The 55,310-nt window shown below is 42.0% G+C and carries 69 protein-coding genes, 2 pseudogenes and 1 CRISPR repeat array (2 of these 72 only partly in view); of the genes and pseudogenes, 29 read left to right on the top strand and 42 right to left on the bottom strand.

Translation table 11 applies throughout. The annotated features are described in order from the left end of the window. From FFM84_RS02025 to FFM84_RS02015, 3 genes are all read right to left on the bottom strand, one after another. Positions 1-198: the start of an ABC transporter permease gene (locus tag FFM84_RS02025; protein ID WP_130843659.1), read on the bottom strand. Its footprint begins 675 nt before the window's first position; 198 of the gene's 873 nt are visible here — the first part of the coding sequence; it begins with the start codon at positions 196-198; the stop codon falls past the left edge of the window. A 1-nt stretch (position 199) separates the two neighbouring features. Beyond that, positions 200-1,060, bottom strand: a complete 861-nt coding sequence (locus tag FFM84_RS02020; RefSeq protein ID WP_130843660.1) for an ABC transporter ATP-binding protein — start codon at positions 1,058-1,060, stop codon at positions 200-202. Positions 1,061-1,230: 170 nt separating this feature from the next. After that, a complete protein-coding gene (locus tag FFM84_RS02015) occupies positions 1,231-2,121 on the bottom strand; it encodes an SDR family oxidoreductase (RefSeq protein WP_130843661.1) in 891 nt (296 codons plus the stop codon). 115 nt (positions 2,122-2,236) lie between these two features. On the opposite strand from FFM84_RS02015, the gene FFM84_RS02010 reads away from it, so the two are divergent. Next, a complete protein-coding gene (locus FFM84_RS02010; RefSeq protein WP_165450043.1) occupies positions 2,237-2,854 on the top strand; it encodes a TetR/AcrR family transcriptional regulator in 618 nt (205 codons plus the stop codon). A gap of 62 nt (positions 2,855-2,916) precedes the next feature. On the opposite strand, the gene FFM84_RS02005 is transcribed toward FFM84_RS02010, so the two are convergent. After that, positions 2,917-3,384, bottom strand: coding sequence for an RrF2 family transcriptional regulator (locus FFM84_RS02005; RefSeq protein ID WP_130843663.1), 468 nt, complete (start codon positions 3,382-3,384; stop codon positions 2,917-2,919). A 21-nt stretch (positions 3,385-3,405) separates the two neighbouring features. Continuing rightward, positions 3,406-3,990 carry an NAD-dependent epimerase/dehydratase family protein gene (locus tag FFM84_RS02000; RefSeq protein WP_130843664.1) on the bottom strand — a complete coding sequence of 195 codons (585 nt, stop codon included), beginning with the start codon at positions 3,988-3,990 and terminating at the stop codon, positions 3,406-3,408. 145 nt (positions 3,991-4,135) lie between these two features. Between FFM84_RS02000 and FFM84_RS01995 the strand changes: the two genes are divergently transcribed. The 6 genes from FFM84_RS01995 (at position 4,136) to FFM84_RS01970 (ending at position 7,814) form a co-directional block, all read left to right on the top strand. Next, positions 4,136-4,426, top strand: a complete 291-nt coding sequence (locus tag FFM84_RS01995) for an ArsR/SmtB family transcription factor (protein ID WP_130843665.1) — start codon at positions 4,136-4,138, stop codon at positions 4,424-4,426. Positions 4,427-4,488: 62 nt separating this feature from the next. Further along, positions 4,489-5,643 (top strand): MFS transporter, encoded by a 1,155-nt coding sequence (locus FFM84_RS01990; protein WP_130843666.1) that lies wholly within the window; start codon positions 4,489-4,491, stop codon positions 5,641-5,643. A 79-nt stretch (positions 5,644-5,722) separates the two neighbouring features. Continuing rightward, positions 5,723-6,178 carry a universal stress protein gene (locus FFM84_RS01985; RefSeq protein WP_130843667.1) on the top strand — a complete coding sequence of 152 codons (456 nt, stop codon included), beginning with the start codon at positions 5,723-5,725 and terminating at the stop codon, positions 6,176-6,178. Between the two features lie 18 nt (positions 6,179-6,196). Next, positions 6,197-6,682: a TspO/MBR family protein gene (locus tag FFM84_RS01980; RefSeq protein ID WP_130843668.1), complete on the top strand. Its 486-nt coding sequence runs from the start codon at positions 6,197-6,199 to the stop codon at positions 6,680-6,682. 141 nt (positions 6,683-6,823) lie between these two features. Beyond that, positions 6,824-7,162 carry a PadR family transcriptional regulator gene (locus tag FFM84_RS01975; RefSeq protein WP_130843669.1) on the top strand — a complete coding sequence of 113 codons (339 nt, stop codon included), beginning with the start codon at positions 6,824-6,826 and terminating at the stop codon, positions 7,160-7,162. Then, on the top strand, positions 7,149-7,814 hold the full coding sequence (locus FFM84_RS01970) for a DUF1129 domain-containing protein (protein ID WP_130843670.1): 666 nt from the start codon (positions 7,149-7,151) through the stop codon (positions 7,812-7,814). The genes FFM84_RS01975 and FFM84_RS01970 overlap by 14 nt, the downstream gene beginning before the upstream one ends. A 59-nt stretch (positions 7,815-7,873) precedes the next feature. On the opposite strand, the gene FFM84_RS01965 is transcribed toward FFM84_RS01970, so the two are convergent. After that, entirely contained in the window at positions 7,874-9,046 is a 1,173-nt protein-coding gene (locus FFM84_RS01965; protein WP_130843671.1) for an MFS transporter, read from the bottom strand. Between the two features lie 167 nt (positions 9,047-9,213). Here FFM84_RS01965 and FFM84_RS01960 point away from each other — a divergent pair, with 167 nt between their 5' ends. After that, positions 9,214-9,570 carry a winged helix-turn-helix transcriptional regulator gene (locus tag FFM84_RS01960; RefSeq protein WP_165450247.1) on the top strand — a complete coding sequence of 119 codons (357 nt, stop codon included), beginning with the start codon at positions 9,214-9,216 and terminating at the stop codon, positions 9,568-9,570. A gap of 107 nt (positions 9,571-9,677) precedes the next feature. Further along, positions 9,678-11,027, top strand: a complete 1,350-nt coding sequence (locus tag FFM84_RS01955) for a dihydrolipoyl dehydrogenase family protein (RefSeq protein WP_130843673.1) — start codon at positions 9,678-9,680, stop codon at positions 11,025-11,027. A 100-nt stretch (positions 11,028-11,127) separates the two neighbouring features. Here FFM84_RS01955 and FFM84_RS01950 read toward each other — a convergent pair whose 3' ends face one another. From FFM84_RS01950 to FFM84_RS01920, 7 genes are all read right to left on the bottom strand, one after another. Continuing rightward, positions 11,128-11,331: a hypothetical protein gene (locus FFM84_RS01950; protein WP_130843674.1), complete on the bottom strand. Its 204-nt coding sequence runs from the start codon at positions 11,329-11,331 to the stop codon at positions 11,128-11,130. Next, on the bottom strand, positions 11,328-12,317 hold the full coding sequence (locus tag FFM84_RS01945; protein ID WP_130843675.1) for an MFS transporter: 990 nt from the start codon (positions 12,315-12,317) through the stop codon (positions 11,328-11,330). Before FFM84_RS01945 ends, FFM84_RS01950 begins: the two co-directional genes overlap by 4 nt. Positions 12,318-12,327: 10 nt before the next feature. Beyond that, positions 12,328-13,317 carry a UDP-glucose 4-epimerase GalE gene (gene galE, locus FFM84_RS01940; protein WP_130843676.1) on the bottom strand — a complete coding sequence of 330 codons (990 nt, stop codon included), beginning with the start codon at positions 13,315-13,317 and terminating at the stop codon, positions 12,328-12,330. A 680-nt stretch (positions 13,318-13,997) separates the two neighbouring features. Beyond that, positions 13,998-14,381: a YxeA family protein gene (locus tag FFM84_RS01935; protein ID WP_130843677.1), complete on the bottom strand. Its 384-nt coding sequence runs from the start codon at positions 14,379-14,381 to the stop codon at positions 13,998-14,000. A 125-nt stretch (positions 14,382-14,506) separates the two neighbouring features. Next, the gene (locus FFM84_RS01930; RefSeq protein ID WP_225425232.1) at positions 14,507-15,871 is read right to left on the bottom strand and encodes a DHA2 family efflux MFS transporter permease subunit; all 1,365 of its coding nucleotides are present in this window, start codon (positions 15,869-15,871) and stop codon (positions 14,507-14,509) included. Between the two features lie 176 nt (positions 15,872-16,047). Next, positions 16,048-16,341, bottom strand: coding sequence for an ArsR/SmtB family transcription factor (locus FFM84_RS01925; protein WP_130843678.1), 294 nt, complete (start codon positions 16,339-16,341; stop codon positions 16,048-16,050). Positions 16,342-16,453: 112 nt separating this feature from the next. Continuing rightward, positions 16,454-16,858: a YjdF family protein gene (locus tag FFM84_RS01920; protein WP_130843679.1), complete on the bottom strand. Its 405-nt coding sequence runs from the start codon at positions 16,856-16,858 to the stop codon at positions 16,454-16,456. Between the two features lie 265 nt (positions 16,859-17,123). Between FFM84_RS01920 and FFM84_RS16040 the strand changes: the two genes are divergently transcribed. From FFM84_RS16040 to FFM84_RS01910, 3 genes and pseudogenes are all read left to right on the top strand, one after another. Further along, positions 17,124-17,273: a hypothetical protein gene (locus FFM84_RS16040; protein WP_165450248.1), complete on the top strand. Its 150-nt coding sequence runs from the start codon at positions 17,124-17,126 to the stop codon at positions 17,271-17,273. Positions 17,274-17,291: 18 nt separating this feature from the next. Beyond that, positions 17,292-17,840, top strand: a pseudogene (locus tag FFM84_RS01915) (MBL fold metallo-hydrolase); the annotation flags it as partial. Beyond that, on the top strand, positions 17,830-18,387 hold the full coding sequence (locus FFM84_RS01910; protein WP_130843681.1) for a TetR/AcrR family transcriptional regulator: 558 nt from the start codon (positions 17,830-17,832) through the stop codon (positions 18,385-18,387). The pseudogene FFM84_RS01915 and the gene FFM84_RS01910, both read left to right, overlap by 11 nt. 67 nt (positions 18,388-18,454) lie before the next feature. Here FFM84_RS01910 and FFM84_RS01905 read toward each other — a convergent pair whose 3' ends face one another. From FFM84_RS01905 to FFM84_RS01885, 5 genes are all read right to left on the bottom strand, one after another. After that, positions 18,455-18,988: a hypothetical protein gene (locus tag FFM84_RS01905; RefSeq protein ID WP_130843682.1), complete on the bottom strand. Its 534-nt coding sequence runs from the start codon at positions 18,986-18,988 to the stop codon at positions 18,455-18,457. Positions 18,989-19,096: 108 nt separating this feature from the next. Beyond that, positions 19,097-19,522, bottom strand: coding sequence for a GNAT family N-acetyltransferase (locus FFM84_RS01900; RefSeq protein ID WP_165450249.1), 426 nt, complete (start codon positions 19,520-19,522; stop codon positions 19,097-19,099). Positions 19,523-19,591: 69 nt separating this feature from the next. Continuing rightward, positions 19,592-20,056 (bottom strand): GNAT family N-acetyltransferase, encoded by a 465-nt coding sequence (locus FFM84_RS01895; RefSeq protein ID WP_130843684.1) that lies wholly within the window; start codon positions 20,054-20,056, stop codon positions 19,592-19,594. A gap of 31 nt (positions 20,057-20,087) precedes the next feature. Next, positions 20,088-20,852, bottom strand: a complete 765-nt coding sequence (locus tag FFM84_RS01890; RefSeq protein ID WP_130843903.1) for an aminoglycoside adenylyltransferase domain-containing protein — start codon at positions 20,850-20,852, stop codon at positions 20,088-20,090. Positions 20,853-20,948: 96 nt separating this feature from the next. Then, complete coding sequence (locus FFM84_RS01885; RefSeq protein ID WP_130843685.1) at positions 20,949-22,154, bottom strand: MFS transporter; 1,206 nt, start codon at positions 22,152-22,154, stop codon at positions 20,949-20,951. 114 nt (positions 22,155-22,268) lie between these two features. Between FFM84_RS01885 and FFM84_RS01880 the strand changes: the two genes are divergently transcribed. After that, the gene (locus tag FFM84_RS01880; RefSeq protein ID WP_130843686.1) at positions 22,269-23,138 is read left to right on the top strand and encodes a helix-turn-helix domain-containing protein; all 870 of its coding nucleotides are present in this window, start codon (positions 22,269-22,271) and stop codon (positions 23,136-23,138) included. Between the two features lie 57 nt (positions 23,139-23,195). Here the strand turns inward: FFM84_RS01880 and FFM84_RS16035 are convergent, their stop codons facing one another. The 3 genes and pseudogenes from FFM84_RS16035 to FFM84_RS01870 form a co-directional block, all read right to left on the bottom strand. Further along, positions 23,196-23,363 (bottom strand): hypothetical protein, encoded by a 168-nt coding sequence (locus FFM84_RS16035; protein WP_165450250.1) that lies wholly within the window; start codon positions 23,361-23,363, stop codon positions 23,196-23,198. 56 nt (positions 23,364-23,419) lie between these two features. Next, positions 23,420-23,969 (bottom strand): annotated as a pseudogene (locus FFM84_RS01875) (DMT family transporter); the annotation flags it as partial. Between the two features lie 149 nt (positions 23,970-24,118). Further along, positions 24,119-24,532: a GNAT family N-acetyltransferase gene (locus FFM84_RS01870; RefSeq protein ID WP_130843689.1), complete on the bottom strand. Its 414-nt coding sequence runs from the start codon at positions 24,530-24,532 to the stop codon at positions 24,119-24,121. Positions 24,533-24,690: 158 nt separating this feature from the next. On the opposite strand from FFM84_RS01870, the gene FFM84_RS01865 reads away from it, so the two are divergent. Further along, complete coding sequence (locus tag FFM84_RS01865; RefSeq protein ID WP_130843690.1) at positions 24,691-25,275, top strand: TMEM175 family protein; 585 nt, start codon at positions 24,691-24,693, stop codon at positions 25,273-25,275. Between the two features lie 38 nt (positions 25,276-25,313). On the opposite strand, the gene FFM84_RS01860 is transcribed toward FFM84_RS01865, so the two are convergent. Together FFM84_RS01860 and FFM84_RS01855 are read right to left on the bottom strand one after the other, a co-directional pair. After that, positions 25,314-25,874 (bottom strand): NAD(P)H-dependent oxidoreductase, encoded by a 561-nt coding sequence (locus FFM84_RS01860; protein ID WP_130843691.1) that lies wholly within the window; start codon positions 25,872-25,874, stop codon positions 25,314-25,316. A 33-nt stretch (positions 25,875-25,907) separates the two neighbouring features. Continuing rightward, entirely contained in the window at positions 25,908-27,602 is a 1,695-nt protein-coding gene (locus FFM84_RS01855; protein ID WP_130843692.1) for an MFS transporter, read from the bottom strand. A gap of 93 nt (positions 27,603-27,695) precedes the next feature. Here FFM84_RS01855 and FFM84_RS01850 point away from each other — a divergent pair, with 93 nt between their 5' ends. Further along, positions 27,696-28,259 carry a TetR/AcrR family transcriptional regulator gene (locus FFM84_RS01850; protein ID WP_130843693.1) on the top strand — a complete coding sequence of 188 codons (564 nt, stop codon included), beginning with the start codon at positions 27,696-27,698 and terminating at the stop codon, positions 28,257-28,259. Between the two features lie 46 nt (positions 28,260-28,305). Next, the gene (locus tag FFM84_RS01845; RefSeq protein ID WP_130843694.1) at positions 28,306-29,199 is read left to right on the top strand and encodes a ribonuclease H family protein; all 894 of its coding nucleotides are present in this window, start codon (positions 28,306-28,308) and stop codon (positions 29,197-29,199) included. A 76-nt stretch (positions 29,200-29,275) separates the two neighbouring features. Here FFM84_RS01845 and FFM84_RS01840 read toward each other — a convergent pair whose 3' ends face one another. Then, positions 29,276-30,277 (bottom strand): NADP-dependent oxidoreductase, encoded by a 1,002-nt coding sequence (locus FFM84_RS01840; RefSeq protein WP_130843695.1) that lies wholly within the window; start codon positions 30,275-30,277, stop codon positions 29,276-29,278. 160 nt (positions 30,278-30,437) lie between these two features. Here FFM84_RS01840 and FFM84_RS01835 point away from each other — a divergent pair, with 160 nt between their 5' ends. Next, on the top strand, positions 30,438-30,980 hold the full coding sequence (locus FFM84_RS01835) for a TetR/AcrR family transcriptional regulator (RefSeq protein WP_130843696.1): 543 nt from the start codon (positions 30,438-30,440) through the stop codon (positions 30,978-30,980). Between the two features lie 215 nt (positions 30,981-31,195). Then, positions 31,196-31,589: a CRISPR direct-repeat array (repeat unit 28 nt; unit sequence GGATCATCCCTACATGCGTGGGGAATAC). 249 nt (positions 31,590-31,838) lie between these two features. On the opposite strand, the gene FFM84_RS01830 is transcribed toward FFM84_RS01835, so the two are convergent. Then, the gene (locus FFM84_RS01830) at positions 31,839-32,720 is read right to left on the bottom strand and encodes a LysR family transcriptional regulator (RefSeq protein ID WP_130843697.1); all 882 of its coding nucleotides are present in this window, start codon (positions 32,718-32,720) and stop codon (positions 31,839-31,841) included. A gap of 149 nt (positions 32,721-32,869) precedes the next feature. Between FFM84_RS01830 and FFM84_RS01825 the strand changes: the two genes are divergently transcribed. Then, positions 32,870-33,070: a hypothetical protein gene (locus tag FFM84_RS01825; RefSeq protein ID WP_130843698.1), complete on the top strand. Its 201-nt coding sequence runs from the start codon at positions 32,870-32,872 to the stop codon at positions 33,068-33,070. Further along, complete coding sequence (locus FFM84_RS01820) at positions 33,070-33,933, top strand: aldo/keto reductase (protein WP_130843699.1); 864 nt, start codon at positions 33,070-33,072, stop codon at positions 33,931-33,933. The genes FFM84_RS01825 and FFM84_RS01820 overlap by 1 nt, the downstream gene beginning before the upstream one ends. 590 nt (positions 33,934-34,523) lie before the next feature. On the opposite strand, the gene FFM84_RS01815 is transcribed toward FFM84_RS01820, so the two are convergent. The 5 genes from FFM84_RS01815 to FFM84_RS01795 all read right to left on the bottom strand — a co-directional run bounded on the left by FFM84_RS01815 (position 34,524) and on the right by FFM84_RS01795 (position 37,338). Continuing rightward, positions 34,524-34,982, bottom strand: a complete 459-nt coding sequence (locus FFM84_RS01815; RefSeq protein ID WP_130843700.1) for a hypothetical protein — start codon at positions 34,980-34,982, stop codon at positions 34,524-34,526. Beyond that, entirely contained in the window at positions 34,957-35,478 is a 522-nt protein-coding gene (locus FFM84_RS01810) for a hypothetical protein (RefSeq protein ID WP_130843701.1), read from the bottom strand. Before FFM84_RS01810 ends, FFM84_RS01815 begins: the two co-directional genes overlap by 26 nt. A 63-nt stretch (positions 35,479-35,541) precedes the next feature. Continuing rightward, on the bottom strand, positions 35,542-36,030 hold the full coding sequence (locus tag FFM84_RS01805) for a hypothetical protein (RefSeq protein WP_130843702.1): 489 nt from the start codon (positions 36,028-36,030) through the stop codon (positions 35,542-35,544). 415 nt (positions 36,031-36,445) lie between these two features. Beyond that, positions 36,446-36,892 carry a DUF3021 domain-containing protein gene (locus FFM84_RS01800; protein ID WP_130843703.1) on the bottom strand — a complete coding sequence of 149 codons (447 nt, stop codon included), beginning with the start codon at positions 36,890-36,892 and terminating at the stop codon, positions 36,446-36,448. Beyond that, the gene (locus FFM84_RS01795; RefSeq protein ID WP_165444382.1) at positions 36,889-37,338 is read right to left on the bottom strand and encodes a LytTR family DNA-binding domain-containing protein; all 450 of its coding nucleotides are present in this window, start codon (positions 37,336-37,338) and stop codon (positions 36,889-36,891) included. Before FFM84_RS01795 ends, FFM84_RS01800 begins: the two co-directional genes overlap by 4 nt. A gap of 205 nt (positions 37,339-37,543) precedes the next feature. Here FFM84_RS01795 and FFM84_RS01790 point away from each other — a divergent pair, with 205 nt between their 5' ends. Both FFM84_RS01790 and FFM84_RS01785 read left to right on the top strand, forming a co-directional pair. Then, a complete protein-coding gene (locus tag FFM84_RS01790; RefSeq protein ID WP_130843705.1) occupies positions 37,544-37,939 on the top strand; it encodes a hypothetical protein in 396 nt (131 codons plus the stop codon). Positions 37,940-37,954: 15 nt separating this feature from the next. Beyond that, the gene (locus tag FFM84_RS01785) at positions 37,955-38,458 is read left to right on the top strand and encodes a hypothetical protein (RefSeq protein ID WP_130843706.1); all 504 of its coding nucleotides are present in this window, start codon (positions 37,955-37,957) and stop codon (positions 38,456-38,458) included. 53 nt (positions 38,459-38,511) lie between these two features. Here the strand turns inward: FFM84_RS01785 and FFM84_RS01780 are convergent, their stop codons facing one another. Next, a complete protein-coding gene (locus tag FFM84_RS01780) occupies positions 38,512-39,159 on the bottom strand; it encodes a CPBP family intramembrane glutamic endopeptidase (RefSeq protein ID WP_130857026.1) in 648 nt (215 codons plus the stop codon). A 205-nt stretch (positions 39,160-39,364) separates the two neighbouring features. After that, positions 39,365-39,703: a winged helix-turn-helix transcriptional regulator gene (locus FFM84_RS01775; protein ID WP_130843708.1), complete on the bottom strand. Its 339-nt coding sequence runs from the start codon at positions 39,701-39,703 to the stop codon at positions 39,365-39,367. Between the two features lie 137 nt (positions 39,704-39,840). Between FFM84_RS01775 and FFM84_RS01770 the strand changes: the two genes are divergently transcribed. Then, entirely contained in the window at positions 39,841-40,566 is a 726-nt protein-coding gene (locus tag FFM84_RS01770) for an SDR family oxidoreductase (protein WP_130843709.1), read from the top strand. Positions 40,567-40,681: 115 nt separating this feature from the next. On the opposite strand, the gene FFM84_RS01765 is transcribed toward FFM84_RS01770, so the two are convergent. The 4 genes from FFM84_RS01765 to FFM84_RS01750 all read right to left on the bottom strand — a co-directional run bounded on the left by FFM84_RS01765 (position 40,682) and on the right by FFM84_RS01750 (position 43,265). Further along, positions 40,682-41,176: a hypothetical protein gene (locus FFM84_RS01765; RefSeq protein WP_130843710.1), complete on the bottom strand. Its 495-nt coding sequence runs from the start codon at positions 41,174-41,176 to the stop codon at positions 40,682-40,684. Between the two features lie 220 nt (positions 41,177-41,396). Beyond that, positions 41,397-42,074, bottom strand: a complete 678-nt coding sequence (locus FFM84_RS01760; protein ID WP_130843711.1) for an ATP-binding cassette domain-containing protein — start codon at positions 42,072-42,074, stop codon at positions 41,397-41,399. After that, a complete protein-coding gene (locus FFM84_RS01755) occupies positions 42,074-42,826 on the bottom strand; it encodes a hypothetical protein (RefSeq protein ID WP_130843712.1) in 753 nt (250 codons plus the stop codon). The genes FFM84_RS01760 and FFM84_RS01755 overlap by 1 nt, the downstream gene beginning before the upstream one ends. 100 nt (positions 42,827-42,926) lie before the next feature. Then, positions 42,927-43,265 (bottom strand): DUF1648 domain-containing protein, encoded by a 339-nt coding sequence (locus FFM84_RS01750; protein WP_130843713.1) that lies wholly within the window; start codon positions 43,263-43,265, stop codon positions 42,927-42,929. Positions 43,266-44,026: 761 nt separating this feature from the next. Between FFM84_RS01750 and FFM84_RS01745 the strand changes: the two genes are divergently transcribed. The 3 genes from FFM84_RS01745 (at position 44,027) to FFM84_RS01735 (ending at position 46,961) form a co-directional block, all read left to right on the top strand. Continuing rightward, positions 44,027-45,211, top strand: coding sequence for a hypothetical protein (locus FFM84_RS01745; RefSeq protein WP_130843714.1), 1,185 nt, complete (start codon positions 44,027-44,029; stop codon positions 45,209-45,211). A gap of 113 nt (positions 45,212-45,324) precedes the next feature. Continuing rightward, complete coding sequence (locus tag FFM84_RS01740) at positions 45,325-46,431, top strand: hypothetical protein (protein WP_130843715.1); 1,107 nt, start codon at positions 45,325-45,327, stop codon at positions 46,429-46,431. Positions 46,432-46,442: 11 nt separating this feature from the next. Further along, on the top strand, positions 46,443-46,961 hold the full coding sequence (locus FFM84_RS01735) for a hypothetical protein (protein WP_130843716.1): 519 nt from the start codon (positions 46,443-46,445) through the stop codon (positions 46,959-46,961). Positions 46,962-47,792: 831 nt separating this feature from the next. Here FFM84_RS01735 and FFM84_RS01725 read toward each other — a convergent pair. The 3 genes from FFM84_RS01725 to FFM84_RS01715 form a co-directional block, all read right to left on the bottom strand. Continuing rightward, a complete protein-coding gene (locus tag FFM84_RS01725) occupies positions 47,793-48,701 on the bottom strand; it encodes a DMT family transporter (RefSeq protein ID WP_137643802.1) in 909 nt (302 codons plus the stop codon). Between the two features lie 68 nt (positions 48,702-48,769). After that, complete coding sequence (locus tag FFM84_RS01720) at positions 48,770-49,240, bottom strand: GNAT family N-acetyltransferase (protein ID WP_130843904.1); 471 nt, start codon at positions 49,238-49,240, stop codon at positions 48,770-48,772. Then, positions 49,233-50,327 (bottom strand): S66 family peptidase, encoded by a 1,095-nt coding sequence (locus FFM84_RS01715; protein ID WP_130843718.1) that lies wholly within the window; start codon positions 50,325-50,327, stop codon positions 49,233-49,235. Before FFM84_RS01715 ends, FFM84_RS01720 begins: the two co-directional genes overlap by 8 nt. Before the next feature lie 149 nt (positions 50,328-50,476). Between FFM84_RS01715 and FFM84_RS01710 the strand changes: the two genes are divergently transcribed. The 3 genes from FFM84_RS01710 (at position 50,477) to FFM84_RS01700 (ending at position 53,527) form a co-directional block, all read left to right on the top strand. Continuing rightward, positions 50,477-51,154: a TetR/AcrR family transcriptional regulator gene (locus tag FFM84_RS01710; protein ID WP_130843719.1), complete on the top strand. Its 678-nt coding sequence runs from the start codon at positions 50,477-50,479 to the stop codon at positions 51,152-51,154. An 85-nt stretch (positions 51,155-51,239) separates the two neighbouring features. Further along, positions 51,240-53,021, top strand: a complete 1,782-nt coding sequence (locus FFM84_RS01705) for a YhgE/Pip domain-containing protein (protein ID WP_165450252.1) — start codon at positions 51,240-51,242, stop codon at positions 53,019-53,021. A 77-nt stretch (positions 53,022-53,098) separates the two neighbouring features. After that, positions 53,099-53,527, top strand: a complete 429-nt coding sequence (locus FFM84_RS01700; RefSeq protein ID WP_130843721.1) for a flavodoxin family protein — start codon at positions 53,099-53,101, stop codon at positions 53,525-53,527. Positions 53,528-53,577: 50 nt separating this feature from the next. On the opposite strand, the gene FFM84_RS01695 is transcribed toward FFM84_RS01700, so the two are convergent. Continuing rightward, positions 53,578-53,808, bottom strand: coding sequence for a hypothetical protein (locus FFM84_RS01695; RefSeq protein WP_130843722.1), 231 nt, complete (start codon positions 53,806-53,808; stop codon positions 53,578-53,580). A 122-nt stretch (positions 53,809-53,930) separates the two neighbouring features. Between FFM84_RS01695 and FFM84_RS01690 the strand changes: the two genes are divergently transcribed. After that, the gene (locus FFM84_RS01690) at positions 53,931-54,683 is read left to right on the top strand and encodes an alpha/beta fold hydrolase (RefSeq protein ID WP_130843723.1); all 753 of its coding nucleotides are present in this window, start codon (positions 53,931-53,933) and stop codon (positions 54,681-54,683) included. 44 nt (positions 54,684-54,727) lie between these two features. On the opposite strand, the gene FFM84_RS01685 is transcribed toward FFM84_RS01690, so the two are convergent. Then, positions 54,728-55,177 carry a hypothetical protein gene (locus FFM84_RS01685; protein WP_130843724.1) on the bottom strand — a complete coding sequence of 150 codons (450 nt, stop codon included), beginning with the start codon at positions 55,175-55,177 and terminating at the stop codon, positions 54,728-54,730. A gap of 47 nt (positions 55,178-55,224) precedes the next feature. Beyond that, positions 55,225-55,310: the 3' portion of a DUF3923 family protein gene (locus tag FFM84_RS01680; protein WP_130843725.1), read on the bottom strand. It continues 121 nt past the right edge of the window; only the last 86 of its 207 coding nucleotides appear in the window; the start codon falls outside the window, past its right edge — the gene reads right to left on this strand; its stop codon occupies positions 55,225-55,227.

Raw genomic sequence — 55,310 nt, 5'->3', positions numbered from 1 at the left:
GATTGCCAGCGTCCCACCAATTAACCACAAGTCTAATAAGGTTTTCGCATGTGGCACGGCTTGCCAACTTGTTTGCATATTTTGTTTCAAAAAGACCAGATATAGCACAAACGAGATCATCGCACCTAACAGTGAAAAGACAACCCCACTGCGATTACGGAAATATAACTTTAAGTTTCGTTCAATCATTGCATTCATTTTAACGGAGCTCCCTTCCAGTTAAAGCCAAAAACGCATCATCCATCGTGCCTGGTCGAAATTCAAAACTCGTCATCAACGCTTTGACGGCTGTCAAAATTGTTAACGCCGCTTGCGACGTTGGAACATGAAAAGTAACCTGATCATCGGTGATGTTCACCGGTTCCATGGTCACTTGTCGGCATAATTCGGCAACATTTGACGTCGTAATTTGGAGCACACTTGCGGCATGTTGTGCCTTAATGGCTGTCGCGGTACCTTGGGCGATCACATGACCATGATCAATGACATAAACATTATCAGCTGCATCGGCTTCACTCAAATAGTGGGTTGTCAACACAATGGTTAGCCCTTGTTCACGTTGTAATTGTCGTAGTAAGTCCCAGATTGCGGTTCGCGTTTGAATATCAAGGGCTGTTGTCGGCTCGTCCAAAAACAAAATATCAGGATCATTTAATAAAGCCCGGGCAATATCTACTCGTCGCCGTTGACCACCAGATAAAGTACCATAGCGTTGATTCATAAACGTGGTTAAGCCTAATTGTTGACTAACCTCCGTCACTTTTTGTAAATCGACCTGTCGATATTGTCGTGCCCGCAATTGCAAATTTTCTTTAACTGTTAATTCGGTGTCTAAAACGCTCGCTTGAAAGACAACGCCAATTTTGACCTGATCAGCATACGTGATTTTGCCAGTCGTAGGCGTGGTTAGGCCTAACAAAAGTTGCATCGTCGTTGACTTACCGGCACCATTGGGTCCAAGTAACGCCGTAAAGCTTCCTTGTTCAATATTTAAATTCAACTCATTCACGGCAATTTTCTTGTCAAACCTTTTCGTTAAATGTTCAGTCGTTAAAATCATGTCCCTCATCTCCTTGACCCATAGATTACTGGATTATGGGCCTGCTGTAACGCTTATTCAGCTAAGCGGTTGAAATTAGGTGCTAAGTGGTTAACAACTGATTTTAAAATGCAAAAAAAACGATTATCAAGCAATATCTCGCTTGGTAATCGTTACTAGCTACAAACACTTTAGCTTAGTTTCTGGTAAGCCGGTACCAACTCATTGGCCGCAAAATCAGTCAGTTTAGTTGGCCCTAATACCGGCTGATGTTGCCGATAATCGGCATAAAAATCATGATCGCGCTCAAAGGCAACCATCTTAATATATTCGGTCGCAAAGCTAGCCGGTGCACCAGCAGCCAACATACCTTTAAGTGCCGTGTCATCATCGATTTGAACGACTTTCACTTCAAGTCCCAATGCGTTGCCCAAAATTATCGCCACTTGCTGATAACTCAACTCATCACTAGCGACATATTGGCTGGTAACGCCGGCTTCTGGTGCTGTCAATGCCTTGAACACAACTGGCACAATATCAGCTGGCGCAACCCATGATTGTGGTTTATCAATCGCTGCATTTGTATAAATCGTTTGGCTTTGTTTGATCGTCGTCAAATGGCTGAATAGATTGTAATACATGCCAGTCGGCCGTACGAAGGTTAAATTAACACCTGGCAGACCGGCAGTTAGTACGCCTTCAATAATATTATAGATGTGTAATGCCCCCACTTCTGGACCGCCTTCTGCACCAATACTACTCAAATTGACCACTTGCTTAACTTTGTTAGCCTTAACCGCATTAACATAAGTCTGCGCCTGTTGTTTGCCAGCTGCAAAAATATCCATCCCACTTGCGGCCGCCGTAATCATCAAGTAAACCGCATCGGCACCGGCAAAAGTCTGCGTTAAAAAGGCTTCATCAGCGATACTCCCAATAGCTGGCGTTGCTCCTAAAGCCGTAATTTCAGGGGCGCGATCGGAATTATGGCTAATCACCGTTACCTCGTGCCCTGCTTTAAGTAATTGTTGTGTTAATGGTCGACTGATATGGCCCAAGGAACCTGTTAAGATAATTTTCATTAGTTTAATCTTCTTTCATAAAATATAAGTCTATCTTTTTAGCGTGTTGTTATTATAAAAGATAGACTTATATTTTGTCAACTGATAAACTTAATAAAAAAAGGAGTACGAAATCTTGGTAAAACTAAAAGATGAACAAAAACATGATCGCTTGATCCAATCCGCCATCGAATTGTTGGCCATCGCGGGGTTAACCGGCTTTTCAACAACAAAAGTTGCGCAACGTGCCGGGATTCCCCAATCCAATGTCTATATTTACTTTAAAAATAAACAGGCCCTACTTGAAGCCGTCTTTCAAGATACCGTTCATCGCCAAAGTGTTGCAGTCGTGCACGGTTTAGACGAACAGGCGCCCTTAACCCAACAGTTACCTATGAGCATTGAGCGACTCTACCGATTTGCCTTAGCCGAGCCCGCCAGCGTTGCGGCTTTACAGGTTTTATTAAGCGACAGCCAGCTAAAATCATTGCTACACGTTAAGGCCGACGACCAAGCCAATCAACAAATCCAACGACTCATTAAAACTGGTGTCAATCAAGGTATTTTACGGCCAACCGATTTAAATTTTTTGCGTTACTTTCTCTCTCGCCCTGTCTTTCACTATGCTGAGGGTGTCCGTGCCAACTTGTACCCTGACACGCCCGCGGCTTTAGCCGATCTCACCGCCATGATCATGGGTGCGATTCTGCAACCAACGGTCTATCGCGACTGGCTACAGTCGTTGCCTGAATAGGCTTAAACAAATAAGGATCGCAAAATCAATTTTGATTTTGCGATCCTTATTTAATAACTACCTTACGACATACTTTGCCAGTCAACCACACCCGTTTGGAAACTATCAGCTTCTAGTAACTGATCTAAGGTGACCCGTTTTAATTTTTCATTAAAGGCCATATTTGCCCGTTCAAACGCTTGCAAAGCCACTTGCTCGCTTTGACGAATATGCTCATCATCGCCCGGAAATAGCCGTTGGGCCAAGTCCATTGGTGGCATCTGCAATGTACCAACCTGTTCCACGGCATCACTCACATCAAACAAGGAAATCCCAGTGATCGGCTGCTTCAAGCTAAAGCCACCATCTTTACTAGCACTAGAATCAACCAATCCAGCTAATACCAACTTGCGCAGAATTTTCTTTAAATAAGAATCAGAAACGGCTAACCGTTGGCTAATCAATTGACTCTTCAGAGGGGTATGTCCCTGCTGCAGGGCAAGCATTAAGAGCACATAAATACCTTGTTGCGTGCTTTTGTTAATTTTCATAGTTTCATCTCATCTCAAAACTTAGTCATGACCCAATTGCATCAACTGTGTGTATAGCTGATTAACCACAACTTCAACAGCCACTGGTTTTAGTTTAGCAGAAAATCGACCCAAAAACGTTAACAAGGGCACCATCTTCATCATGGTATCTTGGCGTCCGGCTCCATAAACGAGTGTTGGTTCTACATAAGCTAATGGGACGTCACTTTGTTGCAAGTATTGAATTAAATCGGCCTTTGTTTTTAAGAATGCCTTTGGTCCCAATTGACCACCCACGAACCCCATCGCCTGACAATGAGCGGTTTCGGCCAATTTTCGCATTAACTGCGCAGGTTGGTCATTGACTTGCGTTGATAATGCTGGTGACTTTTCAGGCCGGCCAATTAAATCAACGATATAATCAAATTCAGCTGGCAAAACCTGTTTAACCGCCTCAAAATCCGTAAGGTCAACGGCCCGATTGTGAATCCGTGGATCAACTAACTGATTCTTACCTGAGCGCGATAAGATCCAAAAATCGGCCAATGCATCTTTTTGAAGCCACAATTTAGTTAATTCGCGTCCCAAATAACCGTTACCACCTAAAATTACAATTTGTGTTGTCATGATTTCGCTCCATTCCGTGTATATTTAATATCTATGGATATTAAATATACACGGACAAAATAAATAAGCAAGTTTATCGGCTTATATTCTTGATCCGACATTAATTAATATTGACGCCATCAATCTCACATTGTATGATAGTTTCATGATTATCAAACAACAAACACCTAATGAAGTTCGCGCAATCATCTTTAAAGCTTTATCTGATGAGGCGCGGCTCAATATCATCAGTACCTTGTATCAACATCAACAAGAAATGAGTTGCGGCGAGATAGGAGATCAACTAGATATCAATAAGTCAACAGCGTCCTACCATTTTAAGACTTTGCGCGAGGCCGGATTAACGACCACTCGAAAAGTTGGGCAAAATAAATTTGTTTCTTTAAATCTTGATGTTTTTAACACGGTGCTCCCTGGTTTCTTAGATACCTTGTAATGAGGTATCTTTTTTTAGGTTTTGTTGTTCGATAGTTTTAAAACTATTAAAGAGGGATTAAGATGCGACGTTATTCATTATTATTTTTCCTAACCATGTTTTTAATCGGTACCGATACTTTTCTGGTTTCACCATTACTGCCAACCTTGGCTCAACTTTACCACGTTTCGACCGCTGCTTCTGGATGGTTAGTTAGTGCTTACGCCATTGGCTATGCCGGTTTCGCACTAATTTCCGGCCCCATCGCTGATCACTTTGACCGTAAAAAAGTGATGCTCTGGGGGCTTTGTGCTTTTGCGCTTGCCACTTTAGGCTGTGGGTTTGCGCCAAATTTTCAACTCATGCTGGCGGGTCGTTTCTTAGCCGGTGTGAGTGCAGCCTTTATTACCCCGCAAGTTTGGGCTTCTATTCCCGTCATTGTTGACAAAGGACAGATCGTTAAAGTCATGGGATATGCCACTGCTGGCTTATCGGTTTCACAACTGGTTGGCATTCCGATTGGAAGTTATCTAGCGGCCTTTTCTTGGCACACGCCTTTTTGGGTAATCGCCGCCGCGGCAATTATTTTACTAGTCTTACTTTACCGTTATCTGCCAACCCTCACGTTCAGTACAGAAACTAAGACCGGCTTCTGGGCGACCTACGCATCGATCGGTCATCAATCCAACACTTGGCCTTACTTAGCGGCCTATTTTATCTTTCAAACCGGTTCATTTACCGTGATAACATTTATTGCCACGTGGTTCACACACAGTTTTGGCTTAACACTCACCGGTGTTGGGACCGCGATGATTGCTATTGGTGCCGGTAACTTGATTGGCGCGTTATTCGGTAATCGTTTGGTCACCGCAATTGGCTTAACAAAAGCGTTTCTCATCGAATTAATCGTCTTGATCGCCATTTATATTATTTTGCCAATGGTCCATCAATTCTGGCTAGCCGAATGTTTCCTAACCTTGAGTTTTGTTCTCAATGGCTGCCTATTTCCAATCTTTATGACCACGTTACAGTCAACCGCCACACAAGCCCGGAGCACGATTTCATCATTATCCAATGCAGCGATGTATTTTGGTGAAACGCTCGCAGGAATTATCGGTGGCTGGCTATTTAAAACGACGCCTAATTATCTCGGCATCGCTTGGTTTGCGGCCCTCATGATTGCTATCGCCCTTAGCCTATATGCACGAGCTGGCTTATTCCGCACAAAACAGCATTAAGCATATTGATAGACTTCTTTATTATTTTTATATTATCATTTCCATAACAAATAATATAAAATCAATTGGAGGTCTTCTTATGTATAAACGAATTTTAGTGCCCCTTGACGGTTCCGACAACGCTTATTTAGCCCTAGATCATGCCATTAAGTTAGCACGGACCTTTGACGCAAAGTTATTCTTACTCAGTGTCATTGATATCACCCGTTTAAACGTCTACAGTCCTTCAGCCTATGGTGGTGCACTCTACACCGATTTACTCACGATCACTAAAGAAAACCGTACCAAAATTCTTGATCGTGCTAAATTTAAAGCCGAATCAGCCAACGTTGAAACGTTACCCATTCAAATCAACAGCATCCCTAAAACTAGTATTGCCACCGAAATTCCTGACAAATATGACATCGATTTAATTGTTATTGGTAAATCTGGGACCAACGCGATTTCAAGACTCTTCTTAGGCTCAACGACTGCTTATGTTGTCCGCAAAGCCACTGCCAATGTCATGGTCATTAATATGCCCGTTGACAGCTAGTTTTAGGAGGTACCGCTAATGGATAAAACCTATTTACGTGTCCACTGGTGGGAAATCGTGCTGTGGCTCATCGGCGTGGCCATCATCGGCCGCTTATCAAGCCTACTGGCCGGTGATCTACGCGCCATTTATAACGGCTTTCAGTTACCACCACTAGCGCCACCCGATTATTTATTTGGCCTGGTTTGGCCGGTATTATACGCTTTAATGGCGATTGCTGGGGCATTAATTGCACACCAACCAAGAACGTCAGCCAAGAAACGACTCGATTACTTACTATTCAGTTTTCAACTCTTTTTAAACTTTTGTTGGAGCATCGTCTTCTTTGGTCAAAATGAAAAATGGTTAGGCTTGGCGATTATTCTGCTATTGGACTTGTTTGTTGCCTGTTTAATCGCTCGGCTATATCAGCCAGCACGGTGGGCCGCTTACTTGTTAATGCCTTATCTGATCTGGATTCTATTCGCCACTTATTTAACTGTCGGCGTGGCATTACTGAACTAATACAAAGGCGTTTGGAGCTCTGATTCCAAACGCCTTTGTATTATAAAAAAATGATATTTGATTGACTATGTTGGTTTACAACTTAGTAGTAACTTGTTATACTACTTAGTGAAGAAATCGATTTCAGAAAGGTGGTCGCGCATGGCCCAAACACAATTAATCAAAGGCGTCTTAGAAGGCTGTGTGTTAGCCACGATCGCCGAACACGAAGTTTACGGCTATGAACTCATTCAAGCTTTACGGCAGCATGGCTTCACTAATCTCGTTGGTGGAACCGTTTACCCTTTATTATTGAAGCTCGAAAAAAATGGTGACTTAACTAGCACCCTCAAGCCGTCTGCCGATGGTCCCAATCGTAAATACTACCAACTAACGGCTCAAGGCCAACAAACACTAGCCACGTTCGCAACCAATTGGCAACAATTACAAGTCAATGTGGCCAAAATCTTAAGGCAGGTGACCAATGATGACCCAAGCTGATCAAACCCGTAACCGCATGAACCAAATTGTTGACCAACTTAACCCAACTAATCAAACGTATTTTCACCAATTGACCACGTATCTCATGACCAATAGTCTATTTACCAATGAAACCGCCCTCAACCGACAATTACTCGCAATGGCACAAGACTTAGCCGATGCCGAACACGATGGTCTAGACGCCGAACAATATTTTGGTAATGCCCCACAGGCTATGGGTGATGCGTTACTAGCTCAATTACCGCCAGCCAAATTGCGGGAACATCTGCCATTTTTGGCCGTTTTAATTGGAATTAGCTGGTGTTTTTTGATTATTAGTAGTCCGAATATTGCAACCGGTTTACAACTCAACTTACTAATGTTCATCATCGTTCCGATCGTTGAAATCATCATGACCCAACTTATTTTTAAATGGTTTCACATGACCACATATTGGCAACGAACCAATCGTCTGACCAATTGGATCACATGGTTCGTCAATGGACTGTTCTGGATTGTTTGTGTCGGCATCATGGTTCTCTTGATTTTCTTTGTACCAACTACCTATCAAGTCGTCATTGGACAACCGTGGAATTTATTGATCTTAGGGTTATTAGCAGTGATTGCGGTTAGTTATTTTGGATATCAATTGTATAGTTTGCGTCAAAAGTAACCGCCAAAAACCACGTGTTTAGAACTGGATTTGTTCCAGTCTTAAACACGTGGTTTTACTTATTTTTTAGCTACATAGCGTGCCAATCCGACTGCTATTAACAGCGCCGCACAAGCGATACCGCATAATCCTTGAAACCCAATTTGTAAGTATAGCGCGCCGCCAAACATCGAACTAAAGGTTAGTCCAAAGTACAGGCAAGCACTGTTGAATGCTGTCATCGTCGAACGTTGTTCAGGCAAACGATTAACGACATATGCGTTAAGTGCCGTGACACCGAAACCTTGAACTAACGCTAATCCAATTAAACACCCCGCAATGATAACTAAATTGTTGGCACCACCGATCATTCCCAGGATCAACACCACGGACAACAATCCATTTAATTGAACAGATCGTAACAGACCAATTCGCGTCACCAATTTCCCACTAAAGAAGCTAGCCACAAAGTTACTTAAGCCATACAAACTAAATAAAATTCCAGACTGACCCGTGTTTAAGTGAAATGCGGCTGTCACATAAGTGCCCAAAAACGTATAAACGGTGTAAAAGCCTAACATCCAAACAAGTGTGATCAATAAGGTTAACCACGCTGACGGCGTTTTAAGTAAGGTTCGATACCCGCTTAAATACGATGTCGTGACCGATTTCATCGGTGTTACTGGTGGCAACACCGCCCACAAAACACCTAAAGCTAACATGGTCACAATCGCAGAACCCCAAAAAGCCCAGTGCCAATCCGCTAATTGTGCAAGTCCTGTTCCCAACGGTACCCCAATCGCAATCGACAACGATAAGGCAGACATCGTAATGCCCATCACGAGATTTAACTGCTGACCTTTAAACGTTTGACCAATCAATGCCCAAATATTAGGCAAGGTTAACGCGGCGCCAATCCCAGCAATTGCCCGACAACTATCGAATAAGATAATCGTTGGTGCAACGGCACACAACACACTGCCAATTAAAAATAGGCCAACGCCTAATAACAATAACCGTTGACGTGGATACCGATCACCCAGCGGCCCTAAAATCGGTGCCCCAACAGCATAACAAACCGCATAAACGGACACGGTTAATGCGGCCTGATTGATCGGAATTTGAAAACTCTGTTCAATTGCCGGTAATAATGGCGCAATAATAAATGAATCCGCGCCAACAATAAAGACAATCAAAAATAACCCCGTGACTAACAACCAATTTTTGGCGGTAATCTTGGTTTCTCGTTCCATTTCGCAACACTCCTTCTCTACATGAGCCTTATTGTCACGAAATTTCAGTTAAAACACAATACGGGAATTTAATGTAACCTAGACTCAGTTGATATCCTGGCAAGTCCGAATTTTCCTTAAATTATGAAGCCGTGTTATAGTGAATAAAAAACTTGGAGGAACGTATGATGTTAACTGCCCTCAATACTCAAACTCGACACGGTGAAGTTTGTCCGTTAGACACCACCTTAAAAGTGATTACTGGTAAATGGAAATCGATTATTTTATGTCGTTTAATGAAACAGGAACTTCGCTACAGTGAACTGTTACGCACTTTACCAGGTTGTACGCGGCGAATGTTGTCCTTGCAACTCAGCCAATTGGAAGCTGACCATATCATCCAAAAGGAAGTTGACCCAACTTACACCCCCATTAAAACAAGTTATCATTTGACTGAACTCGGCCAAAGTTTAGTGCCCATCATTCAAGCAATGGACCAATGGGGTGCACAGTATATTAAGACATTGGAAACGACTACCGATTAGTACCGCCTAACTCAATGTCGTCAATTGCATATCAGTTGCAACCGCTTAACAACTCTCGTAAAATTCAGACTAATTAAGTAACCATTAGTTTGAAGGGAGTGCTCAGTATGGCAACAACCAATTATGATTTTGATATCTTGTATTTAGGTAGTGGGCATGGCACATTTGACGGGGCCCCAGCCCTCGCAAAACAAGGTTTAAAAGTCGGGGTTATTGAGGCCGGACTGGTTGGTGGTACCTGTCCTAATTATGGATGTAACGCAAAAATCACCTTAGATTTCCCTGTCCATCTTCAACATCAAGTTCATGAACTCAACCCCGTCTTACGAGGCGCGTTAACACTGGATTGGAATGCCAATTTACGTCATAAACAAAAAATCATCGAACCGCTACCTGACATGCTTACCCATCGCATGACTGATTCAGGGATGACGTTAATCAAAGGCTTTGGTCATTTTGTGGATGCCCATACGATTGCGGTTAATGAAACACAATATACCGCTGATAAAATCGTGATTGCGACCGGTTTGAAGCCCCGTCCACTCACAATTCCCGGCAACGAATGGGCGATGGATAGCACGGCCTTTATGGCGCTTGATAATTTGCCCGCTAACTTGGTCATTATTGGCGGTGGCTACATTGCCATGGAATTTGCCACTATGGCGATCGCGTCCGGTAGTCAAGTGACCGTTATTTTACGAGGTGATCACGCCTTACGCCAATTCCACCAACCATTGGTCAATCAATTAATGCTGCATTTGACGGATCAAGGCGTCACTTTCTTACGACAGACAACCGTTCAAGCCATTAAGAAAACGGCGACACAACGATATGAAGTATTAACTGAAGACGATACCTTGGTAACTAATGGGGTCTTAAACGCGACTGGCCGTGAACCTAACATCGACTTATTAGCGTTAGACGCGATTGGCCTCGATTCAACCGCTAACGGTATCTTGGTGAATGATCACTTACAGACCAATATTCCTAATATTTATGCAGTTGGCGATGTCATCGACAAGCCACAACCCAAGTTAACCCCAACGGCTACTTTTGAAGCCCGCTATTTGGCACAATTACTAGGTGAACATACAACCGATCCGATTGATTACCCACCAATTCCAACCGCTGTCTTTAGTTCACCACGCTTGGCACAAGTCGGCGTGAGTGTCACTACGGCGCAAGCTCATCCAGCGGAGTATCGGATTGTCGAACAACATTTAGCCGATAATTGGTATCACCAAGTTAGTCAAAGTAAAATTGGTACCACCATCTTAGTCTTTGATCAAGCTGATCGCTTAGTCGGCGCCACTGAACTCAGTGATCGCGCGACCGCTAGCATTAACACGTTACTGCCAGCGATAACCTTGAAACTAACTGCGCACGAAGTTAACCGGATCATTCCGATTTTTCCAACTGACGAATCAGCAGCTTGGAAATTGTTACCACATGACTAAAAACTGAATCATATCAATAATACGGCCCCATAGTAATTAATAATTGCTATCAGGGCCGTAACTTTGTTTTCATATCATTGTACATATATTATTTTTCTAACTACAATTCATCTTCAGCATTACTTGCCTGCCTTCCCCAGCTAATCACCCATAGACTTACCATTAATCCCCCAATAAAAACACCAACGATTGCCAATGCCAATACCCCCTGGCCAAATACATTCGCTAACCAGGCAGCGCCAAACGTACCAGCAACAGTACTGGCATCCGTCACGGCTAAGGTCTTGCCCATTGTTTGGCTCATCTGATTAGCCTCGACGGTTTGTTGAATTCTTGAAAAAAATGTACATTAAATAGGCCTCTAACGAATCCTAACCCAAACATACCAATCATCATTGTGGGCACAATTGGATAGAGTAACACTAAGCAAACCGGTAACCAACAACTCAACGTGCTCAGTCTAACTTGAGGCCAGAATTTTAATCCACTTGGTGCTAATAAAATACCAACCGCTTCACAACCGAGGAACAGGCTCAAAAGCCAATTACTTTTTAGGACAACCAACGCCAACCATGGTACAAGTACTATAACTAGCGCATCAACCAAATATCCAATAGCTGCTAATAACAAGTCAAACTTGACGCTACTTTTAAACCGGTTTTTAAAACGATTCCTGGAGGTACTGGCCTTACTATTACCTGATCTTTGACCATGCAACTGTAAATCAAAGATCACTGATAAAAGAAATAAGATACCAATAATAGAGATGATCATTTTAGGGTTGATGACTAGTAACAGACTCATTACCAAAATTGATGATATCATAATTGATAGTTGTCGCACCTGCGTTTGAAGACTATTAACCCGCTTAATCTCACTGCCGACAAATAGTTCTGGAATAATCGTTTTATTACTGAGTTTATAAAAAACACCAATTGATTTATTAAGCACGGAAACAACAATCAATAGAATGACCACGTTCACCGATACTGACATTAATAAATAAGTGCCAATGAATAGCAATCCGGTCAAAAGATCCGTCACGATCATCACTACTTTGGCACGCCAAACACCAACAACTTTGCCTGCAATCAGATTTAACGCAATAGCAGGCAACATCGTGATCGTCAAAACTTGACTGAGTAACTCCGGTGAGCCGGTTTCTTTAATCATAATCCAGGAGACCAAGTACGAAAAACCATAAAAGCCAAAGAACGTGATGGTCATGCTAGCGATATACGGCATCTGATTATTGAAACGGCGTGATGTGCTTGAATTTTGTTTAGTCAACTGCCTTATTCTAAGCTTCAAAACCATCGGGGTGCTTCTGCGTCCAATTCCAAGCAGATTGAATAATTTCATGGACATCATCATAATTCGGTAACCAACCCAATACTTGGCGGGCCTTATTGCTGGATGCAACCAATGTATCAGGATCACCCGGACGTCGTGGCCCAATGACCGCCTTGATCGGTTGACCAGTGACTTCACGCGCAGCCGTCAATATCTCTTGGTTTGAAAACCCAGTTGAAGAGCCTAAGTTAAAAGCATCACTTTGGTTGCCATCGGCTAAATATTGCACGGCTTTAATATGTGCATCAGCCAAATCAACAACATGCACATAGTCGCGGACGTTGGTGCCATCCGGTGTTTGATAATCATCACCAAATATTTGAAGTTTGGCACGTTTACCTTGTGCAACTTGCATGATGATGGGAATTAAATGCGTTTCTGGGCCATGATCTTCCCCAATACTGCCATCAAGTTTAGCGCCAGCTACGTTGAAATAACGCAACGCAATAAACTTAATACCATAGGCAACATCGGCCCAATGCATAATTTCTTCCATCATCAACTTACTGGCACCGTAAGGATTAATCGGCTTTTGTAAATCCGTTTCAGCAACTGGAATCTTCTTTGGCGTACCATATGTCGATGCCGTTGAAGAAAAGACAATTTGCTTCACATCATGGGCCTGCATCACCTCAAGTAGCGTAATCATGCCAACCGTATTGTTATTAAAATATTTTAGTGGTTTCGTCATTGACTCTGGCACGACCGAAAAAGCAGCGAAGTGAATCACACCCGTAATCTGTTCTTTTTCAAACACACGATTCATAAAGGCTTTATCACGTACGTCGCCTTGATAGAAAGCAGCCTTTAAACTAATTGCGGCCTCGTGACCAGTTGATAAATTATCAACGACCACGACATCCGCCCCATTTTCAACCAATCGATCAACCGTATGCGATCCAATGTAACCTGCGCCACCCAAAACAAGAATAGACATCTTAAATCCCCCAATTGTCTGATTTTAAATGCGATGTTCATTTAACAACATAATCCTAATAATAAAAACGTCATTTTCGCTTGGTTTATAAGTTAACCTAGTTTTTATGAGGATTATACATAATGACCCTTTTTCAAAAGGTATCCTGCGTCAAGGACGACCTTATCATGCAAATTATCAACCGTATAACAAATGATAAATACTTATATAACTGGATTTCATGCATGAATGGTACCATTGCAAAATTTGTCTATCAAGGGAATATTTGAAAATAATATTATTCATCATAATATAAAACATATGTCAATTAGTTGATGTCTAAACAAAAAATAAAGATACGACATAGATTTCCTATATCATACCTTTACAAAACTAATTGCTATTCAAAAACTAATCATGACTGCCGCGCGTGCCGATACTCTTTAATCTCACGGTAGATCATTAAACTTAATTGTCCAACGGTTACTAACAACGACAACTTCCCCCACAAACCAAAACCACTTTTTTTACTCATACTTTTGACCTCCTTTGACGGCCGTTGTTTAACTCGAACTAGTCACATTTGCCTAAGATTAGCTTACCGATTATTTACCAACGATCCAATTAATATGCTCAAAATAATCGCATCAAAAAAGCCACTTTACAAAGACAATTAGTCTTTATAAAATGGCATTTAATTTCTATGGTAATTGCACATTTTTTGGCACCTGTTGTGCTTTAATCGGTTTAAAATTCGTTACACCGTAATGCCGATTAACCGTTAATTTAACTATTTGACCATAGCGTAATGACCATGGCCGATCAACGTTTGTTTTAAATTGAACCTTTTTTGTTTGGCCTTGTGCATTCACCGCACGACCACGATAACGATAACCATTAACGGTTAAGCTTACTGGTACCGTAATCGGAAAAGTCCCACTACTTTGATGGACACGCATATAATAGGTTTGACCACCATACCGATAAACTTCCCAGCCAGCATTTAACGCTAACACTAAGACCAATAACCCAACTAAAACGCCACCGATCCAACGATCAGTTGGCTTTGACACTGTTTTTGACACTTAAAATCCCCCATTGCACACAAATTTAATTCAACCACACCATATTTCCCCAAAGTGTTGTTAAACCAACATTTATAAGCGTACGAGTTCAGGCTAAGTCTGTCAATGCCTATTTTTTTACTGGATTATACACGCTTAAGTTGCCAAGCCGACCAACAACCTAGTAATGATAGGATTGCTGCGCCGAGAAAAGCCACCAAAACACCGGCTGTAAAGCGATTAGCGGTCTGATAGCTTCCCACCGAACTGAAACCGATAACTGCTAATGTTGTCCCAACCGCGCCACCAAAAAGACGAAAAACATTATAAACACCAGCTGCTTTACCTAACAATGTAGGCGTGGCCGCACCGAGAACTGCTTTTTGTAAAGCTGGTCCTCCCATCGACAAGCCAACACCTGCCAAGGCTAGTGGAAAGATCAACCAAACATAAGTTGTCTGAACCACTAGCAAACCAACCAGCAATAAATAACCAATGCCTTGTAACAACAATCCCCATAAGGCAACAATCCGTGTCCCCCAACGATCAACAGCCTGACCGGCAAACGGCGCTACTAACACTAAGGTCCCCGTCCAAGGTAATAATTCTAAGCCAGCGGTTAACGCTGTGGCATGTCGACTAACTTGTAAATATTGAGGTAGAAAGAAAACAATGCCATACATCGCAGCATATAGTAAAAATGTCGCTACATTACCATGGATAAACGCGACTGTTTTAAATAATTGCATCGGCAATAACGGCGTATTAGTTTGATTTTGACGGTGAATAAACCAGCCCCCGCCAACTAAACTTAATCCACCGATGACCACGACTAGCCCGAGAAAAAGTGGCTGACTAATGGCCGTCATGGTCGTGGCGGATAAGGCCCAGATTAACCCGGTTGACACGAAAATTAAGAGCCATGCATCTAACCAGTTAATCGGTTCAGCTTGACCACAACTTTCTGGCAAATGGCGCTGCGATAAACCAACTACCGCCAATCCAATGGGTAAGTTAATCCAGAAAATCCATTGCCACGTCAATTGTGTCACAATCCAGCCGCCTAAAGAGGGGCCAATAATCAAAGCTAAGCCACCGATACCACTCCAAATGCCTAACGCCTGCCCACGCCGATTTGCTGGTAAAGCTTGCGTTAAAATTGCCATTGACATCGGTGTCATCACCGAAGCACCAATCCCTGCCACCACGCGAGCGCCAATCAAAATCGCAATGTTAGGTGATAACGCACAACCAATTGACCCTAAACAAAAAATCAGAATACCTAATTCATAGACTCGCCGACGACCAAAACGTTCACCTAGCGCGACACCAACTAATAACACGGCCGCAATCGCGATATTATAGGCGTTTAATGCCCACTGTAAACTACTAACAGAAATCTTAAAATCGGTTCGAATCGCGGTTGAAGCGGTCGTCACGATCATCGAATCCATCATTGCCATAAAAAAACCTAAAGCCGTTAATCCCAGTACCCAGCGTTGTTTTGCCATCAGTTTGGCCCCTCACTATTTATGTCCTTGTTAATAAAAATCACCAAGCTTGATGTTAAGTTATCTTTTCCGGAAAGATAGTTCAAAACCTTTTGAACTATTTAACCATATCATCTTTAATTTTATTTAACAAGCAAAAAAAAGCATCGGCCATTGCCAATGCTTTTTCACTAGCGCTATAATCGCTGGGTAAAATTCGTCACATACGTTTCAAACGTCGACCAATTAATCGTGACATATTTCTCTCGGGCAATCTTTTCAGCGGTAATTAAACCGGCTGCTTCGAGGAGTTTGAAATGATAAGAGCCGGACGTCTTACTGATATTTACTGCCCGCCCGACTTCACCACAAGCAACTGGATGATCAGTCTGTTTGATATATTGTAAAATTTGTAGCCGAATCGGATCGGCCAGTGCTTTAAAAATTTGGATTTGTTGAGCATCTTGCCCAAGATTTATTTCAGTTTTCATGACTTTTATTTTACTAGTTTTAAGGTGATTTTCAAGTCACCAGCCTGAGACACCAAATGGCGTTCAACGGGAATTAATTCCAATCAAACGCCATTTGGCTGGTACTTTTCAATCAATGACCACGATGCTTTGCTAATCGTTTGGCTTGTTTTTTCTGCCGAACCTCAGCCGCATGTTGCAATCGACTTTGACGCCGCCGTTGCTTCTTCAACACCAAGTTTTGTTGATGCTGTAATTTAAGCAACTTGGTGGCGGACTGCCGACCACCTTGTTTAGTGCTGCGACGAGCTTGCCGTTGTCGCTGGTTCACTGGCGATGGTTGTGTTTCCGGCATTAAAGCCGACCAGTGTAAAATGGTCCAACGCTGATTAATCAACCACCAAATTTGCGGCATCGTTGGCGGTTGCGTGCCTAACGTCACCCGTGCGACTTGATAGCCAGCTGATGTTCGCCGTTCAAATAGGCCACGGTAAAACCCTTGATCAAAAAATACAGTTAGTTGACAATGAATCGTCATGCTAACCCCTCCTTAAGAAAATAAATGACGAAATTTGGACAACCAAGGAGGCAGGATACTCTCGGCAAATGCCGCGTCTGGACTACCAACCAGACCGTGTTTTTAATTTCGTTAGTCTTATCATACTGTTTTTTAACCGAAATCGCACTAATGATTGTGCCCTAACCTCATGGCTAGTGTTCGTTCAACAAATGAATAAGCACATTAATTTCTCTTTTCCTAATCAGATTAGGTATAATGCTAGTCAACTTAGGGGGATGATTTTATGCACGTCTATCAAAAACAAAACCACCAATTAATTCAACTGACCGTCTTACCACATTTATTCCCAGTAAACTGCTACGTTTGGGAAGGTTCCACAGCCTTGACCATTATCGATATGGGGACACCCCAATTTGTCCCAGCATTAAAATGACTCGTTGACCAGACCGGCAAACCGATTAAACAACTCTTACTGACACATGCACATGCTGACCACGTTAACGGTGTTCCAGCTTTTCGGCGGGCATTTCCACATGCTCAGGTTGGCATTTCAGAACGAGATGCTGCTCTGCTAGCTGGAAATTTCACGTTACAGCCGAATGAAGATCCGCAGGCCATTCAAGGTGGCTTTGCTAAAGTAACCATCAAAACCGACTTCACCTTTACTGGTGGCGATAGAATTGATGACTGGCAATTACTTAATACACCCGGTCACACGCCGGGATCACTAAGCTTTTTCCAACCTGATCAACGAATCGTGATCGTTGGTGACGCTTGGCAAATCAAAGGTGGTTTAGCGGTTGCTGGCGATGTTCGTTGGCGGTTTCCATTTCCAGGAAAAGCGACTTGGTCACCTGCCACCGCCGTTCAAAGCGCCCATCAACTTATTGACTTACATCCACAACTACTCGCAGTCGGGCATGGATCAATGATGACCACGCCAACGATGGCGATGCAGCAAACACTTCAACGAATGGAGGCCCATTTAAATGACCAATAAGGTGACTCAAGATCAAGTCGTTGAGACCGCCCTAACCCTGTTAGATCAAAACGGCCTAACCAACGTTACACTCAAACAGGTCGCTGCCCAACTAAATATTAAGCCGCCCTCGCTGTATACCCACATCAAAAATTTGACCGAGTTACGAGCATTAATGGCACAAGTTGCCTTGACCAATCTCAACACACAACTGACACAAGCGGTAATTGGCTTAAGTGGTCGCTCAGCTATTCAAGCGGCTGCGATGGCCTATCGAGATTTTTTCCAACGACATCCCGGTCAAGCCGAACTGACACAACAAGTGACCAGTTGGGCCAATGCGCCGGTCGCCATAGCCACTTCCGATCAAATCGTTGGCCTACTCACAACCATCGTTCAACAGGCCGGCTTAGCAGTACCTAACGATATTAATTACGTTCGAGCCTTGCGCAGTTTTTTATACGGATTTTCAACACTAGAACGTCAAAACGGCTTTCAGCTAGACGAAAGTATGGATGCCAGTTTCAAATTTGGCCTAAATTTACTATTAGCAGAATTACCGGAATAAAAATTCAATGTGCCAAATAAGGGCTTCAGCGCTAGTTTCAGCAATGAGGCCCTTATTTTGATACATATCACCAGAATGATAACCCAATAACCAAGCACCCCAGCACGCCAAAAATCAACGTTAACATCCGATAATAGCCCTTTAATGTTTCGTAATCAGCCTTATTTGGCAATAGAAATGGCTGTTCAGATAAAGGTCTCGTTTTCCAGATTGGTTGTGTGGCCCAGAATTCAATCAGTTGCCGTGGTAAAAAAGCGATACCTGGTATGATCAATAACACTGCCACACCCAACGCGCGTAACATCCCGTTCGACCCAATCGCTTGCCCTAACAATGCACTAAAAATAACATAAAAAACGATCGCCACACCTAAAATTGCCGCAAGACGCTCACTAATTAGTAAAATTTGATGTCGACGACTACTTTGACTGTACGGCTTTAAAATCTGCTGTCGCACTTGGCGTCTCGCTTTGCGCGTGGCTTGTTTTTTGACGAATAACCCTAAATAATACGTTTCACCCGCTTGAGCCATGCCACGCAGGCGCTGGACAATCACCAATTCATAAATCACGACTAAAAATAAAATAGCTAAAACTGTCATTAATTAACTCTACTTTCGCTTTGAAATTAAACAATAAGTTATAGTATAGAACAACCCGGCACTAAAAACGACTTAAACTCACGTTTTTAATGCCGGGCGCTATGTTAATTAGGCAATTAAGCGTTTCACAAAATACACAGTGGTGACCCCACGAAATGGTAAATCAGTGACCTTACCATAAATCTCAAAGCCAGCTTTTTGATAAAAGCCAACCGCCTGATAATCACGCGTGGATAAGGTGATGTTCAGTACATGATGCTGTCGCGCCCATTGTTCAGCTGCTTCGATCAACTGCGTCCCTAACCGATGACCACGATAAGCTGGATCAACGGCTAAGCGCGAAATATACAAATGGTCATATCGCCGATTCATCAACAGACCACCAACCAATTGATCTTGATCGTAAGCACCAATTGCTACCGTTTCAGCGATTTCATGTGGATAATCAATCGCATTTTCACGTAATTGCTGAGTGAATAACGTTGATAAGTAGTCATCCAATTCAGTTGGGTCGAGCTGTGCTAATTTTGTCATCTGCGTTCCTCCCATAATATCAAGTTGTCACCGTCATTATACTTGATAAAACGGTTACATGCCATTTGTTTAGGGCAAGGGGCGTTGCAATAACACCATGTCTTGTAACTGAATGCCATTCACCACAATTGGCTTGGCATAGCTATCAAAGAAATGTTTGCGGACGCCCACAAAACGGAAGCCATTTTTTAAATAAAATCGAATATTGGCTAGGTCCGCATCACCCGTGCCAACTAATAGCGTTTGGTACTTGGCCGCTAATTGTTCAACAACGCAATCCAGCAACTGACTACCAATCCCCTGACCTTGATAAGCTGGTAAGACCGCAATATTTTTTAGTTCCCCCGAGGTGATTGTCTCACCCGGAATCACCAATGCCAAGCCCACGATTTTTTGGTCGTCTTTCGCGACATAGAGTTCCCCAGTCTGTAAATAAGCTTGTACTTTTTGTTCATCATCATCACCAATTAAAAATAAATCTAATAAGTCGCGTCGATCAGTCGTTTGATCACGCCTTAACGTTAAGGTTGTCATTTCAAAAATCCTTTCACAATGACACTAGCGGTTAACCCACGTTGAGTTGTGCCAATGCCCACTGCGCAAATGGTTGCGTTTGTGTCATCAGATATCGACTACCTGGTTGATCTTGATAATCGTCTAAGGCTTGCTTAACCAATGGTCGATACTGCTGTGGGACATGAGCTAGTCCCCAAATACCACCATCCGCCTTAGATAAAATCAAGTGCTCCTGTTGGTAGGCCAACACCCGACACAGATTCAGCGTCGTATACATCGGTTGCGTGCACATCATCGTAGGCGCATCCACCACATCAAATAATAAGCCTTGCCAATAAATGGCCGCGGGTACCGGCGCAAAAACGTCGTTAATGGCCGGCCCGCACAAAACCTGCCCGGATGCATGCATAATCGTGAGATGCGTAGCTAAATCTGGATCAGTCCCATGCATCGTTTGTACATAGGCCGCTGGATCGGCCTTATAGCGATCAAGATGCATTTTAGAAAAGTGAAAATCAAATGGACATGGGTGATGGAAATGTTGCGTGTCAGCTAACAATAAGACATGCCATTCCAATCCTTTAGCCGGTGCCACTGGCCATAAGTCATTCATGGTCACCGTCATTAACGCTTGCTTGGTCGGTAAATCCAATGGCCGCCGCACAACCACGATATAATCCAAATCACTAACGCGTTCGTTATAAGATCCCAACACATAAGACCCATGCAAGTATATTCCCACTAAATTATCCGTTAAGATTTCAGTGTAAGTTTGTACGAGTCGTTGCAGCAATTTTTTCGTCCGTGCGGTCATGCCCATCATCCCAATCTAGTTTTAGTCAGCCATCTCCATAACTCCTATCAATAGCTTAACTCACTAATCATTTTCTTACTAGTCTAACAGTTTAATTTAATCATTAGACTCGAATCGTGGTAACCACCCACTCCAAATGAGGCCGATCACCATGATAACCGCCATCCATAAGAACCCGAAATTAGCCCCCCACGCGTCATTAGCGATCCCCATCAACGTTGCCGCACCACCTGCAACCAGTTGCGATAGGCCATTCCAAATCGATGTCGCGCGCCCCATGTATTGGGGGTCGACTTGTGTCATTAAAACCGTATTAATAATGACTCGCAACGCCGAATTACTCAGACCCAGTAAAAACGTACAACCGATTGTTAAGGGCACTAATCGCATGCCGACTAAAGTGAATAACCCCAGTGTTGCTAGACCAAAGAACCCCATCATTAGTGTCTTTTCATGACGACGTGCTAACAACCATCCAGTCATTAGCCCGGCTGCTAAACCACCTAAGCCATATCCCATATCAACTAACCCATAAATGACACTATTTGCTTTTAAGATGGTTGCCACATAGTCTGGCGCGGAAACGTTAAATAACTGCGTCACGATTAACGGTAAGATTGAAATTAATCCCAAACTCAAAACCACCGGTCGCACCACTAAATAGCGTAGCCCAGCCATGAAACTTAGCGAATCCGTAGCTGTCGTTGTACTAACTGATTGGTGCGATGACTTTGGAATAGCTTTGATCAAACCAGCAGCGACGATGAACAGCGCCACATTCAATCCCAAAATCACTGCAAAACCGGTAACATTTAAAATAAGCCCAGCTACCGCTCCCGCCGCAAACATCCCAACTTGTAACGAGACTTCGACAAATGAATTGGCCGCACCTAATAGCTCATCCGGCAAAATCGCTTGAATATAACTTCGAGATGCTGCCATATACGTGATCCAGCCAGCACCAGTGATGATTGCCAACACGACCATCGTCCCAAAATTAAACCCGGTCGTAGCGATTAAGCCAGCAATCACAACCATCGGTAAAGCTCGCCCTAGAAACGTCCACAAAATCACACTTTGGCGCGCGAACCGATCTGTCAAAATTCCAGCCAATGGTGCCATGAAAAAACCGGCTAACACATTAATCGTCAAATATTGCCCAACCATCTGATTTGAATGTGTCATCTGCAACACGTACCAATTTGCCCCCACCGTGGTTAACCCAACGCCGAAACCACCAATCATATCCGCCACTAAAAAATTTCGAAAGCCCGTCTGTCGCCACAATTTCAATCCATTCATTGCTATCCCAACCTCACGACTAAATTTTGATTATCTCAATAAATTGAATTTTACAATCAAAATTTAATGCTGTACGATAATGTCAAGCAAATCGTCATTTAGGAGGCTAGCGCTTTGACTCATGGAGAACTCATTCGCAAATTGCGCAAGGAACGCGGTCTTACTCAGCAACAACTTGTTGCCGGGATCTCTAGCCGTACCACCTTATCGTCACTAGAAAATAATCGTACTGACATTACGACCAGTATCTTGTTCGCTTACTTAGAACGACTGAACGTGTCCATTCAAGAATACTTATTTTATTTCAATGACAGTACCACCACTGAAAAGGAACTCGCCACGCAATATTTTTATGACAATGTTGTCAAGCAACGCGACTTGGCCATTAAAGAACGCATTCTCGATTACCAAGCCAAGTATAAAGATTCCAAAGACTTTTACTACTGCTGCTTATCAATTGAGTTAAAGCTCTTTCTCAACAAAAAGCATGACCGCCAGCTCTTTGATGTTGCCGAAGACACTGGCATCATCAAACATTATTTGGAGCGCGTGACGCAATGGGGCCACTTTGAGATGTCAATTTTTGCCAACTGTCTCTATATTTTTAGTAGTGACTACATTCGGGCCACCTTCACCATTCTCTTAAAACGTACTAAAATCTTGAGTAAAATCGATACGTATCAAAATGATCTGTCGATTTTTCTCAATAATTGCATCGTTTTAGCCCTAGAACGCCATCATTATCAAAATGCACGTTTCTATATTCATGAACTAAACGAAATTGCCGGTAAAACACCCCGCAAGGCTTACGATCGGTTGATGTGCCAATATTATCTCGAGTTAATCAAACAACTAACGCAACAATCCGCTCAAGTCGATCAAATTATTCAACAGTTTCAAGCGTTAGGATTTGATGATCACGCTAACATGTTAAGGCAATTACAACGACGGTTAACTGCCGGTATTCAACCATCAATTGCTTAAAAAAAATAGACTCAACTAGATGATTAGTCTAATTGAGTCTATTTTAGTCATCAGTATTTATAATTTTTCGAGTCGATTCATCAAACCTTTATGTTCATCGAAAATATGATTAGCTGCTTCTAAAATATTAGGACGAACCGTTGATATTTCCCGAAACCGAACAGTTTCACTATCTTGAGAGATCGTTTTTTCAAATTTAGTATCAGTATTTTTTAAATGATCCATGAAAAGGCCTCCTAAGTGTGTACATATTAACATATTTATAGAAACAAAACTGTTATTCAATCATCCACCGACAACGCCTTAGCCACTCGCCGATTAGCCACATTATTTCCCACTAAGGCTACAATCGTCAGCACGCACCCACTAATTTCAAACCATGACACGTGATAACCACCTAAAATCGTAATCACAAATGACGTAATTGGTACTAAGTTCATGAACAGAATCCCATTAGTTGGGGTTACCAAACGGTTGCCCAGATTCCAAGCAAACACTGCCACGACACCGGCTAAGGTAATCATATAACCTAACGCCACTAATTTGTGACCAACTCGGCACTGATAAATAACCCAAACTAGTGGCAATTGCTAGAATCACGATCACCGAACCAACACCATAAATCGTGGTCAACGTCGAATAACGTAAGATCGACCAATCAGCAAAGTCTGCGCCACCAGTTGTATAGATTACCCAACATAACGCACCTAATAAAATTAGTACGGTCGCGAATAGCACTTGATTTCCCGCAAACAACCGACCAACATTACCCTTAGTCACGACCATAAACACGCCAATCGCGGCAACGATCATTGCAGCCGTCGTCATGATCATTTTACTTGCCTTTTATGATCTTGATAACAAGCATCCACAAATTGTCGCAGAACTCAAAAAAATGTACTAAACAACATCCCCTATCGATACCAGCACTTTAGAACGCAAAGAGGCTCGGGACAAAAGTCTCGGGCCTTTTTTGAGTTCTAAAGTACCTTTATCAACACCCACTGAACCCCCAATGGTCCCACCGGTCGCCACCTCGTATCCTGAAACCCCGCGCGTTGATATAGATGTTGTGCTGGTAGATTAGCATGATTCACGGCTAAAATTAATCGCTTAATCTGCGGATACTGTTGCCGAACGTAAGCCGGTAATTGTTGCATCGCCATCAACGCATAACCATGCCCGCGAACTGGTCCGGCATGTTGATGTAAACAAAAAGCACCGACTAACTGATCTGCTTGAAAAATCAAGATTAGGTCTCGATCATGATCATGGGCCAACTTAGCGACAACCTTCTGCGGACTACCGGTATAAGTCAAATCCGCCAAATGATAATCGCCAAGCAGCTGTTGTTGCTGACTGGCTCCTGTATACTTTTGCAACGATATGGTCATTTGCTATCACCTCATATTTAATTATACCCGCTTGTTGTCAGTCACAATTAATGAAACTTAATTGAAAGGTCACTAACTAAACGTTGTCATAAAAGCGTTGTAATCGTTCATCTGCCTGATCCTCATGCTAGGATAATAACTGGTTAGGTGGTGATGACATGTTCAAAAACTCTCGAGAGCGGTTTATGGCCTTTAGCGATGGGGTCTTTGCGGTAATTCTGACCGTTTTAGTTTTAGAAATTCGCCTGCCTAAAGGCGATCAATTATTATCGACAAGTTGGCTGACCTTTGCTTATGCCATTTTGATTTACATTGCGGGATTTTCACTGGTTTCGACATATTGGTTTTTTCATCAAAAGTTGTTCAGTCATGTGCAACACATTAATGGCAAATTGATTGTCTTAAATTTCTACTTTCTTTTCTTCATTTCACTAATGCCAGTCCTCACACAACTCATTGCGATGGACCCGCTATCTAAGTTTCGCAGTTTCATTTATGGATTAGTTTACTTCATCTTTAATATTTATCTTTGGTGGTTATTTCAAGTCGTTGATCGAATGCTTCGTCAAACACAAACTTGGTCGGATGCGGCGCTTACCGAAACCAATCGCCAAATCAAAGTTGTTCGTAACACCGTCATCGTTGGGGTCATTGCTTGTTTTAGTGCCTTGATTTGGGCACCACTAACGCCACTTATTTTGGCGCTAAGCCCACTGATTCGTGACTTAGTTAAAGCCCACTAAAAAAGTTTGGGACTGTGATCCCAAACTTTTATTGACACCTATAGATTTCCTAAAAATCGTGTTCGTTTAGCTTTAGATTGATGCTTAATATTGCCAAAATTGTGCCAGCTAACAGTCTTGATACCAACTTGTTTTAATGTCGACTTGATAAAAACTTTTTGAATGGCATTGCCCGTAACCCATTTTAAATACCAAGTTGGTGACTTCGAGGTGGTGAGAATCCGTACTGACTGGATATTCGTCAATAACCCTTGAACCCCATGTTTAGCATCGACATACGCAAAATTAACGGTCATTACCTTGTCCATGAATCCTTTAATGATCCCCGGAACATCATTCCACCAGATTGGAAAGATAAATTCCAAGGTATCGGCACTTTTAATCGCCTGCTGATAAATTTTCACTTGCGGATCATCGGCTTTGCCCTGACTAAATAGCTTCAATCCAGTTGCCGAAAATGTGGCATCAAACTGATCAGCGTATAAATCTAAAACTTGATATGGCCTGCCAGTTTCATTTAAACGCGTCAACTCACGTTGTAAAATTGCGTGATTGAAACTCTTTTCATACGGATGCGCATAAATAATCACAGTTTTCATAGCGAAGCCCCCACTTCTTTAATCCCCTAATTGTTACGCTAAATAATCTGATCGACGTTCAAAATATAGCGTACAACCTAGCATCAACCAAGCCAGTGGCATTGCCAACCGATACGGCCACATAAACGCCCAATCTAGCTCTGAACGCGTTTTGACTTTAACATGATGCACCACCTTTTTAATTTGGCGATTATCGTGTGCAACCGTTTGGGTCACTTTTTGTTGAACCTGCTGATAAACCTGATGTTGGACCGCTACCGGTGCGTGCTGTAACTGTTGCTTTTTGACCACTGCTTGATAGTTTGTTTTAACCAAACGTTTGGTCTTGGCCGCACTAATACCTTGTGTTGAAGCGGTCGTCGATGGCTCCGCCTGCTTCAATCGAGTTTTAACGGTCGCTAGTGTATCGGTTTTAGCCTGAGCGGACATGCTCAAGCTTGCGACTTGGTCCTGGGTCGACTGCCAAATATGTTGTTTAGCTGTCACTAAGTTCGTTGACAACGCTGAAACGAAGATCGCCACCGCTAGTGACGTCCCAATTTGACGAAAGACCCCAATCACACTTTGTGAGGCGGTTAATAGCTTGCCAGTTAATTTGCCGGCTGCTAACACGGTAATTGGACCAATCACAATGCCATAGCCCATTCCAACTAGGACAAAAACAATGACCAATTGCCAATACGCTCGTGGATTCAAAATGCTCAACCAACCATAACCACACGCAATCGCTAACGAGCCACTAAAAATTACTAATCGCGGTCCTAATTTGGCTAGTAGAAACCCACTAAGCGGTGAAAAAATAAAGATCATCAAGGACGTTGGCGTAATCATTAGCGCTGCCATCAGCTCACTTTTACCCATGACCCGGGTAAAATAACTCGGCATGAGGACCATGATCGCCACCATGAAAACCCCCGCAATCACGGTCACAATCGCGGAACCAGTAAATTGACGGTCCTTAAACAAAGCTAGTGGTACCATTGGTTGATCAACATGCGCTTCGGCAAATAGAAAGGCGTCTAAGGCCACGATACTGGTCACTGCCAAACCGATAATTGCGCCACTAGTCCAGCCCCAATCATCGCCTTTAACCAATGCTAAGGTTAAGCTAAAGAGCATTGTCATCGATAATAGACTGCCCCAAAGATCCAATCGTTCACCAACTGGTCGCTGATGTTGCCAACTCAATAACCGTAAGCATAAGATAAACGCTAAAATGACAAATGGTACATTGATTAAGAAAATCCCGCGCCAACCGAAGAACTGTGTCACCGCACCACCGATTGTCGGTCCGAGCGCAGCAGCTAACCCTTGCGTGGCACCTAAAATAGCGATTGCACTCGTTCGTTTTTCCGGTGCCACACTTTGAATGCCAATCGTCATACTGGCTGGAAAGACGATCGCCGCGCCTAAGCTTTGTAGGCCACGACCAGCAATCAACCAGCCGACATTAGCGGCCAAACCAGAACTGAGTGATCCAATTAAAAATAAGCTTAATCCGACTAGGTATAGTCGGCTACGACCATAAATATCTGCCAAGCGGCCTAGTGGAATCGTTAAACTGGCAAATAAAATCGTGTAGACATTTAATGCCCATGATAGTTGCGTTAAACTAGTTGATAGCCCGGTTTGCATTACGGGTAAAGCGATATTCATGACGGTCGTATCTAATAAGCATAAGAAGATCCCAATCGCCATGGTCAAGACAATTCTCATTGAGTGGTTCATATTGTTGCCCCCTCTTAAGTGTTGACCATAGTTTACGAGTAGACAAAAACAAAATAAATGTTTAGGTTACAAAAAGAGGAGATGTTGTTAACCATGAGTCCCCAAGAACGCAAACAGCAAAAGCTAGTCGCCATCTATCAAGTTTTGCTGCAACTGATGTCTCAAAAACCGATGGCCGACATTGGGATTACTGAGCTTTGTCAGCAAGCCGACGTGTCACGAACCTACTTCTATCGGAATTATGGAAATTTTGAAAAAATCATTCTGATGTATCAAGAACAACTCATGTTGAAATATTTGCGGCGACTACCACTAACGGCTAAAAGTGACATGGCAGATCTCATGACACGGTACTTTGAAGTGATCAAGCATGACGCTGATACTAATCGCCTACTCATTCAAAATGGGCAGGTCATGATTGTCTTTCAAACGTTTCAATCAGTCTTTCAAATTTTGATGCAACATGATCGTATTAGTCATCCCGCTCGTAACACCATTATCAATGAGCCTTACTATGTGGAATACCTTTCCGGCGCCGTCGTTAATGTTGCGATTACCTGGCTTAATAAAGGGATGATTGAATCGCCACAGTATCTTGGTAAGCTGATTGAACGATTATCTAAAACGCAGCCCGCAATGATGCCCACACCCGAATAGTACGGTATAATATACTAGATTATTTTGATGAGAAAGTGAGTTTATTATGCCTAAAACAAAATTCTATGCCGTTCGTGCTGGCTATCATCCCGGCATTTATACTACCTGGGCAGAATGTCAAAAACAAACGAGTGGTTATGGCGGTGCCCAATTCAAGAGTTTTCCAACTCGGGCCGAAGCCGAAGCATTTATGCAAGGCAGTACGACTAAACCTGCCCGTAAGACCCCTTCAAAATCCGGTGCCACGACAAAATCGGCCCCCGCACGTCACGCTGATATTACCGTCTATACCGATGGCGGTAACCGCAATACTGGTAACGTTCAAGGTGGGCAAGTCAAGCCAACCGATAAGTCCGCTTGGGCTTATCAGATTATCTTGCCTGATGAAACCTTAACCGACACGGGTGGTGAATGGGGCGCGACTAACAATCGCATGGAAGTCATGGCATTAATTCAAGCGTTGGATCGCCTCACCCTTTTGGATAAAACCGAAGCTGACATTGTTGTGATTACCGATTCAAAATACGTTTTAAATCCGATTCAGCAAAACTGGCTGAACGGCTGGCAACGACGTGGCTGGCGACGAGCTAATGGTGAATTAGTGAACGCTGAACTTTGGAAAATCGTTTATCAGCAACTTAAAAACTTTAGCCATTTAGATTTTCAATGGGTCAAAGGTCATGCTAATACTGATGGTAACGTCCTCGTTGACCATTTATTGAACCAGACGATGGATGCAATGAAACCGGGTCAACCAGTGGCCGAACATAAAACGGTAGCTAAATCGACTAAGTCAGTATCCACCACCAAAGTCTCACCAACCGAATCAAAACCAACTTCTGAACACACAGAACAAGGACATTTATCGCAACCAGGACAAAAAGATCAATCAATCGCTGCCATGGAAAGCATTGTAGCTGATTGGAAAAACGAGCGTTAAATTCACGTCAAAAGCAGATGATTGTATAATGCAATCATCTGCTTTTTGTATACTTGTATTCTTTTTTCGTCATCAATTAGAAACGAATAATCACTTTACCTTTAGGATGACCGCTCCCAACTAAATCTAACGCTGCATTTATATCTTTAAGTTTAAAGACGGTTGGCTCAATTGCTGGGACTAATTGCTTGCCAGTAACAATATCCGTTACTGACCGTAATTGTTCGCCATCACTACGGACAAACATAAACCGATAATGCTTATTCTGCTGTTGCGCCTGTCGATCAAGTTTGCGACCAACCAGACTAAATAATCCCCTTTTCCAAGCCGAAAATTGATGATCTTGAGCGAACTGGCGATTAGGACCCGCTTTAAGTGATAGCACCGTACCACCAGCCTTCAAAGTGGCCAATTCATGCGGCAGTTCAGCAGCGCCTAACGTATCGATCACATTATCGACAGCTTGCACCTGTTCCCAATAATTCGTCTTGCGGTAATCGAAATATTGATCAGCACCTAAGGCTTTCGCGTTGGCTTCGCCACGGGCGTTGCCACTGACCAAAACAGTTAATCCCATTTGCTTAGCTATCGGAATCGCCAATTGACCAAATGAGCCCGAACCGCCGGGAATAAGGACCGATTCCCCTGCTTTAGCTTTGAGTTCTTCATGTAACGCTTGATAGGCTGTTAATCCAGTCAAGGGCACCGCCGCTGCTTGCGCAAAATCTAAGTGAGCTGGCATCAACGCTACCGCCGCTTGGTCAATCGTCACGTATTCCGCAAAAGCGCCAATCTTGGTTAAGGGCAGTCGTGTATAAACGCGATCACCAGCTTGAAATTGGGTGACTGCTGAACCAACCGCGGTCACAACACCGGCCAATTCATTGCCCATCGTAACTGGTCGTTTGTAATCTTGGATTAAGCGCACACTCCCCGTCCCAATTAAACGGTCTAACGGATTGACGGCTGCTGCCTTAACTTGAACTAAAATTTCATGGCACTGTGGTTCTGGCATCGGAATATCATTGACTACTAATTTGAATTGACGATCGTACTTTAATAATTGCGCTGCTTGCATCGGCGATAACTCCTCTAAAATCATTTGGTAACATTTTATTGTTTTTGTAACTTTTGCTAGTTTAAAATATAATGTTACAAAAATCAAATTATGTCACTTAGTAAAATTAGATATGATAAACTATTAGTATTCATTAATAATTTAACTGGAGTGAACACACATGCCATCAACGACTCGCCGCGCAATTATTACCACCGCTGAAAGCTTAATTCAACAAACCGGCAAAGCCGATGTTACCTTATCACAAATCGCCACCGCTTTAGGCATGACCCACGCCGCGCTTTATAAGCATTTCCGCAATAAGCAGGCCCTATGGGAAGCCGTTGCCACACGCTGGTTTCAACGTGAAATTTTAGATGCATTACCGATCTATACCAGTGGAAGCACTCACGAACAGCTACATACTTGGCTGTGGGCGTTAGTAAATGCCAAAAAACGTACTTACCAAAATAATCCCCAAATGTTTGCGCTCAATACCCAGTATCTCGATAATAATCCGGCTGCCTTGCGACGGGTTTTACAACCAGCCTATCAAAATGTCGATATTTTATTGGCTTATCACGACGCACATTATGAACGCGCCGAAGCCGTTATCGCCGCATTTGCCATTTTTATGTTACCGACATTTAAAGAAACTTGGCTAGATGATGATTATCAAGATCGATTTGAACGAACTTGGCAGTTGATTGAACCGGGATTATAAAATATAAACTAGCTAAATTGTAATTAGGCAGCAAAAATAGTGACTTCTTCTTACTGATGAAGAAATCACTATTTTTTAATTTATAATTGATGTTTTCAGAACTGTTGTGCTTATTTCTTAGTCCTCAAGACTTAATTTTAAACATGCTGTTTTATCTTTAATTCAACCCATACGTGTGTGGCGTGGCAGCATAGTAGTTAGGGCTTCTTAAAATGGGATCATCCCTACATGCGTGAGGAATATTAGTGTGAATCTATTGGCAAAAATTTCTGTTCGGGATCATCCCTACGTACGTGGGGAATACTCATGCTTAATAACACAATCAAGCATCGCCCAAGGATCATCCCTACATACGTGGGGAATACTTTTTGATGGTAATCCTGATATGGGAATTGCTGGGATCATCCCTACATGCGTGGGGAATACTCGTGGCTACCATCAACGCTTAGGCCGTGCCAGGGATCATCCCTACATGCGTGGGGAATACCAAGCACGGACACCGGTGAACCCGGTACGTGTAGGATCATCCCTACATGCGTGGGGAATACGGCGGCAGTTTGCCGTTAAAATCATGCCGGCCGGGATCATCCCTACATGCGTGGGGAATACACTAAACAAACGCCGTTATACCAGCATTCTATTTTTCAAAAAAGTCGAAATTACATCACTTTGCATCCAAACAATCGTCCTAATGTATCTAGTATAAGATACCTATGCAGCTTTATCTATTACCTAGATCCGTCAAATAAATTTTTACCGGTTGTCCAACTATCAATTCTGTGGGTCGCATTTTGCAAGTCCCCACTTTTCCGTACCTATCCTCTACTACCTATAAGCAATTAAGATTGTTATATTATTTTAGAAAGTCAATTGATGACGTAATTGCTTCAAAAAAAGATTGTTGGCCGGTGTCATAACTTGATACTTTTTCCATACCAAATAAAGGCTGGTTTCCACCTTTGGCATCAATGGTCGAAAACAAAGATTAGGGTTGCCGGTCGTATTAATTAAATGACTGAATGTAAACGCATAGCCCATGCCACGCTCAATCATCATAGCCGGACTATTGATTAAGTTAAACGTAGCCACAATATTTAATTCATGTGGGTTGATCCCTAACCAACCTGATAAAACGTTGCCATCTAACATTTGTCGTGAACCCAAGATGGGCTTATCTCGCATATCCGCTGGTTCAACGACCTTTTTTTGTGCTAAAGGACTATCACGTTGCATTAAAACGCCCCAAGTATCCTTCACTGGTAACCGTAAATAATCGTATTTTTGTAGGTCAACCGGTTCAACTAAAATCCCAAAATCAACTAACCCAGTATCTAAGCGCTCGGCCACCTCAATGGTACTACCAGAAAAAATGTGAAATTTGATTTGCGAATGTTGTTTTTGTATGTCAACCATAACGTCCGCTAGTAAGCGAATCGCTGGTGTTTCCGCAGCCGCCAAATAGACATCACCGGTGACGTCATTGTCAAAATTAATCAAATCATTGGATGTGCGATCAACTAAGTCAACAATTTCTTGAGCCCGTTTACGCAGAAACATCCCTTCATCAGTTAAGGTTATCTTACGACTGCCACGATTAATCAACTGTTTCCCAATATCATCCTCAAATGCGGCTAGTTGACGAGACAAGTTTGATTGCGACGTATGTAAACTCTCCGCCGCTCTCGTAATATTTTGCTCTTGCGCAACTGCTAGAAAGTATTTCAATATGCGTACATCCATAAAGGTGTCTCCCATTTCAAACTTATTTAGGTTTAGTCTATCACGTTGTAATATGAATAAAAAGCATGGTAATCCATGAAAAACAAGTGTTGGTAATGAATCAAGAACGATTTTATAATTGATTTATCAAATGCGATGGAGGGATAGTGATGCTTACAGTTCAAGCGTTAAGTGATACCGGTATGTCTTTAGCAGTGGTCAAAAAGCTGATGGCATCATCAAAGCCACAACAGCAAATCCAACTTAATGACTATCGAAAACATTTACTGAGCACCATCCATCAGTCACAGCAACAACTTTATTGCGTGGACTTTTTAATTCGACAATTACAAGAAAGGAACGATGATTAATGATTTTAAATGAAACTTATACGTTAGCAAATGGAGTTAAACTGCCTAAACTTGGTTATGGGACTTGGATGGTTGAGGATGCAGACGCGCCGGCCAAAGTGCAAGCAGCGATTGAGATTGGTTATCGCCATATTGATACTGCCCAAGGCTACGGTAATGAACACGGTGTTGGTGAAGCAATTCGAAATAGTCGTATTGCCCGTGAGAACTTATTCGTGACTACCAAATTAGATGCGCGTTTTAAAGACTATAATGGTGCCAAGGCTGCCATTGATGACTCCTTGCAAAAGTCTGGCCTAGATTATTTTGACATGATGCTTATTCATAGTCCTGAACCATGGGACGATTTTCGAAGTGGTAATCACTATTTTGAAGGTAATCTTGAAGCTTGGCGGGCCATGGAAGAAGCTTACAAAGCTGGTAAATTACGTGCGATTGGCGTATCTAACTTTGAACAAGTTGACTTAGATAACTTAATCGAAAATGCCACAGTGATGCCAATGGTTAATCAGATATTGGCACATATTGGTAATACACCATTTGACTTAATCGAGTACGCGCAAAGTAAGAACATCTTGGTCGAAGCTTATTCGCCCGTTGCTCATGGTGCCATGATGAACTCACAAGAAATTGTTGCGATGGCTGAAAAATATCGAGTCAGCGTACCCCAGCTAGCAATCAAGTATTGTTTACAATTAAACTTGGTTCCACTCCCTAAAGCCAGCAGTGTTGCACATATGAAGAATAACACAGAAATGGATTTTGATATTAGTGCTGCTGATATGACCATATTAAAAGCAATCAAAATGGATGACTATGGTAAGAATAGTGTATTCCCCGTATACAGTGGTAAAAAAGACTAATTTTAATTAATCAGTTAAAAGACGGCGAAAGAACACGGATCAATCTCATGACCCGTGTCCTTTCGCTTAAACAAACTAATAATCGTCCCTACGTTCATAGGGAACACTGAGCTAGGAACACAAACCTGGCTCTTTTTTTAGGATCATCTCTACGTACGTGGGGAATACGCCTTAAATAAAGTTAACCAGTAATTTTACGATGGTCTCATCCCTACATGCGTGGGAATACACTAAACAAATGCCGCCATACCGGTATTCCATTTTTCCAAAAACCCGAATTTACATCACTTTGCACTCAAGCAAACCGCCTTGATGTACTTAGTATAAAATACCAATACACTTTTATCCATGCTTAGTTGTAATCACCTTACTGATTTCTAACCTAATGTTTTAGTAACCTAAGTTCCCTCTTCATCGCTTGGAACTTACCACATAAAAACCGCCAACGATATAAATAAGACATGTGATCATTGATTGTATCAATGATAATTATATTCAAGCAGTCCCAGCTAATTCATTTTTCAAAAAAGAAGACTAAGCGGTCAAAAGAATCACCATTTAGTCTTCTACATTTAATTAATAACACTGATCTAAAACTTCAGTTCGTAAGTAACTGTCGCATGAGCTTTCTTTTGCAATTCAGTTGGCATACCATTAAAGTGACGTACACTCACATTCACAAAATAACTGTTTGTTTCGGCATGTGACCCTAAATCCGTAATTAAGCTAAAGACTTTCAACCGTTCTTGATACTCACCAAATCCAGGCAAAACATCAATCACAGTATCAGCCGGCAAATTTGTACGATCATTCATTTGAAATAGTTGTGTCAAGAAAGAATTGCCTTTCAGCAACTCGGCTGACAAGCCAGTAACCCATTCCTGATAAGTAACACATATCGCTAGCCAGATTTGATCCTCAAAGTCCGATTTTTCGTCAACATCATCCAATGAAATAAGGATATCTTGCATTTCAAACTTCAATTTTTTTATCGTATTTAATCGAACCGTTGCTTTGATATAATCAAAATAGAATTTTTTTGTCGCCATCGTAAAACACCTTTCGATCTGGGACACTATAAAATTTATAGTGTCTAATGAATTTATACTTTGATAAAAGTTTATCTTCATCAACATCGTAAACAACATGGCCCTTAATAGTTACGAATTCACTTTCGAGTTCGCCAAGATTATATTTTTTTCGATTAATCATATTAAAAGTCGCCATAAAAGTATTATCCTCGCTTACAACAATACTGTCTAGTTCAGCTTTTCCTTGAATAACATCCTCATAAGAGGAACCAAAGTAAACCCCTGGGACCTCATTATTGTCATCCTCGTCGAATTCTATATTTAAACTTTCATCCCAATTATCATAAACGGTTCGAACTGCTTCCCAAAGCGATTCTGCTTCAAGATCCGACTTCATGGGGCCATCAGCCATATATTGACAGAATACTTGTTTGAATTCAAGATCAAGTGCTAACTCATTATAGTAACGAACCTTGGCATATAAATAATCAAACACATAAGTAATATTCGTCATCAAGAGCGCATTCCTTTCACTTATTTACAAATAGCTGAAATATAAGTAATCGACCGATTGTTTTTAAACTTTCAGCCGATTATCCGGTTTTGCCGTCTCACCATCAATACCCAAAAATTCATATTTGATTTTTCCATATTGAACTGTTTCTTCAAAAAAACTTTCTGCTTCAGTTCCACTTGAAAAAGTTACATCAGTAGTTATAAACTCGCTCTCCGTGTAGCCAGAATTATGGCTTTTGTTAGCAACAATATTATAAGCAATTTTAAGATTGCTTTGAGGGTGCTGCTCAAAAGTATCAATTGTTGCATCATGATCCTTTATGTCATTATAATCAAAACTAAAAAAGCCACGAATCTTTTCCTCATTTTGTGACCAATCATCAAATATGGTTCCAATTGCAGATAAAAGTAATTGCTCTTTTTTCTCGAATGTTTTTGGAGACACATCAGAAATGAATATAGTTTCATTTTTGAAGCTTAATTTCAAGACGATTTGGTTATCATATCTGACTATAGCACACATTTCCTTTATAACAACGGTAGCTTTCATCTTAAAATATAATCTCTTTCTTATTTCATTATCACATAAGCAGCCAACGGACTGGAAGATGTCTCATTAGCTATTGGTTTCGCTCTTTTCAGTCTTTTTAGCCTTCGCAAAAAATTATTTTGCGTTGAGTCTCCTCTACGTATGCGGGACATACCTGATGCCGCAATATCCAAACATTATCCCTACGTGCGTGGGGAATACTAAATTGCGTTTTGAACTTGAAATCTTTACCGAAAGGATCATCCCTACGCATGTGGGGAATACTAAGCAAACGCTGCCATACCGGCATTCCATTTCTCCAAAAACCCGAATTTACATCACTTTGCACTTAAGCAACTGGTCCCGATGTCCTTAGTATAAAATACCAATACGCTTTTATCCATGCTTAGTTGCAATCACCCTGCCGATTTCTGCTTTAGTGTTTCAATAACCGATTCAACCGCCGAATTTCACGTTTAGTCGCTTGAAACTCACTACTCCAAATCGCAACGTAAACCGCAATAAAAATCAGTGTATATATTCCGATCCACCCCAAATTCAAGGGGAACCAGCCGCAAAGAATCGCTAGTGGTGTAAACGTCACATAGGTCACAAGCAAATGAATAACTGTTTGTTTGGTGATACTCCACTGTTCCTGATCAAAAATTAATCCACCAAACCCAAACACTAGCCCAATCAGGGCCCACAAGCCAGTTGAGACCGTAGCGGCGGTTAAACTATTATTGAAGCTGTCAACAAACCCCGGCCGTGACGCATAAAACGATGAGCTTCCAAACAACCACGAAAAAATCAGTGCCATCAAATAACCGACAACAATCCCAATCCCCGCACCATTAAAGCCAATTTTTAAATAACGTTTCATTTTAAAAACTCCTTTCGCAATCGTTGTGTATATCGCCGCGATGCATAAGTTGTCGTGCCATCGGTCAAGTTAACTTGATACGTCCCCGTCTTCGTCAAACTAAAATTTTTAATACTGGCAATCCGAACGATTTCAGCCTGCGAAATTTGTAAAAATAAAGTTACTGGCAATAGTTGGACAACTTGATATAACGGCTGATGGAGTTCATACGGTTCATCCTCATCGACTACTTCACAATAAAGCTTTTTATTCGCGCTATAACACCGTTTGATTAAATAACTGGGAATTCGTTTAACTCGTTGCTGACGATAACCAACTAATGTTACCGCTTCGGTCGCTTGGGCTACCGTTGTCGTTAGCGCTTCTAGTTGTGCGTCTTGGCGCGGCGCTTGAATCGTTATCAACGGTTCAACAAGTTTGGCAATAATTTCAGTCACAATCCGCATTGTTCCAGCCCCCATTTCCTTTTGATAAGTTAAAAATACGCGTTTTATTGACGGAACACCAGCTCATTTGGACAAACGGTCGGTTTTAACAACTATCTGGTTGATTAGTTCACCATTCATAAGGAAAACGACTGGCTACAGTGCCATTGCTTATGCCATCAACTTTTTTATAATGAACTTATGACTAACTTTGGAGGGATTCATGATGAACTCATTACATCGATTCATTTTAGGCACGGCAGCCATAACGGGATTGGTACTCCTGATGCCTAACACCACTACTACACAACCGGTGCAAGCCGCAACTTGGCATCACGGCACACCAAAAGCAATCCGCGGCGATTGGCAACGTGGTGACAGCAAACTCACGATCACATCAAAGACGTTTACTCAAGATCGTCTCGGTTGGGCAACGACTAGGCTAACTAAAATTCGTTATCAAAAAGTAAATGCGACGACCTATAAACTCAAAGGAACCTATCATAATGGCAATTTGACTACTAAAAGCCAACACATGAAATTTGTAAAAAAAGGTTCACAGTTAAAATTCAAGTATAGTTGGGCCAGTCGTTTTCAGTATCTTGGTTGGTATCAACATTAGAAAGGAGCCTTCATTATGAAAAAATCACTTAAATTGATTGTCGCCACCTTAGCTATCGGTAACTTGATGGGCGCAGTCCTTGTAACAACTGCTCAAGCCAGCTCCACGACTACTCCCAAAAGTTTACGCGGCACTTGGTACGATTACACAGGCAGCCATCGATATTCAGTCACCAAGATTACCGCCCATACTGTTTCACGATACGAGTTAAAACCAAATGGAAAGACCACAGCCAAGCAAATTTATTCATCTGGTAACAGTGGTCGCTATAAATTACGTGTTGCTAAACTACGCCAAGATTACGGTGGTTCCGTTTATCTACTCAATAAAGGTGCCGCAAGCTATCAGCAACTCCCACTAATGTGGATCAGTCATCGCACGATTCACGGCAAACGCTATCGTATTTTGAAAAATTACACGAATGGTGCCTTTTTCAGCGTTTATACTAAACACAAGCTCACCCATAGTGGTGACTATCAATATACTGGGACAAACTACATGCACGCCATTGGCAAATAAAACAAAACTCCGAACCACCATGCCAGTGTGTTCGGAGTTTTGTTTTATCCCAATTAGTTAGTAACGAAATGCGTCATTAACCGCCAATTTTTCAGTTCTTTACCCTCGAGGACAACTAGTCCCAAGCCAATATAAATGCCTAAAAATAGTATCGCTGAAAGAGCTGACGTTAAAAATGTCGTCGGTTGATAATTCACGTTTTGAGTCATGGTCCCCAAATAATCAACAGAGAAGTGCAAGCAAATCGGTATCAGCAGATTTCCCGTACGTACATATGCCGCACAAAATAAAAAGCTCATCCCAAAAACTTCGATCATCTGCACAATGGTCAGTTGCAGGCTTTGAGAATCCAAATTAGTTAGGTGTACCAGGCTAAAAAGTAAACTAGTCATTAACATACACTTGATAATGCCGCTAACTCGCCGCTCGTTCGGTTTTAACCGGCTAAGCAGATGTCCAAAAATAACACCCCGAAACCAATACTCTTCCGAAATTGCCGCACAACTCCCAATAACCAGACTGTCCCTCAAACTGCCATGACTATTAACTGTCGCACACAACAAAATGACGGCCATTACAACTAACAAAACAATTGAATTCTTACCTAATTTCGTTGTCAAAAATATCCGTTGCTTTAACATTAACGCATTCATGATGATGCCAAAACTTAATTCCAACACCTTAAATAAAAGAATCGACAACCAATCAGCCTTAACACTATCTAATCAAAGGACTTGCTACAAAATTATCAAAAACCAACAGACTCGCCCAAAAGACAATGGTCGACTGTTGTAACCTAACTAACTTCCCCATAAGTTCCCCCACCTACACTAACTATTACATTTTTAATCAAAAGCATTAATTTAAATATACTTTTAAACAAAAGTTATGCAAGCCGAATTTTAATTAGTCAGTTTCATCACACAATGTTTCCACCATCTCACTACGATCAACATGGGCGAGTCCCCAATCACAAATCGTATCCAACACGGGAATCATCGTTTGCCCACGATCTGTTAACTGATATTCCACGTGTAAAGGTTGTTCATGGAAATCTCGCCGAACGACCAAATCATCGGCCACTAATTGCTGTAGTTGTTCCGCTAACATTTTATGTGTAATCGCCAAATTACGCTGCAACCCATTAAACCGGGCATGCGGATCGTCAACGAGTTCGTATAAAATCCGAATCTTCCATTTTCCCCGAATCAGTTGCATCGTTGCGTCAAATTCATTGGCATACATGCCATGACATCACCTTTCAAACCCAGTCACCCAAAAGTGCGTACTAGGCAAAATCTTTTGACAGCATATAATAGTTAAACGAAGTCGTCAATCGATTTGAAATTAAATAGTTAATAATCAAAGGAGTTTTTACATTTATGAAATCATTAATTGTGATCACCGGTGCTAGTTCTGGTTTTGGGGCCGCCATGGCAAAACTGTTCAACGCCAACGACTACCCATTGTTGTTATTAGGCCGTCGTGTTGAAAAGATCGAAGCCCTCAATTTAACAGGTGACGTGATGATCAAAAAAGCCGATGTTACCGATCAAGTACAATTAGGAAGTGCGATTAAGGCTGCTGAAGCCAAGTACGGTCCAACTGACTTATTGATTAACAATGCCGGTTTGATGTTACTCGGTAACGTTTGGCAACAATCTCCAACCGAATGGCAAACGATGCTTGATACTAACGTGATGGGTGTCCTAAATGGGATGCAATTGGTCTTACCACAAATGACTGAACGTCATCATGGCACGATCATTAACATCTCATCCATCGCCGGATACAAAGCATTCCAAAACCATGCCGCTTACGTTGCCAGCAAATTTGGCGTTCATGGGTTAAGTGAAACCGTGCGCCAAGAAGTCGCTGACAAGCAAGTTCGGGTGATGTTAGTTGCTCCAGGTGCCGCTGAAACTGAATTATTGACTCATGTCACCGATGACCATGCCTTAACCGAATATGAAGCTTGGAAAGAAACCATGGGTGGCATCACGTTAGATCCAAAACACGTTGCTGAAACCGTGAAATTCATGTACGAAATGCCACAAGAAGTTAACATTCGCGAAGTCGACATTGCGGCGACGCGCCAAGATAGCTAGTAAAACCTTAATTCGCCATCTAAAAAAGCCGGTGCTCACACACCGACTTTTTTAGCTTTACATAAATTCATACGTTCCCACATTGACCAATTCGACGCAAAAGCTGATTCTATTATTAGTCCCTTTTGTCAAATCGATACGGCGTTTTACTTAAGTGTATCAACGTGTACGCATCCATCTTTTCAGCGATTAATTTAGCAGAATCCTTACTTACTAGACCACACAACCCTTTTTGATGGACATCATCATAACCAATAGATCTAAACATGTGATCTCGATCAATGATAAATTGTTCCCTTTCGTCTGGATAAAGAGACATCAGCATTGGTCCCTCTATCTTCATATCCAGATCTTCGTCTATATCTTCAGTACTAATATCAGGTGATGCATAGACCATGGCGGTCGCCCCACCTGGTATTTTAAATTGTTTATAAAATGCATCATCTACGTCCATTGGCATATTTTCATTGACCTCAACATAAGCAACATAAAAATACTCAGCTATCTCATTATAGCCCATTTCTTGGTGTAGCCCTAAAAAAGCTGCCTGATCATTCTTTACGCGCCGAAGAAAATAACGCCGCCCAGATTCAGTAACATAAATCTCCATATAAAACTTTCTCCTACCATTATATTTGATAGCGATTCATTACCTAACAACACTCGCTAGTTTTTGCTTATGTCCAGTAATTAATGTTACGTAATTATTGTCCAAAATTCAACAGTCTTTTCTGTGTTTATCGTCCCAATAAGACATCGCACAAACACTAAGTGCTTTTCAATCTAAAAGTCCCAGCTAATTTCTTAAAAAGTTAGCTGGGACTTTTATGTTAAACGGTTTGAAAATTTTGTAAAAATTCAGCTTCATTGGCCGCATCAGCAAAGGTTGTCTGGTCCCAACCCTGTTTAATCTGCCGATCCGCTAACCAAAAGACACGATATTGGTCAAAAGCTTCAATATCACGCACATCATGCGTAATTATTAAGTAAGTCCGTTGTGGATGAGCTTTAATCACTTTAAATAAAGTCGCGACGTGTTGTCGATCAATAAATGCCGTTGGTTCATCTAACACGACCAAATCACGATCAACTTGTAAGAATAGTAACAATTGAACTAGTTTCTGTTGACCACCAGATAAATCACTGTAGTGCTTCTCCCAAATGGGGGTTAAAAACGCCAATGTTGGGGTATCAACTAATGCTTCCAAATCGTTTAACGTTAATTTGACGCGGCCTGTCGCAACGCCTAAAACTAACGCCGCCACATCACACACTCGAATGGCTGGTAACATTGGTAATTTTTGATTCAAATACAGTGTTGATAGCTTGGGTGTCAGCTCCCCGGTCACCGGACGCAACCCTAATAAAATATCGGCTAACGTCGTTTTACCGGCGCCATTTTGACCGATTAAAAAGTTCACTTGGTGTTCAGGCAAATTCAAATTTAAATTCTCAAAAAATGGTGTCTTTGCTCTTGGAAAGGTGTAACTAACTGATTTTAATTGCATTAGAGACCCTCCGTTGGCAGTAGTTTCAAGTGCCGGTAACTGATAACGCCGACTAGGCCTAAAGCGATAAACGCGGCCAGATATGCTGGCAAAAAGTGACCCCAGTTGCCATTAATCAATAAGTTGAAACAATTTAACACGAGATAAACTGGATTCAACACATTTAAAGCCAAGTTTGCTACCGAAAAGTTAAACAAGTTGGCTACTGCCGAAAACCCAACCATCACGATAATAAGTATGCTGTTCACCACCGCATTTAGTGTTTTGTAACGAACTGGTAAACTTAATAACGGTAAACAATAACCCAGGATTGGCAGTGTTGTTAACGCTAGCACGCCCCACAATCGCAAAATTAAGCCAACTATCGATAGTTGAAATACAATGCCACAAGCGATCCCAACAAGGCCTAAAATGACAACTAATTGACCCAAACAAACTAACAGCTTGCTGACAATAAAAACCGTTGGGTTCACAACTAGTGACGCATATTGTTTGAGATAGCCTTGTTCACGTAGCATCGCGATATCTGCCATCACCATTAATAAATTAGAAAAGATAATCCAGGCAATAAAGGCCATCACATTGCTCATAAAGCCTGACAATGTCAATGGCTTGAAAAATAGTGCATGCATATTCAATACCATAAACACTAGTGGTAAAGCCACTGTGTATAGTAATAACCCCAAATTATCCCACGCCACTTTAAAAAAGTAGCGGGTATACAACCACACTTGTACCCAATATTTTGACATCCCCGTCGCCTCTAATTATCATCATTAATTCATTTTCTTATTTAGTTTTAATTATAAAGATAACTTGTAAGTCTCGTCAACGTCTTTTTAGCCAGTACCCTTAATGAACCCAGCCGATCTGTTGAAGCATGATGCCAACAGTGATAATCACAATGACAAATATGCCCCCAATTCCTTTACTTTCAAACGGCGTTAATAGATTAACCGTCCCCATACCATTGCTTCTCCGTTGTCGTCGACTAGTGCCAATCGAAATTTCAACCAGAACGACGACAATTACTGGCATTAGTAGTAACCACCACCGACTCCCCCTGCCATCAGCAGTTCCTAGACCATTAAAATGTGTCACGATTTTGGTCGGCGTTTGACTGATGAACCACAAACTGATCAATATTAGACCGATGCTCATACTCCGTGTGATAATTTTAAATTTGCGCATATCCCCATCTCCTCGCTATTTATTTTTGCGCTTAGTATATAACGTTTGTTACTGAATGCCTGCATATTTGCGTGTCCAGGTAAAGTGACTCATCAAACTAAACAAGCAGTCGTTAATAATCATTTTTTGATTACTAACGACTGCTTGTTTTATCTTGGCAATATTAAATTTGGTCTATTTGTCCCTACATGCGTGGGGAATATCAGTATCTTCAAATGCAATTGAACGCTAGACTATTATGATTGAAGCCAAGAAGTCTAGTGTTTTCAGCAATTATAGAATCGAGATATGACACGACATGATGATAACCAACGTCCGTTGGATTTAGATAACACCGGCCGGAATTTTCAGTAATGATATATTGTTAGATCGCAGTAATTTTGAAACTGACGAAAAATTTCGACAATACATGGCCTTAAGCCCAAATGCAAAGCAAGTGGAGACTATCTTGCCGAGAGATGCAATTGAAAATTCTGGACGGGCCACGTGCAGAACCAATCAACTGGGGCATTCAGGTTGGCCGAATTCAGTACGTCGATAACGCGAAAATATCTTCTTATTTAACCATCAAGTAGTATTTCTACAACTTTTAACATTGCTTCTTTACTCTATAACTTGCAAAACAATTACCATTTATATTTTGCTTTTTTACGTTTTTAAAATAATTAAGTCAATATGCTAATAAATATTTAATGTTTCATAATTCAATCAACCCGTTTATAGTCCTATGCCAACAAGGATAAACCTAGGGGGGAATCATTATGAAACATAGAAATAGACGCAATAGATACTTGCCAATAACGGGGATCGTTATTTTTAGTTTTGGAGGCTTGTTGCTGGTTAATTCAACCACTGCATCTGCCGATACGAATACCGCGGCCACTGCAATTAAGAACACCCCATCAACCACACCAGCTAAACCACAGACACCGAATAGTGCATTCTTGGCTGATAATACTCCGTCCAGTGCGTCAGTTGCAAAAACACCTGCTCCTACTTCAGCCAGTTCGATTACACCGCACTCTACCACGTCTAGTACTGCCAATAAATCTAGCATTTCAGCGGCAGCGACCACTACTGCTTCAAAAATCCGAGTTTCCGGTACTTCAAATAGTACTTCTTCGAATATTGATAAACCAAGTAATTCCACTGCACCTACTAGCGCAGCAACTTCAAATCAATCTGCTACCGGCAAAGTAAAACCAAATAATCGAATCAGTTCAATTCAGTCATTTTCTGCTGCTACACCACTTCAATCAAGTGCCACTTCATCAACACCCTCAACAGATACTAAAGATAATTTAACAATGCAAGTATCAAACGTGCCCACTGGTGTTTATTACGATACAAACAATAATGTAGTCCCTACTCATGCATTTATCAATGGAGCGCGTTTGTATGCACCACAGGACCTACCGTCAAATACAGTTTGGTCAATTAAACAAATCGCAACCGATCAGGATGGCACCACATTTTACAACCTGGGTGACAACGAGTGGGTCCCTGGATCAACTAGCAACGCCTTTGATTTTGATAATACAACTCAGGTTAATTCGAACTTTCAACCATTAACTCCTGTCAGCAATATGCTTAAAAATACGCCGATAGTTTTGTCCACTCCGATCACATTTCATTTACACTTCAACACTCCAAACCACTATCCAATATTTGATATACAATCAGAAAAGTTTTTAACTAATTATGCTGGCCCACTGGATTTTAAAACCAATACCTACTATGTTGCAAGTAACAACATAACCTGGTTAAAGTATGCCCCCAATGAATGGTTTGATCTTTCTGGGGATGCTGACAACAACCCTATGATGCTAACATCGGCATTATCAACTACTTCTCAGGGTTTTCAAGAAATGATCAGTGGGCTGCAAGGTGCCAATGCTGCAGTTGATTCAATCAATAATACATTAGCAAGCACTCATCAACCTTAAACAAGGACATCAGTAGTACAGATCCCCACGATCCGGGCATTATTCAAATAATAAAAACTATTCAAGCCGGTGTCGATCAAGCAAATATTGGCACTGACCAAATGAATACCGGCATGACAGAAGTGATTGCGTCAATTAGAGTTATTAACTCCTCCATTTCAAGTATAAATCAAGAATTGAAAACAGCTCAAATTGGCTTCAGCGAAATAAATCAAGCATTAAATGGCTCAAAAGGGGTAATTCATACAGTTCAAGATATGACATCTTCTATCCAAATAGCAAATACTGGCGTTCAAGAAATGTTGGCTGGACAATCAAAGATGGCACAAGCCTTTACAAAAATGAATGCAGGAAGCCTTTTGGTTAACGATAGCCTTTCAAGCCAAATTACTGCGATTTCTGAGGCTAACACAGCCCTAAGTGAAATGACCGAATCCAACGCATCTAACATGGCCGCGCTCGATAAATTTAATTCGGAAATGCATAATTTGAATGTCGGAGCTATTGAATACGCGGCGGCTAGCACCTATTCACCTAGCTCAACAACTTCTTCAACAACTGGCTTTCAGAACGCTATTTCCAGCTTATCTAACCTCTTTAACGCCAATAGTAATCAGTTTGTGGTCTTCCCAATTAGTGATGCCACCAAACAAAAATTTGAGCAATCAATGAATACTAGCGCTCAACTTTTAAACGCGCTTTCCTTCTTCACTCATGGTACAGTAGAAGTTGTTGGCGGCGCTGCGGCTGGCATTACCGGCATCGCTGGTGTAATGAGTGGTGGTGCGCTCGTAACACTTGATACAGGCGGCGTTGGCATTTTAGCACTACCTGGCACCGTAGTCTTAGCCGGTGGCGCCATTGTTGCCGCATCAGGCGCTACGATCGCGTCCGGGCTTGCTGATATATCTCAAGGCATTCAAGTGGCACAGTTTCATAACGGCGATCGCCCTGAAAGCCGTACGTATGGACAAGTTCAAGGGAAATACAATGGAAAAAATGTTACTTATCGTGTTGATGCCGAACCTCAAGGTAAGAAACTTCAAGTACAGATAAATGGAAACAAGAGCTTTGACGCCCGTTTAAACGCCGATGAGATTCATAGTATTCAGGATGCGATTAATAAAATGCCTGACAAATTAGTAAAAAACCTAACATCTGGTAATTTACAAACCTTAGCTAAGTACATTTATAAAGCTGCGCAAAGCTTAAACAGTTAGGAGAGAGCTAATTGAAAACATTTATTAAAATTAAAAATAGTGAATTACACGATGACTACCACCAACTGGCCAAAAAAGTTTGGGGAATCGACATTTCCGACTTTTGGGTGAGCCATATGGGCGCAAACGAAGAATTGCATGCATTATCTGACTTTGCCTTTACTATCTTTCCATCAGATTTCGATAAAGAGTGGAATAAGGTTAAAGGACACTGGGATGCAGCATACATCTATATTCATGAAACTCACGAAACAAATGTAATCGTCGTATATTCAGAATTTGACCCCGAATTACCATTCAACCAAAAGGCTTTCTATAACTTAGTTGCTCATTTAGCCAAGAAACTCGATGGCGTAATTAGCGAAGATGATCAGAAAACTTGGATCACCCTAGCCGACTTCAATCAGGAACATCATCAGATTATGTCAGCCGATTTTAACAAACTGTTGGCTGAAAGTATTGAAATCGGTAAAATTACTGATCCAGTCGATGAACCTGACTTTGATAAACTCTCCTATGATATATATTAGATGTAAATAAACTAAGGAGATTTTAAAAATGAAACTAGCCGATATTGCTCATAACTTAGCCCATGTCATTAGAGACCGTAGCAGTGACGCTCCATACAACATGGTTGTTAAATTTACAGCCGCTGACTCAAATGGTAAACCGGCCTAGGGATGTCTTAATAGATATGCCTGACCACTTACACTATAACCATGACAAGCTTTGACAAACAGTGTATGGATCTTGGCTCAGACTTTTTAGGTAGAACATGTGACGACGACTTGGATGAGCTGGATACACTAATAACCAATGTTAATGAATTAGTAACCAATGATCCCGACAACGATACAGTTTTAGCATAGTATATTAAATATATAACTTGTTGAAACTCGACAGTCAGCTACAATAATGAATAAAAACAACTCAATATGCCTACTACCCGATTAAGGACTAAGTGTATGTATTTAAATCTTGCACAGACGCTACTTGGAAAATCACAGATACTAAAGAAGACCGAAATTCCGGTCTTTTTTATATACGCTATTAATGTATAACGAAAGAAAGTATTCAATTATGGGATCATCCCTACATGCGTGGGGAATACTCAAGTAGCTCGCTTAGTTTGATCTGTTCTTCAGGATCATCCCTACATGCGTGGGGAATACGTATAACCCCAGCGACATTGACATTGACCCATAGGATCATCCCTACATGCGTGGGGAATACACTAAACAAACGCCGCTACACCGGCATTTCAATTTTCGAAAAAGTCCAATTTACATCACTTTGAACTCGGTTCGTTCAACGCTCAACAATTCACCCTAAAATTAGGATACCATATTTTCCAGTACAATCTATACTTTAAATCGGTGCCCCTTGACTAAATATCGCGCGAAAACGCCACGCAAATCAAACTGCGTAATAACCGTCGCCAAAATCACTAAACTGCCACCAATGACCAAATGCAATGTTGGCCTTTCAACTTGAAATAAGACTGAAATCAAACTGGCAAACAGTGATTCTGTTATCAAAATAAGCCCCGCCGTTACCGTATCCGTATAGCGTTGACTGATCATCTGCAACACCTGTGCCGCAAACGTCGCGACAACGCCTAAGTACACTACTGGCCCCGCTGCAGCTAACCAATTAATTTGTGGCAATTTGTGGATATTTAAGGTCAACGTGTAACCAACTCCGAGCAAAGCCTGGACAAAGCCGAGTTGAAACGCAATCACTTCCGGTCGAGCATGTTTAGTCGCATAGCCATAGTAAGTCATTTGAAATGCAAAACCGATCGCGGTTAAAATCGTCAGCCAATCACCAAAATGTAATCGCAGCCCATGCGTCAACACACCGGTTAGAATTAACATCCCACTCATGCATAAAATAAGTGCTAAATATATTTTTAGTGGCGGGACTTTTTTGAAAAAGAGCCACCCAATAAATGGTAATAAAATCACATAAGTGGACGTAATAAATGAACAATTACTTGGTGTCGTTGACTCTAAACCGGTTGATTGTAACTGCACGACAACAAAATTAAAAGCCGCACAAATAGCGCCAATCTTAAATTCCGACCAGGTCATCGTCTTCACGATTTTATGAAAAAAGAGATATACCAGTAACGCTGAAATGGCCCCGCGCAACGTGTTAATCACTGCTGGCGGCATTCGAGCAGCAATTACCATTTTAATAAACGTATAACTTGACCCCCACATGAGGGCAACTAACAACAAATTTCGATTGGCGCGACTTGGCGTCATCTTGACCACCTGACTTCCATTCACAATGTTTCCAGCATAGGCGTCCGATTCGCAAAAAGCAATGCGACCTAGTTAAATTTCTCCAACCGAATCAAGTGCTCCGCATCTGGCGTTGTAATGCCGTCCTTATACTGGTAGCCCATTTTGAGATAGAATGGCACGCCCGTCACCGAGGCTGGAATTTCAATCCGCCGGGCACGAGTGAAATACGAGTCATGTTCCAATATCTGAATCAGTCTGCGTCCCAGTCCTTGACCCTGATAATCAGGATCAACAAAAATATCAAACAAACTACTTTCATCGAGCCGACCCCAAAACGACCCGATTGCACCGGTTGCAATAATCTGATCCTGATCAACCAAAACGTAAAAATGTGTCATTTTAGCTTTTTGTAAACACCAAGTTGGCGTCATTAAAGATTTCTCTTGATCAAGATAGGCTTGCGAATAATCGGCGCGATTACTAATTTGTAACGTTCGCGCAATTAATTGCGACACCGCAGTGGCATCATTTACTTGAAAACGACGACTTTTAATCATCAACTGTCACCGTCCCTTTGAAAAAGGATTCTTGAATCGTGAACGATGCTGCATCAAAGTCGATGGTCGCGGTAACACCGTATGGCAATGCGGTTCGTGGATAAGCATGGCCGAAGTTTGCATTATACAAAATCGGCGTTTTAAAGGGTTTAGTTGCTGCCAAAAGTAGCGGTTTATAGGCGTTATAATACTGTTCATCTTGTGGTTTTCCCATGACAATCGCCACAACGGCACCTAAAATACCCACCCGTTTTAATTGTGCCAACATCCCAGCAAATTTCTCCGGCGTTGGACATTCATTACTCGTTTCGATAAATAAAATTTTGTCTTGCCAGTCGCTTGCCGGTGGCACCAACTGATATTTTTTGGCAATCGTTGCCTCATCAGGATACCGATTCGTCGTCAGCAAGTCATCAAAACTGTCAATACAGCCACCTAGTAACCGCCCAGTAACTTGGCCTTGTCCTCGCAGGACTTCATAATGATATTGTTCGGCATGACACACACGTGGCTGATTCAGTGCTGCCACACTAAATTCGGTTCGTTCCTCATACCAAGCCTCGCTGCTAACAATAGCCGTGGTCGCCGGATTCTGAAAATAATGGGCCCATGTTTGCGCGGTATATGGCAACATGTTCCCCTCTAATTCTGCCAGATCATTTAAAAAGTTAGGTCCATAGAATGTCTGTAAACCCAGTCGATAAAACATCAGATGATTAATTGTTGTATCCGAAAAGCCGGTCACTAACTTGGGATGTTGTTGAACCGCTTGAACAAATTCTGGATCATCCAGTAAATATGGTGCCAATCGATACGTGTCATCACCACCGATTGCCGCTACAATCCCCTTAATTTGCGGATCTAAAAAAGCCGCTTTTAAATCAGCTGCCCGAGCTTCCGGATGTTGCTTGAGATAAGTTAGGCCACGTAAGGCATATGGCATGGTCACTGGTTGTAATCCCAACGCCATCAGCCGGTGCACACCACGTACCAACTGATGTTGACTACTAGGTTCACCTAATACCCCGCTTGATAAACTCACAATGGCCACTTGATCGCCACGTTTTAACATTGCTGGTTTTTGCATCACATCGCCCGCTCTCATTTTTCTAATCATTTTATCATTATTCATATCACCTGACTACCCAATCTTTCGTTTACTTTCCGAATCAAGAATGAATCGTTCATTCTAATTTCATCAGCGCGTATACTTAGCTTTCGAAATGAGGTGAGTACATGCAAACACAACTAAAATTAACGCGCATCTTAGCTAGTGCGCAGGCCCAATTCATCGTTCCAGGCTTTGCGGACACTAAAATGGTCAACATCGCTAAAGCGGCCGATGTCGCAGTCGGCACCCTTTATACCCTCGTTAAAAGTAAATCTGAACTGCTAACGCTTTTGTTTGCGACCACGCTAGATCCAACAATCACCACGCAACCACTACAGCTGCCATGGCGACCATTAACGAATGCAGAATTAGTTGCCCAAACCAAACAAGCCTATCAGACGGCAACCCAATCTTTATTGACCAACATCCAGACGTCACCCGTTGATAACCAATTTGACGCTTTAGTCACTGAGTTATTTACCACATTTGATCGCTTCGGAGCCTACTTCTTAACTTTGGAGCGCAACCCACAAATGAATCCGGAACTAATGACGTTGTATCGGCATTATCGTCAACAGTTGTATCACACAATATCACGTATTTTAGGACAATTATCAGCTAAAAATGTGATTCGACCTTTACCCAATCCGACAGCCGATGCTTTTATCATTATCGATGAAATCTTCTGGTGGTCGGCACATAAGCAATACGATTCTTTTGAACGTGCGGCAACCACGGTTGATCAGAATCAAATTAAAGCGGCCGTGATTCAACAACTTTTAGCCGGATACCAGCGACATTAAATTTTTTTGCAGCTCAAAGCGTATATTGATGACGGCTCAAAAAATGAATGAACCGTTCATCCTAAAAACTAAGGGGGCTTTGGTTATGTTTACTGAATGGCATTATGTTCGTCATACCAGAGGCATGTTAAAAATCATTTTAGGTATTTTGTTAATCCCAGCCTTTTATGCCGTCATCTTTCTAGCGTCACTCTGGAATCCCTATGCTAAGCTTGATCGACTACCAGTTGCTGTCGTTAATTTAGACCAACCGGTAATCAGTCATCATCATCGTGTAGCTTTAGGTCAACAACTCACTCACGAACTCGTGCATAATCATGAAGTTGATTTCAGCGAACTCAGTGCAAAGCAAACAAAACAACGGCTTAAAAGCGGTCAATTGTATATAGCAATTACAATTCCCAAAACTTTTTCAGCACGGGCTAGTCAACTGGCGACGCACACAACCACACCAATAAAACTTCATTATCAGACTAATGCTGGTTTCAGCTTTATTGCCATGAAGTTAGATACCACTACCGTCACACAGATTCAAACCAAACTTGATCGGCAACTCAATCAGAGTTACCTCAAGGCCATGACTGCCACGCTTAGTCGGACCGGTCAACAATTGACCACGGCTGCTACTGATCTCCAACAAACCACGCGTGGCGTTAATCAACTAACAACGGGGTTGCAAACAACTAAAACTGACCTCACTAAAGTTGCCACTGGCAATCAACAATTGGCAACCGGGCTAAATCAACTGGCGATGCATAATCAAACCTTAATCACCGCCTTAACTCAGTTAGCACCACTGGCCTCACAACTGCAGACAGGCCTTAACCAGCAGCTTAGCCTACAAGCCCAAGTTAGCCGGCTCACCCAACAACTCAATACTGACCTGCAAGCAACGCGACCAAATTTGACAACGCTGCGTGCTACCGACCAGCAATTACAAACTGCCACCACACAGTTGCATCGCGCTACCTTACAACCAGCCGGTTTAGCTAGCCGGGTCACAATTACGACCAATGAATTGGCAACAGGCGTTAAGCCAACTCAGACCGCCTTAGCCACCTTAGCAACTGGTGCCACAACCTTACAGACAACCACTAATCAATTAGCGACTGGCGGCCAAGCACTCACAACTGGTGCTCAAAAAGTAGCTACAGTTGATGCGCGTTTAGCCGATCACTTACGAACTGGTGGACATCAACTCACACAAGCCAGCCGCCCTACCGCTTCACAGTTAGCCACTTTGATTCAGCCAATCCAATTGACCCATACCGATCCGACTCGTGTTCAAAATAATGGCACCGGTATGAGTCCATATTTGATGGCCGTCGCCTTATTTGTTGGCTGCATCACGTTTAATATTATTTACGATATGTCTTTACCACATCGTCAGCCACGCAGTGCTTGGGATTGGTGGCGACTCAAAATGCCATTTCTCTTTGAGTTTACGTGGTTAGCCGCCACGGTTATGTATGTTGGGCTACTACTCATCGATCATTTGAATCCGTTACATCCACTTGTTACTTACGCAATGTGCGTCTTAACGATGTGGACATTCGGCAGTATGGTCACTTGGTTTAATCAAGCTTTTGGCAAAACGGGGGCTTGGCTAATGCTTCTGTTCATGATTATCCAACTTGGTGGCGCGGCGGGCACCTATCCGATCCAATTGTCCAATCAGTGGTTTCAAGCGATTCACCCCTACTTACCGATGAGTATTGCCATTGATGCCTTCCGCAGCACCGTTTCAATTGGCAATAGTATTATCCCTGAACTCATCATTTTTGGTCTGATCATCCTAGCGTTCAATCTACTGACACTCTTAACCTTTTATCGTTGCCTGCCACAATTACGGTTGGCTCAAAAATGACAGTGGTCAAACTTTGCAAACGCTTTTTCATCCGCCTATACTAAAAGTAAGATTAAGTTGAATTTGGAGGTTTTAACATGACAATTGCAATTCGTTATCAGACTCGTAATGGCAACACTGCGGCCTTTGCTTCTCAGATCTCAGCGATTACTGAGACTCCCGCTGAAAAAATTGATACGCCGCTGACCACGACCCCAATTGATCTATTGTTTATCGGTGGTGGCACTTACTTTATGCGTCCTGACAAAACTTTAAGTGCCTTTATGGCTACTTTGGACGCGACTAAAGTGAAACATATCGCCCTTTTTACCACATCAGGTGGTCCAGAAACACCAACAGATAAAGCTCTAACTAAGTTGGCCACTGAAAAAGGGATTCCTGTAGTGGGCCATTTTCATCAATTAATGGGTGGTAAAGGGATGCTTGGCTCAAAGAAAGTGACGTTAAAACCTGACCAAATTCAGGCCGTCCAAACTTTTGCACAAACCATGCTCAACGAAAACTAAACCGTGTCAAAAAAGATCGCGACTTTAAAAGTCACGACCTTTTTATGTGTCTATCGTTGTGAGGCTCGCATTCTCAAAAGCCATTTTAGTAACCCACTAGCCATCGAAACAATAACTGCGGTAGCGCCCAGCCAACCGACAACCCCATGCGGTTGATTGTAAGCGATGATCGGTATTGGCAGCGTATGGTGGTAACCTTGATAAACACCAAGTGCTAAAGTACTCAACCACAAAATCAACGCTAGCCACCATAATAGCCGGTGTCCTTGTCTTAAACTCATCGTGACCCCCCCATTTATGTTCTATTTCAGTATACCATTAACGGCTCAAACAGCTGAGTTGCCTTTTGTCGCCATTATTGGCTAAACTAAAGGAAAATAATTGTGTTAATGAGGTTAAACTTATGATTTCAGTTCTCCGTCGTAAAATTCAAGATGTACCCATTTTAGAAGTTGTTGATAGTGACCTTCGTTATCAGGCAACGCCGTTGGTCGTGTTTTACCACGGTTGGCGTTCAGAAAAAGAACTTGTTTTAACGCAAGCACGTAAATTAGCCCAAAAACAGTTGCGCGTGGTTCTTCCAGATGCCATGAATCATGGTAGCCGTCACCAACCCGTTAGTCAGATTCCGTCCTTTACATTCTGGCAAAGTATCCAAGGTAATCTAGCTGAATTTGACTTAATCGTTGATTTTTATCGTCAACGAGACTTGATTTTGGATCAAAAGATCGGGGTTGGCGGCTATTCCATGGGTGGTATGACCACTGGTGCGCTGCTCACGCGACACCCCGAGATCACCGCTGCGACCGTGATTATGGGTACCCCAAATTTAAATGCCTATGCCAAACTTGTTCGTGACCATGCCGCCAAACATCAGTTGTATCTACCAACTGATATGGCCTTACTGACGAGTTGGCTAGATCACTTTGATTTAAATTTACATCCAGAAACGATTAACCATCGGCCGGTGTTATTTTGGCATGGCACTGACGATGAACGGATCCCATACTCGCAATCCCGCGACTTTTTCGACCGTGTTCATCATGAAGATTACGCCGATCAAGTCGCCTTCATTACGGGCTATCATGCCAAACATCTGGTGAAAGTCCCTCTGATGGAAAAAATTGCGAACTTTTTTGATTACTATTTGAACTAAAATAACGCGACCGCTAAATTAGTGGCCGCGTTATTTGTTAATACCTAATCAATAACATTTGGTTTTTTATTTGTCGAAAAAATCATTGCACCGTAATTTTCATTTCCAGCATAGTTTCCTCTCGAATTGACACCATGCTTTTCAATAATATCAAACTTCTTATGACTACGAATTTTGATTTTAACTGGTGAACTATATTTCTTTGAATAATGTAAAGTTGCATAATACACTTTCGCGCTAGACTTACGCAATTTTGTTAGTTTCCAGTCAGCATTCCCACCGTAACTGAATGTCATCCGCATGGTATTACCATGAAAGACGGTCTTATCATTAAAACCGCCTTCACTGCCAGATGTTTTCCGATACCATGTCTTTTTCGTGATACTCGTCGGTAAATGTTTAACTGGTGTCGTTTTTGCTTGGCTACTAATCGCCGGTAGACTCGTTAAGGCTAAAACGACAGTCATCGATAACGTTAATAATTGTTTTTTCATGAAATGACTCCTCCAAAGTCGGTATTTGTTACCGCTTTATTTTACCACTAATGTTGCCGTGGTAACCAATGCCGCCATAACAGTTGAGCAAGTAATACCAATACGAAAAAGCCAACCAATACCGCTAACGAAA

Origin of the sequence: Lactiplantibacillus mudanjiangensis (genome assembly GCF_005405385.1) — a bacterium.
Taxonomy (GTDB): domain Bacteria; phylum Bacillota; class Bacilli; order Lactobacillales; family Lactobacillaceae; genus Lactiplantibacillus; species Lactiplantibacillus mudanjiangensis.
This window is presented reverse-complemented; position numbering and strand designations above follow the sequence as displayed.

Bases quoted from the DNA above. Each gene is read 5' to 3' on its own strand.
- FFM84_RS02020 (WP_130843660.1), bottom strand. From the start codon at position 1,060: ATGATTTTAACGACTGAACATTTAACGAAAAGGTTTGACAAGAAAATT.
- FFM84_RS02015 (WP_130843661.1), bottom strand. From the start codon at position 2,121: ATGAAAATTATCTTAACAGGTTCCTTGGGCCATATCAGTCGACCATTA.
- FFM84_RS02005 (WP_130843663.1), bottom strand. From the start codon at position 3,384: ATGAAAATTAACAAAAGCACGCAACAAGGTATTTATGTGCTCTTAATG.
- FFM84_RS02000 (WP_130843664.1), bottom strand. From the start codon at position 3,990: ATGACAACACAAATTGTAATTTTAGGTGGTAACGGTTATTTGGGACGC.
- FFM84_RS01995 (WP_130843665.1), top strand. From the start codon at position 4,136: ATGATTATCAAACAACAAACACCTAATGAAGTTCGCGCAATCATCTTT.
- FFM84_RS01990 (WP_130843666.1), top strand. From the start codon at position 4,489: ATGCGACGTTATTCATTATTATTTTTCCTAACCATGTTTTTAATCGGT.
- FFM84_RS01985 (WP_130843667.1), top strand. From the start codon at position 5,723: ATGTATAAACGAATTTTAGTGCCCCTTGACGGTTCCGACAACGCTTAT.
- FFM84_RS01980 (WP_130843668.1), top strand. From the start codon at position 6,197: ATGGATAAAACCTATTTACGTGTCCACTGGTGGGAAATCGTGCTGTGG.
- FFM84_RS01975 (WP_130843669.1), top strand. From the start codon at position 6,824: ATGGCCCAAACACAATTAATCAAAGGCGTCTTAGAAGGCTGTGTGTTA.
- FFM84_RS01970 (WP_130843670.1), top strand. From the start codon at position 7,149: ATGACCCAAGCTGATCAAACCCGTAACCGCATGAACCAAATTGTTGAC.
- FFM84_RS01965 (WP_130843671.1), bottom strand. From the start codon at position 9,046: ATGGAACGAGAAACCAAGATTACCGCCAAAAATTGGTTGTTAGTCACG.
- FFM84_RS01960 (WP_165450247.1), top strand. From the start codon at position 9,214: ATGTTAACTGCCCTCAATACTCAAACTCGACACGGTGAAGTTTGTCCG.
- FFM84_RS01955 (WP_130843673.1), top strand. From the start codon at position 9,678: ATGGCAACAACCAATTATGATTTTGATATCTTGTATTTAGGTAGTGGG.
- FFM84_RS01950 (WP_130843674.1), bottom strand. From the start codon at position 11,331: ATGAGCCAAACAATGGGCAAGACCTTAGCCGTGACGGATGCCAGTACT.
- galE (WP_130843676.1), bottom strand. From the start codon at position 13,317: ATGTCTATTCTTGTTTTGGGTGGCGCAGGTTACATTGGATCGCATACG.
- FFM84_RS01930 (WP_225425232.1), bottom strand. From the start codon at position 15,871: ATGGCAAAACAACGCTGGGTACTGGGATTAACGGCTTTAGGTTTTTTT.
- FFM84_RS01925 (WP_130843678.1), bottom strand. From the start codon at position 16,341: ATGAAAACTGAAATAAATCTTGGGCAAGATGCTCAACAAATCCAAATT.
- FFM84_RS01920 (WP_130843679.1), bottom strand. From the start codon at position 16,858: ATGACGATTCATTGTCAACTAACTGTATTTTTTGATCAAGGGTTTTAC.
- FFM84_RS16040 (WP_165450248.1), top strand. From the start codon at position 17,124: ATGCACGTCTATCAAAAACAAAACCACCAATTAATTCAACTGACCGTC.
- FFM84_RS01910 (WP_130843681.1), top strand. From the start codon at position 17,830: ATGACCAATAAGGTGACTCAAGATCAAGTCGTTGAGACCGCCCTAACC.
- FFM84_RS01905 (WP_130843682.1), bottom strand. From the start codon at position 18,988: ATGACAGTTTTAGCTATTTTATTTTTAGTCGTGATTTATGAATTGGTG.
- FFM84_RS01900 (WP_165450249.1), bottom strand. From the start codon at position 19,522: ATGACAAAATTAGCACAGCTCGACCCAACTGAATTGGATGACTACTTA.
- FFM84_RS01895 (WP_130843684.1), bottom strand. From the start codon at position 20,056: ATGACAACCTTAACGTTAAGGCGTGATCAAACGACTGATCGACGCGAC.
- FFM84_RS01890 (WP_130843903.1), bottom strand. From the start codon at position 20,852: ATGACCGCACGGACGAAAAAATTGCTGCAACGACTCGTACAAACTTAC.
- FFM84_RS01885 (WP_130843685.1), bottom strand. From the start codon at position 22,154: ATGAATGGATTGAAATTGTGGCGACAGACGGGCTTTCGAAATTTTTTA.
- FFM84_RS16035 (WP_165450250.1), bottom strand. From the start codon at position 23,363: ATGGATCATTTAAAAAATACTGATACTAAATTTGAAAAAACGATCTCT.
- FFM84_RS01870 (WP_130843689.1), bottom strand. From the start codon at position 24,532: ATGACCATATCGTTGCAAAAGTATACAGGAGCCAGTCAGCAACAACAG.
- FFM84_RS01865 (WP_130843690.1), top strand. From the start codon at position 24,691: ATGTTCAAAAACTCTCGAGAGCGGTTTATGGCCTTTAGCGATGGGGTC.
- FFM84_RS01860 (WP_130843691.1), bottom strand. From the start codon at position 25,874: ATGAAAACTGTGATTATTTATGCGCATCCGTATGAAAAGAGTTTCAAT.
- FFM84_RS01855 (WP_130843692.1), bottom strand. From the start codon at position 27,602: ATGAACCACTCAATGAGAATTGTCTTGACCATGGCGATTGGGATCTTC.
- FFM84_RS01850 (WP_130843693.1), top strand. From the start codon at position 27,696: ATGAGTCCCCAAGAACGCAAACAGCAAAAGCTAGTCGCCATCTATCAA.
- FFM84_RS01845 (WP_130843694.1), top strand. From the start codon at position 28,306: ATGCCTAAAACAAAATTCTATGCCGTTCGTGCTGGCTATCATCCCGGC.
- FFM84_RS01840 (WP_130843695.1), bottom strand. From the start codon at position 30,277: ATGCAAGCAGCGCAATTATTAAAGTACGATCGTCAATTCAAATTAGTA.
- FFM84_RS01835 (WP_130843696.1), top strand. From the start codon at position 30,438: ATGCCATCAACGACTCGCCGCGCAATTATTACCACCGCTGAAAGCTTA.
- FFM84_RS01830 (WP_130843697.1), bottom strand. From the start codon at position 32,720: ATGGATGTACGCATATTGAAATACTTTCTAGCAGTTGCGCAAGAGCAA.
- FFM84_RS01825 (WP_130843698.1), top strand. From the start codon at position 32,870: ATGCTTACAGTTCAAGCGTTAAGTGATACCGGTATGTCTTTAGCAGTG.
- FFM84_RS01820 (WP_130843699.1), top strand. From the start codon at position 33,070: ATGATTTTAAATGAAACTTATACGTTAGCAAATGGAGTTAAACTGCCT.
- FFM84_RS01815 (WP_130843700.1), bottom strand. From the start codon at position 34,982: ATGGCGACAAAAAAATTCTATTTTGATTATATCAAAGCAACGGTTCGA.
- FFM84_RS01810 (WP_130843701.1), bottom strand. From the start codon at position 35,478: ATGACGAATATTACTTATGTGTTTGATTATTTATATGCCAAGGTTCGT.
- FFM84_RS01805 (WP_130843702.1), bottom strand. From the start codon at position 36,030: ATGAAAGCTACCGTTGTTATAAAGGAAATGTGTGCTATAGTCAGATAT.
- FFM84_RS01800 (WP_130843703.1), bottom strand. From the start codon at position 36,892: ATGAAACGTTATTTAAAAATTGGCTTTAATGGTGCGGGGATTGGGATT.
- FFM84_RS01795 (WP_165444382.1), bottom strand. From the start codon at position 37,338: ATGCGGATTGTGACTGAAATTATTGCCAAACTTGTTGAACCGTTGATA.
- FFM84_RS01790 (WP_130843705.1), top strand. From the start codon at position 37,544: ATGAACTCATTACATCGATTCATTTTAGGCACGGCAGCCATAACGGGA.
- FFM84_RS01785 (WP_130843706.1), top strand. From the start codon at position 37,955: ATGAAAAAATCACTTAAATTGATTGTCGCCACCTTAGCTATCGGTAAC.
- FFM84_RS01775 (WP_130843708.1), bottom strand. From the start codon at position 39,703: ATGTATGCCAATGAATTTGACGCAACGATGCAACTGATTCGGGGAAAA.
- FFM84_RS01770 (WP_130843709.1), top strand. From the start codon at position 39,841: ATGAAATCATTAATTGTGATCACCGGTGCTAGTTCTGGTTTTGGGGCC.
- FFM84_RS01765 (WP_130843710.1), bottom strand. From the start codon at position 41,176: ATGGAGATTTATGTTACTGAATCTGGGCGGCGTTATTTTCTTCGGCGC.
- FFM84_RS01760 (WP_130843711.1), bottom strand. From the start codon at position 42,074: ATGCAATTAAAATCAGTTAGTTACACCTTTCCAAGAGCAAAGACACCA.
- FFM84_RS01755 (WP_130843712.1), bottom strand. From the start codon at position 42,826: ATGTCAAAATATTGGGTACAAGTGTGGTTGTATACCCGCTACTTTTTT.
- FFM84_RS01750 (WP_130843713.1), bottom strand. From the start codon at position 43,265: ATGCGCAAATTTAAAATTATCACACGGAGTATGAGCATCGGTCTAATA.
- FFM84_RS01745 (WP_130843714.1), top strand. From the start codon at position 44,027: ATGAAACATAGAAATAGACGCAATAGATACTTGCCAATAACGGGGATC.
- FFM84_RS01740 (WP_130843715.1), top strand. From the start codon at position 45,325: ATGACAGAAGTGATTGCGTCAATTAGAGTTATTAACTCCTCCATTTCA.
- FFM84_RS01725 (WP_137643802.1), bottom strand. From the start codon at position 48,701: ATGACGCCAAGTCGCGCCAATCGAAATTTGTTGTTAGTTGCCCTCATG.
- FFM84_RS01720 (WP_130843904.1), bottom strand. From the start codon at position 49,240: ATGATTAAAAGTCGTCGTTTTCAAGTAAATGATGCCACTGCGGTGTCG.
- FFM84_RS01715 (WP_130843718.1), bottom strand. From the start codon at position 50,327: ATGCAAAAACCAGCAATGTTAAAACGTGGCGATCAAGTGGCCATTGTG.
- FFM84_RS01710 (WP_130843719.1), top strand. From the start codon at position 50,477: ATGCAAACACAACTAAAATTAACGCGCATCTTAGCTAGTGCGCAGGCC.
- FFM84_RS01705 (WP_165450252.1), top strand. From the start codon at position 51,240: ATGTTTACTGAATGGCATTATGTTCGTCATACCAGAGGCATGTTAAAA.
- FFM84_RS01700 (WP_130843721.1), top strand. From the start codon at position 53,099: ATGACAATTGCAATTCGTTATCAGACTCGTAATGGCAACACTGCGGCC.
- FFM84_RS01695 (WP_130843722.1), bottom strand. From the start codon at position 53,808: ATGAGTTTAAGACAAGGACACCGGCTATTATGGTGGCTAGCGTTGATT.
- FFM84_RS01690 (WP_130843723.1), top strand. From the start codon at position 53,931: ATGATTTCAGTTCTCCGTCGTAAAATTCAAGATGTACCCATTTTAGAA.
- FFM84_RS01685 (WP_130843724.1), bottom strand. From the start codon at position 55,177: ATGAAAAAACAATTATTAACGTTATCGATGACTGTCGTTTTAGCCTTA.